Origin of the sequence: Paraburkholderia franconis (assembly GCF_009362735.1) — a bacterium.
Classification (GTDB): domain Bacteria; phylum Pseudomonadota; class Gammaproteobacteria; order Burkholderiales; family Burkholderiaceae; genus Paraburkholderia; species Paraburkholderia franconis.
In genome coordinates, this window is the sequence record NZ_WHNP01000049.1 from 1 (window position 1) to 55,125 (window position 55,125).

Below are 55,125 nucleotides of genomic sequence, written 5' to 3' on the forward strand. Positions count from 1 at the left end.
CCATCAACTCATCGACGAGCCAGTACCAGTTGTACGTTGCTTCGATGACCACGCCCACGAGATCTTCGCGGTGCGGTGCCAGTGCTGCCCGGATCTGGATGGGATCGTTCGGCAAGCGCCGTTGGTAGAGCACCCGGTCAGCGTCATCGCTGACCACAACTACGCTGTTGTTCGAATGAAGGTCGATTCCACTAAACTTGTCCATGCCGGCCTCCTGTGCGTCAAGTGGGTGGACCAACCCTGACTTTACGCCCGCCGCCCTACGGCAACGGCGTGAGGCCGGCTACATGATTATCAGTACCCGAATATCTCGACATTCTTGATGAGGCTGTGCGAGCCCGCAATGGCTGACAGCGCATCCTCAAACGGTGTGCTCCGATTGAGGGTCGCTGACTCGCCATGGTAAGCTTCCTGTCACGGTCGATCCCGTCTCCTGCCTGGATCTGGTCCGCAGTGCCCCGTTTGGACGACACCTCGCGAACGAAGGACAATACACACCCAGTGGTCCTCCCGGAAGCCCGCTCTCCGCTCTCTGTTGGTATCGTTCCGCGCCCTGAACGCGCGCCCGCAGGTCATCCATTCGGATGTCCATATCGCACAATACGCGATTAAACTTCGAGTGCGTATAACGAAGTGCAGCGGAATGGTCAGTCAGGCTTCGCCTGCGGCACGCCGGCGAGATGCAGGACCTTTGCAGCGACCCTGCGGAAAAACGCGTCGTCGCGCTCCTGCTGTGCATCGTCGTCAGCAACCTGATGCTCGATCAGGATGCCGCGGCGCTTCATGATTTCGTGCGTGCGCGATTTGCGTGCGAGGTAGTCAGGATCATCGGCACCCATCGTCTCGATGACGAGGCGATGCAACCGGGGCGCGACACCGACGGCTCCCGCCGATCGGAACGTCAGTTCGAAGTCGGGTCGGCACCACAGGCTCGGCTTGTCGATCTGCCTCACCTCGCGGTCAAAGAGCGGTTTCGAAAGCGTCACCCCGACGCCGTGCTTTTTAACCCATTCCATGAGACGGAATAGCAATTTCAGGGTGATGCGCTCATACTGACTGTCCAGGGGTACCGGTCGCGCAAACGAATGCGCATGCTGCGCGAACGCTTCGCGGAAGCGCGCGTTGCCGTCGCGATCGCGATCGACCACGGTGAGTACCCAGTACGGCGGCTGCGTCAGACGCTGATCGCGGCCGCCGGCGCGGATACCCTTTTCGGGGCGCACCACACACTCACCCATGCTGGTTTTCTTGATTGCACCGCCTGCGCGAATCTCGTCGGCAACGAACAGCAGGAGCGCACTGCGGGCCTTCATTTCCGGCCATGCCAGGGCGTCGATCTCCCTCATCTTCTCGTTGAGAGGGATCCACGGCTTGAGATACAGTATCTGTGAGAGCGTCAGCTCCGGGCTCAGCGCCTGACCGGCTGCGTATGCCTCGAACCGCTCCCACGATCTGGACTTTTCTTGCAACGCGTCGACGTGCAGCCGTGCAAAGTCCGCATCCTCAAGAAGCGTGTGCAGGATGCGTCCAAGGCGGGGCAGGCGACGGCCCCTCTGGCCAAAGGCGCCGTTTGATCCGTTCGAGCCGCCCGGACGCGCCGCGCCTTCATGCAGATTATCCAGGTAGTCAAGCGCATCGCTCACCGGTCTGAGCGGATGGTGCTGGCCTGGCCGCGCGGGATCATCGTCCAGTCCGACGTTTTCCGATTCCGGCGTCTGACGGAACAACGCCAGCGCGCAGCGGTGTTCGCCGTACTGATGCATGCGTACGAAATGACGCGGCCCCTCCTCGCGCACCCGGGCGGTCAGTCGCGGCCGGCTAGCCCCTGCGCCGACGCAGTCGCACTCGAGCCAGAGACGCACGTGTCGCCCGTCGTGCATCTCCTCGAGAACGGCTTCCACGAGCCTCACGTCCTCAGGCCGCACTTCCTGTCCCTCGCCGCAGAAGCGGCGGACGGCTACGGCTTCTTCAGCGCTCAGGTACCGCCTGACCGTATCGGGGTGATCGCGCTCGACAAGATGCATGATGCGTTCAGCGCGAAGGCCGCGCGAGCATGGCGAGACTGCGCACGCTCGCCAGCGACGCCTCATAGCCCCGCAACGAGCCATGCATCTGGCGGGTGATGGGTGGCGTCGCTACAGTTGTCGATGTGCCCGCGTCCGTTGCGACTGTAGATGGTGGCCGGGGCGCGAGCGACAGGCGCTCGAAGCCAATGATGCGTGATGAATGGCTGCTCATACGCACAAGGCCTTCTTCGACGAGGGTGCAAAGCATGTCGTTGATCTGCGCCGACGACGTATCGAATCGACGGGCCAGTTCACCCGCCTGGTACTCGCGCCCCAACTCCATGGTCTGAATCAGTTTTGCAGAAGTGAGTTTCATCGTATTCCCCCTGAAACAGCGCTGGCAGTGTACTGCCGTCGCCACGGTCCCGTCACCCGATGCGTGGCTTGCACAGCGCCCAACGTGGCCCCCGCCGTCAGCTGCGGGCATGACGCTTCATTGCGGTTCGACGGCCCGGTGCCTGCTCAGTTGGATGCGCCGAACTGCTCATGCCGGCTACACGATCATATCCACCGCGGTTTTGCCGACGACGGTCGATTCGCCCGGCTACTGTTGTACACACATCCGGCTATATGAAAATGACGCCGGCGGATAAAAAGCCGTGCTGCCCGGAGGCAGGCCATTCGCCGGCCCCTGAAAGACATGATTCACGGGCCGTTCTCGACGGCGCCGTACTTCGCGTTTATCGAGCTCTTCTGGTCGCTTCCAGCCGAACGGCACTGGTTAAGGAAATCACCGCGCGCGCTCGACGTGCCGCTCAGATCGAAATGGCCGTGGTGATAACGCACGATGGAAAAGTAGTTCGCCTCGTACCGGCTGCAGTCTCGACCACCATCGCCGCCCTGCATCAGTCCGGCAAGGCAGAGCACTGCCCCGCACGCGCTCTGGTTGTCATTGTCAGCCCGCGCCGGTGTGACGCCTGTGAGCGCGGTGCATACCGCCACCGCGACCACACAAGAGATTTTGGATGGCATGGAACGACTCCTATGCGCGGATCAGATGCAGTGCCGTGATCGCGCCGACCGAGAGCGCGGCCGAGCCAAGCGCTGCACAGACGACCCATATCGCCAGCTCGAGGCGACCGATACCGCCGCAGTAATTCTCTTCGCGCAGCACGTCACGCAGTTGGCCCCGCACGCGCCCGCTTGCCTGGTCGTACTCGCGCAGCGCGAGCTCGCCGAGCAGCTGATCACGCGCCTCGGCGAAACGGCCTGCCTCGGCGAGCACGCCGGTGGTTGAGACGTTAAAGTCCTTGAGGAACCGCTCGTAACGCGACGTAAAGCGCAGCAGCGTCAGTTCGCCGTCATCCTTGAACTGTTTGCCGCTCGCCTGGAGCAGTTGTGTCAGCTCTTTCACGTCGCGACGCAGGCGGGACAGCTCGCCCAGCACTTCGCCGATCAGTTCCTCGCGGATCGAGTCATCTGACGCGCCCATCAGCGCACCAACACCTTGAACACATCATCCAGTTCTGTTGTAACCCGGCTCGCCAGGCGTTTCAGTGCGACCATCTGTCGAATGTGCGCTTTTTCAGCTTCCGATGCCCCATTCTCCATTGCCTCTGCGTTGAGCGCGACATAGTCGCGCGGATCATCGCGGATTTCGATGATCGATCTGTCAAAACCCTTGATCCTTTCGAAGATCGGGTTCTCGTAGATAACGGCGTCACGATGCATCGAAAAAACGTCGCTGCGGGAGTGGAACTCGAACAGCCTTGCGAAGCCCCGGTTGAGGTCCTGTTTGCGGTCAACCATATTCATGACCAGGCGGATCTTTGACGCGCGCACGCCCAGATCAGAAAGCGCACGCAGCGTTGCGATCGTGTCGACCTGCTGCTTGGTGGTCGATACAGCCGGCACGATGAAGAGATCGAAGTCTTCATGGGATCCGTCATAGCTTCGCATCAGACCTACAAAATCTTCGACATTCGATGCGCCCACATCGACGACGGCGCTTTGCAGCGTCATCAGCTCGTCCTGCAGCTCATCGAACTGCGACCCGCGCAACGCGCCTTCCTTTTCGCGGTCATCCGAATTGATGGATTCGATCGGGATCACTTCAGCGCCGGGCAGACGCGGCGCAAGCAGATGGTGTGCAACGGTGCTTTTGCCAACGTTGCCCGAGAAATTGATAACGGCAATCTTCATGGTGCAATGTTCCTTACCGGTTAATAGGGAGTGAGCGCATCACCGCGGCCGCGCGCCAGACGGGTTCAGCTACGGTTCGAGTTCAAGCGGCGGTGCTTCGGGACCCGCTTCCTGTGATGGGTGCCCGGAGGTCTCATGAGCTGGCTGCTGTGCAGACTGGGAGAGCCCGCGCTGTTCGCGCTCGATCTGTTCACGCACGGCCTCGATCGTCGCCTCGCTGACCTGCGGCATCGGCACGTCCAGCGGCCGGTTCGCTGCTCGCGCCTCGGCCACGGCGCTCTCGAACTCCCCCATGACCTTCTCCTGCTGCTGCTCGGGCAACGCCCTGATCTCATCGCGCAGGACCTCTCGCGCGGCCTGTTCCTTGATGCGCTCCCGCGCCGCGTCGAGCGCCGCTCGCTGTTCCTTTGAGTACTGCCAGTTGCCGTTCAGGAAGCGTTCGCGCGCTTCGTTGATCCGCCGCCGCTCGTCGCCTTCGCGGCGTGCGCTAGCAAGCGCCTCACGCTGCTCGCGAGTAGGCAGGCCCGGCATGTCCGGCGAGGAAACCAGCCATTCGTTACGGCGGCTCGTGACAGTCTTTGGCGCGATCTCGTTGCCCTGCACGTCGAACTGCCGCTGCTGGGACGTGACCGTCCTGCTGCCGCCTTTTTCGAGCTCGACCTGCTGGCCGACCTGCACACCGGCCTCGCTAATCGCGCGTTCGAGGTCCAGGCCCCACACCGTGCGTTCGCCATTGACGGTGCGCACGGTCGCGTAATAGCTCGGGTTCTGTTTGGCGTCGTGGTTGAATGGTGCCGGCCCGTGCGCGACGAGCACGCCCGCGGTCACACCGGCTGCCGGCTGCTCGAGCGAGGAGGACGGCGGCGCCGCCCGCGGGCTGGGGCTCGCGCGGCCGGAGCGCTGTGTTCGCTGCGCCGCCGGCGCACCAGCGATCGGGCCTGCGCCTGAGCGGGCCGCCGGACGCCGCACGGGCTTTTCAGGGCCGGCAACGTCGGGCCTGGCGCCTGCCGCGGTCTCGACGATGTTGGTGCGGGGCTGGTGCGCATCGCCAGCCTGCTCGCCGGCGCTGATGCGCATGGCCTCGCGCGCAGCCGTCAACATCGCGCGATCCAGTTCCTTCGGCCTGAAACCACGCGTCGGCGCGCCAGCGAGTTCTGCCGCAATCCATGCCTGCCGGCGGAATTCCTCCGTGCCCTTGAGCTGCAGCTCGCTCCAGTTCTTCGCCTTCGCGACTTCCACCATGTGCGCGATCACGCTGCGGTCCTCACTGGCCGTCGCGAGCGTGCGGCCGGTGTCCTCGAAGTGCACCGTCTCACTCTTTCGATCCAGAAACTTCCCGTCATGCGCAACATACTGGTTGCTGACTGACTTCGGCACGTCGTAGCCGGTTTTCTCGAAGATCGGTTTCGGGTGGCTGCTGTTCTGCGTCGGCCCGTCTTTCCTGCCGATCAGCCGCCCCGTGCCTTTAGCCGTTTTCACCCCTTCGCTGCTCTGCGCATCGCTCGATGCACTGGGTCTGAGCAGCCGCCCAGCCCGCTCGCGATCAGCGGCGCGGATCTTCTTCAGGCGCTCTTCGGTCGTGCTGTCGACGGGCGTTTCCGGATGGCGCGGTACAGCCGCTGCTTCCGGTTCGTTCGCAGGCGGCGTGGTGCGCGCGCGGATGGCCGAAGCATCGTCAGCGTTGGCCGCGCCGCGCTCGTGGTGATCAATCTGGTCGGCCGGAAATTCGATCTCGTTCATGCGACAACTCCTTGTTCAGGCTGCTGATCAGGTTGCGGGGCGGCTTGCGAATCGGAGTGCGAACCGGTCTGCAACGCGGCTTGTGAACTGGCTGTATCCGCCCGTGCGGAAGCAGCCGCATCGGGCAGTACCTCGCTCAGGTACGGCATCAGCCGGAACAGCGCGGCACGGATACTGCCGCGGTTAGTCAAGTGCCCGGCGGAGAGCACGCCAATTTCATGTTCGCGGACATCGCGCACCCCGGCTGTCTCTGCCGTGCCCGCTGCAGGCTCAATCTGGGCGCGACGCGCGGCATTCTGCGAGTGCCACCACTGCTCGACATCGATCTGCGGCACGGGCGCACTGAGTTCGCGCGCAACAAACGCGGCGTGCTTCATCTGCTCCTCGTTCGGGAACTTCGGTCCGAACCCGAACCACGCACGGCGACGGTTGGTCTTTTCGAGAGTGGCCATCACCCCCTGCAGGTAGGGACTCAGCTGGACCAGGCGGTCGACGAGCTCGGCATCCTCGTAGAAGTACGCCTTGTCGCACAGGATCGGTTCGCAACCATCGATCGTGATGATCTGCTTGCGGCTGGACAGGGCCCGCAGTTCCTGCGGCAGCATCAGCGGCCGACCGTGCTCGGTCTCGTTCGTACTCGTGGACGCGCTGCGGCCGCGGCTGCGGCTGCGAGAGCGTGACAGATGCGTGAACGTGCCCAGCATCTTCGAATACTCTTCCGAGTCCTTCAGCGTGCGCGGCGCAAAGAGGCTGCGCATCTTGCAGTTGATCGCCAGCGTTTCCGCACCGTGCCTGCCGTACAGCTTCGGATCCTCGAGCTGCGACATGCCGTGGAAAATCAGCATGAGCCGCAGGTTGAAGCCGGCGATGAACGCGTTGGCCGTATCGATGATGTCGATCTTTCCCGGTGCCGCAAACTCATCCATCATCAGCGCGCACTGGTACTTGAGCTCCGGATTCTCGGCAGGCTGCTCACGCGTGTTCAGGTCGATCAGCTGTGAGAAGAAGAGATTGACGAGCAGCGCGCCCGCCTTCAGGTCTCCCGGCTTGATACCAACGTAGATCGATGTGCGTTTCTTTCGTACGTCGCCCAGATGGAAATCCGAACGGCTCGTCGCCGCATCGACGACGGGATTGCTGAACACGTTCAGCGGCGCCGTCATCGTGGATACAATATTGGCGAACGCTTCCTTCGACTGCGACAGAAAGCGGTTGAGCGCATCCAGACACTCGAAGCTCAGGGCAGGCAGCGTGTCGGTGGCGTTCGCGCGCGTACTGACGATCGACGAGACATGCTCGCGAATCGCGCGGCCCTTGCCGGAGGCCTGCCGCAACACTTCGCCGAACGTGCACGGCAGCGATGGCGTTTCGAGGAGGTACAGCACGATCCCGATGAACAGGTTTCGGGCATTGTCATTCCAGTACCTCAGGCGCGCGTCGACATTCGACGGATAGAGATGCTCGCCGATCGTCATGACGTCACCCACGCGCGTATAAGCCGGTCGGCCAGCGATGTACTCGAGCGGGTTGTACGCATGCGAGCGGCCGTTTTCGGAAAACGGTGACCACAGGTAGACCTCGTGGCCGCACTTCCTGCGGTAGCCGGACGTGTACATGAAGTTCTCTTCCTTGATGTCCTCGACGACGACCGAATCGGGATAGGTGAGAAGATTCGGGATCACCATCGAGACGCCTTTCCCCGAGCGCGTGCCAGCGGCGAGCATGAGGAAGTCCTGGCCGCGATACTTCAGATACTCGCCCCTGTATTTGCCGACGATGAATGGTGGATACGTGTGGGACATGGTGTTTACCTCGTGGATAACGTGAGGAGAACAACCGGGCTTGCAGCCACACCGCATGCACGAAGATCCACATTCCAATGGGCCTCGCGCCGCGCCGGGCCCGCAGCTGCAGACAGGCGACGCAGCACCGGCAAAACGGTCATACCAGGCCGCGTTGGCATAGCGAGAGTCGAATCTGGCTGCATGATCACTTTTCCAGCAGGCCGGCCTTCACGATGTCCCGGCGCGTGGCGAAGCGCGCATTGCCGAACTGCGCGATACGTCCGCGCGAGTTCACCAGCGCGATCGTGATCGTGATCGCGGGCATGCAGCCAATGACGGCTGACAGCAGCGTGCAGACAGAGAGAGCCCGCCTCACCGCAGGGACCTCGCCCCACGCCTGCCAGTAGTCGTAGAGCGTAAAAATACCAACCGCGTCCTGTGGCAGCTTCTGCATCTTTGCGAAAAGCAGTCCGCCGAGATATTGACCGAGCGTCACTGCGGCCGCGACGATCACCAGCACGACCAGACACGGAATGAGAATGCGGAGATATTTCGGCATGGTTCGCCCCTGAGTGCCCGGTCGCTTCATGGTTGCGCTGATACCCCCAAGCATTGAACTCGGCAGCGCGCTTCATCGGCAGACCGTCACGCTGATCGGCGGCCGCGATCAGCAGGTGCAGGCCAGCGGCCGTCCCGTCGTCGCAGTATTGGAGCACGGCCTGTGCGGCATGCAGTGCCGGCACGCGCGCGAAATTGAGTCGTACGTCGCAACGCAGGCGATCGATGAGCCCGCGGTCTTCCTCCCGGTGATTCAGCACCTGCGGCGGATGCCCAGCACACGCGGCCGCTTCCCTGTTGATAGAAGTCGTATCGGGCATCATGCCGTCGGCATGCGGAAGCATGCGCAGCACAATCCCGAGCACGGTCCTGCGCGGTAACGCGAGGTTGACCGCCTTCCCGCGTACCGACTTGCCGCCCCGCTTGACCTCGCAGACCGCGAAGCTTACGTGGCCCGGAAGATCCGGCCCGTAGCCCGAGCCACCCTCCGCTCCGATCACACTGTCACCAACGTGGAATAGCGGATGTGTTGTCACGCCTCTTTCTCCGTTGCGCGAGCCGTTCGACTGAAACGCAAAAGACGCAGCGCAGCGCGCTCGGCCTCGTCGAGCTCGCCCTCTTCTATGCGTGCACTGCCCTGTGCGATTGCCGCACCATAGAGCCGTGCAAGCGCACGGCCCTCACTGCTCGCCGCGAACGCCTCTTCCGACGCCGAAGCGCGTCGCCAATGGCCTATCGCGGCTTCGATATCACTCATGCCAATATTCATCCGGCCTCCCGCATCGTTTCATGAAGCCGGCCGTCGAGCAGCCGGTCGCCGCCCTCGTGCCGACCTTGACCGGCACACATGGGTCAACGGGTGGGCTGTCGACCCGGGCTCGCCATCCAGGCAGCGGATTCGACGTCTTTTCCGCCCATTCGACTGGCGACCGGCTCATCGCGCATCCGCCTTCATCCAGTAACTGCGGACGCCACGCGCCCATGCCCATCCGTACACAAGGCTCAGTGCAAGCACCCCATACTCGTGTGCGTGCCACGCCATGACGAGCCAGAAAGGCTGTGCGGCAAGCCCGAAGACGCAGGCCCAGCGACGCCGCTGCTCGCGCGGGTCCTGCGACAGGAACACCGCCGCGACGCCGAACAGGCCAATCACAATTTGTCCGATCACGCCATACGCTCCTGCGTCGCGCCGGAAACCGTTGCTGCCGTCAGCTCGGCGTGCCGCGACTTCGCCGCGTCCGCTGTCGCAAACCGGCCCTGTGTTTCGTTTCCATGCCAGAGCATGTAGGTCCACACGCCGTCGATGCGGTAATGCGCGATCGACCAGCCGCCGGGATGCACGAGCGCATGGTCGCCATCCCGTTGCCAGCCGCCGTGCGGCGCCGTCGGGCCGGTGCGTGATACAGCGCGCTCTTTCATGCGATGCCTCCCAGCAGCTGCCATTTGCCCACCGGGTCGTACCAGATCTCCGACAGGCGCTTGTCGCGCATGAAGAGCACGAGATCAACGGTCACGCGGACCTGATCCATGATGAATTGCCAGTCGAGCGTCTGACCCACCACGCTCTGCTTGATCAGCGTCGCGATACGGGAGTGGGCCGATCTGGCGTCGTTGCAGTGAACGGTCGTGATACCGCCGGGCGTACCCGTGTTGAGCAGCGTCATGTAGTCCCATGTCTCATCGCCACGCAGCTCGGCAAGGAACACGCGATCGAACTTCATGCGCAGCGTCGAGCGCACCAGTTGCTTTGCCGGCAACGTATCGCTGAAAAACATGTGCACGCGGTTCGGATGGTTCGGCAGCGACAGCTCCGGCGTATCCTCGATCGTGCCAATCCGCTCATCAGACGGTACGAGATCGGACAGGGCCTTGTTGAGCGTCGTCTTGCCGGAGCCGGTGCCACCGGCGAGCACAATATTGAGGCGGTTCGCGACGGCGAGCTCAAGCAGGCGCGTGACGTTGCGCTGGCGCTGCGCCTCAAGCATGTCCTGCTCGAACGGCTGCAGGTCGAGCGATGCCGACCCCTCCCGGCGCGGCGACATGTCCTGGTAGCCTGCAAACCCGCCGTTGCGTTCGTATTCGTCAACGGAAAACCGCTGGTTCGATGGAATCCGGATGGTGATCGAAATCGTGTCCTGCTCGCACGCAGGCTGCATCAGCACGTGAGCGCGCTGACCGTCGGGAAGGACCACCGGGTGAATCGGTTCCTTCGTCGAGAACTTGCCACCCTTCATCACCGTGAGGGCGTTGGCGAGCTTGAAGCAGGCGTCGAGTGTGCAGGCGGGCGCCTCGTGCCGCTTCCATCCGGCTGATCCCTGTGTCCATATCTCGCCGGGCCGGTTAATGGCCACCTCGGTGAGACTGCCGTCAAAGAAACTGGCGACACCCATCTGCCGGAGGAAGCTGCGCGCGATGGTGCCCTTTTCGATGACATCGATAACCACTGCACTCATATGTACTCCTTCATGATATGGCTGATGCAAGCTGGTAAAAAAAAGCTTTCCGGATCGCCGTCCGTGCGATCCCGCCTCTGTGGCGTGCAGTTCGACTTGAACCGGGACCCGGTACAGTCGCCCGTCGCAGGCACGCTGCTCGCCAGATCGCGCGACGTTCGCGCAGGCGACATCGAGACAACCGTCGCTACTGGCGCGATGGACGTCGCCAGATGGTCGACTTCCATCGCGTTGTCGACTGTGGTCAGTACCTCCCGCCGCTGTGCCTGCTGTGAAAGCGCAGGGAATAAACCCGCCCCGGCACGGCGCGGTGTCGAAAGGGTGGTTGTTGCGAGACAGTTAGTTGCATCCATAAACACGTGCTCGTCGCCAATCCGGCGCAGCGGTAGAAGGTCAGACAGCTGGTACGGCCGGCGCGCATCGACCTTTCGTCGCGCAGCTTCTCTTCGAACGCATCACGCTCGCCACCTTGAAGCGGGAAAGAGTCGGGAAACGGGATCTGCAGTTCCATCGTGATATTCCTCACGTTGGTCAGTGTCGGGCCGCCGGCGCAATCTCGCTGCCGTCGCTGTCAACGTTCTCGTACACGCTGCTCAGGTCAACATCGCGCGCAACGAAGATGTTGATCAGGGATCCCTGGTTTGAATAAGCGCTGGGCGGGATGTTGATCGTTTGACGCAGCGTCTCTGCGGCGACGTCCTGCGTCGCGTTCGAACTGTTCGAGAAGGTAATGGTCTGGCCCGCTCCGATCGCCTTGTTCGCGAGCGCCTGACCAAAGTCGCCGATGAGGCTCACCATCAGCGCCCCCTTGAAGCGGAGCCAGAAATGCTCGTCGATGTAGGCGGGAATGCCGGCCGCCCCGAGGGAATCGGTCGCCGGCGAGTTCATGGGAATACGGACATCGCCGTCGTCGATCTCGTCCCAGATCGCGCCAATGACGCCCTGCCCGTGCATTACGGCGTCGCGCTGCTCGCCTTTGGCCAGCGCGCCCTTGCGAATGAGCAGCGTCGTGCCATCGTCCGACCAGACGTCATCGGCGATCGGACAGCCCACCAGCCCCGGCCGGTCAGTGCGGATTGCGGTGGCCTGCCCGCACCGGATCATGGTGTTCCGGCTGATCAGGTAATGACGGTTCGGCCGGAACGAGGCACGCATCGGCTGCAGCTTCGAGGGCTGCAGGGACTGGTCGAAGACCGATCCTTTGTTGTCGCCGGCATCATGGTTATCAGTCAGCCCTGCACCAGATGAACCGGCGGCTCCAGATGGCCCGCCCCGCAGCGCCGCGAGCCCCATGGACTTCGCCATGCCGGCCAGACTATTGCCACCGCCGGTGCCGTTGCCCGTCGTGTCTGCGCTGCCGCCGCCCGCGTCACTGGATGCGAGCGCAGAGTCTTCAGGACCACCGGTGGCCCGGCTGTCTCGGGACATGACCAGCACGCTGCCCGAGAGACGCCGCTCCGCGGGTGACAGTGGCCGCGGCCGGTTGTTCGCAATCGCGGTGCCCCCTTCGCCGACAGGGTGCGACGCTGCGCCGGCCGGCGGGGCGAGCTGCTGCCTTGCCGCGGCGGCAGCCGCAGCTTCCGATGCGGCGCGCGCCTGATCGGCTTCGGCCCGCTTGATGCGCGCCTTCTGTGTTTCGAGGTCGGCCCCAGCCTCGCTCGCGCCGCTGTCCTTCGGCTTGTTGAGCGCCGCCTGTTTCGCGTCCTGATGCTGCTGGAAGAGTCGCTGCAGGTAGATCGTGACGCCTGATGCACCCAGCGCAATCACGACCAGCGCGACCAGCACGAGCCTGAGCTTGCCCGCGCGCGTGCGGCGGCGTCCGGGCAGGTCCAGCGACGGCTGCGGCGCCGTGTCCGCGCGCCCGGCGTTGCCGATTTCGTTGCGTTCGCTCATGCGTGTGCGCGCTCCCGTCAGTCGTCCACCCGATCGCGGCTGCCGTGCGCGCGTTCGATGCGCGCCGTACCGGGCAACGACGAGGCGGTGCGGTTGTAGTGGCCGTCCGGCGAGTAGCCGTCGTTGCGGATGCCCAGCACCGCCTGGCCGTAGCGGATGATGAACGTCTTCGAAACCTCGTGGACGACAACGGTGTCGCCTTCCATATGGAAATTCACCGTCGCCTCACTGCCGTCCGGCAGCTTCGTGAAAATCGTCGGCAGATCGCGCGCGGTCGCGTACCTGAAGTAGGTGAAACGTCCGTCGTCCCACAAGGCGGTAGGCGCAAGCGCGCGATCGCCGCGCATCATGTACTGCATGTTCGCCGCCGGCGCGGATGACCCGGGCGCACCCGGGGACACCGCTGCGCCCGTCGCTCCGGTTCTCGCCGGACCAGCCGGAGTGTCCTGCTGGCCCGCCAGTACGGCGCTGACGGCCTCCCGGCGCCGCAGCTGTTCGGCCGCGGTCTTCGCCTTCGTGTCCGGATAGTCGAAGCGCAGGATCCACGTCGCGGGCTGCGCCCGCGATACATCGACAAGCGACAGCGAATAGGTGCGCCGGTTGGTCACGAGCACGAGGTTGGTTTCGGGTTGCAGCGCACCGGGCTTGAGCAGCGCTCCGCTGTCGTTGACCGACACGTGCCAGGCGCGTGCATCGCCAATGCCGCCGCCGTCTTTCAGGATGTGTTCTCCGGGCTCGAACTGGATCATCACCACACGGCCTGGCATCGTCGCCACGCGGTAGGCCTGGTCAGGGCTGTACGTCGCGCACTGGATATGCGGGTCGGCGCCGCAGCTCCGCGGGATTTCAAGCGCGTGCACGCGGCCACCGGCGAGCGCACAGGCGGCCATGATCGCGACCACGCCTAGCGGCGAGCGAAGACCCGTACGACTCATGACCCGCTCCCGGGCATCTTCGATGCGGCCGGTGCGGGAACGGGCGATGCATCCGCTGGCGCGCGGGTGTAATCGCGTGTGACCTCGTAACTGGTGCACCGGAACCCGTCCGGATCGATGTCCTGCTGATCCTGTTTCTCCGGCACATCGACGCGCGTGAAGGCCACCGTCGCAATCCACCAGGTCGGGTCCGGGTGCTTCGCCGCCACATTCAACGGGATCACCTGCCGTGAGAAGAACACCTGCGCGGTCGAACCGACAAAGGTGATCGAGCCGACCCGGGCGATGATGCGCGCCTGGTCTTTGAGCAGCTTGAGCGGGCCGGCCGGCCCACGGATGAGCGCGTCATAAGCGTCCTTTTCATGATCGTCGCTCATGAACATCACCGCGCTGTGCATGTCCGAAATCGTCTCCCAGTCGTAGCTCTCGCGCATCTCGACATAGCGGCGCAGGTCCGCGCGGTCGGTTTTTTCAGTGAAGCTCACGTGGCCGTTCGCGGTCGTTGGCAGCACATCCACCTTGCCGGTCGTGTCGTTCACCCGCAGCACAGCCGGTGGATTGGGTCTTTTAAGTAGTCCTAACGCTGCCATGCCAAAAACAGCCGCGAGGGCGATGCCACCCGAGAGCACTGATCGCCGGTCGGCGACGCGCGCCTTTTCTTCGGCCATCTCCATCTTCGACTTCTCGAACTCCCGGGCCTGGTCGAGATACCAGCTGACCGCGTCACGCTGTGACCGGTCGACGGCACGCGCTGCTGCCTCCAGGTGCGCGGCCGATATGGGCGGCGTCGGGGCGCGCTTGCGCGAGCCCACGCCAGCCGCGAGCCACTGTCTGATTACCGATACCATCCTGGTCCTCACTTCGGGTCCGTGCGACCCGCCTGCTGGGTCAGCGGCTGGTTGACAGGCATCCACTGGCCTGTCGGCTCCGCTGGTTTCGGCGGAGAACTGCACGCCTGCAGGACAAATGCGAGCAGGCCTGCGCGGAATATGGTCTTCATGCCTGAAATCCTCTCACCAGTCATTCGTGCAACCGGCGGTAGATGAACATACCGATGACGTTGAGCAACGCCCCCACGAAACCGGCAAACGTAACCCAGCAGACGGCGACCAACCACCAGCGGATCAGCTTCGCAAAGATATCTGGCATACATCCGCCTATGCTGCCGAAAGGGAGCCACCCGTCTTGTACTTGCCGGCGCCACCCGTTTTCGCGGCCGCGGCCAGCGCACGTCCCAGACCACCCAGCTTGCCCGTCATGGTCGAAATGCCCACACCACTCGCCAGCGCGGAGGCCAAGCCCGGAAGATTGAGGGCGACGACGAAGAACACCACGCCCATCACGTCGATTTCCACCACCTGCTGCATCGACGGGAAGGCCGTCCCGCTCGGTGCAATTGATTTCGCGAAATTGACTTCGATCGCGCCGGCGCCCGCGAACAGGGCTACGAGCAGCGCGTAGTTAAAGCACTGTCCCGCCCAGTTCCAGAAGTACTGTCGCACCGGCGGAAACAGCGCCATTGAAATGAAGAGTGGCCCGAGTGCGAGTAGCAGTCCGAGTGCGAATTTCGCGAGGATGATGTAGGCCACGGCCAACCCCATGAAGGGCGTGGCAAAGATAAGCATCACTGAAATCACCCACACCGCTCCGATAATTTCGAAGTTGTGCGCGTGATCGTAGATCTGCCCACAGGCGTTGATGTACGCGCTCAACAAATTATCCAGTCCCGAGACGGGATTGCTTTGTCCTGTAATCGCACCGGAGAGTGCCTCGCCAAAACCATTGACAGCCGGCACGATGTACTCGGTATAGAACTGGATGTTCATGCCGCAGGTCAGGATGAACGCCCAGGCCGCCATACGCATCAGGAAGTCGTTGATCGGTTCATCGTTCTGTCCCTGCCAGTACGACCACACGACCAGTAGCACGTAGATGCTGAAGCACGTCATCATCAACGGCGCAATCAGACTGATGATACGTTCCGAACCTGAACTGATCGTCGCGACGACGTTGGCGTCGAAGTCGGACGTCATCCTTGAGAAGATCGTCGTCGTGATAAGCGTATAAGACATCTTTGGCTCCTGAAGTCGTTCCATTCACTGCATTGCTTTCTTCACCACCTGATCGGCTTCTCTGTCCCGCTCACGCTGTTCAGGCGTTTGCTCCTGCTCGAGCTTTTCGGGCGTCGTACCAAGCAGATGCGCCCTGAATTCCAGATCCTGCCTGTGCGCAATCTCTTCCTGCACGTTGTGCTGATGACGGTCCCACGCGAGATAGCCCAGATAACCGGCAATGACAACCAGCAGACTGACGATCGCGGAAAGAAGAGCTTTATTCGCCACTTGAACCTCCGAGGAACTGGTTTTTGAATTCGCGGTCGCGCTGGTCTTGCGCGAGCTTGAGCTCCGCCTGCTGCAGCTGGGCGGTGAGCTGCAGGCGCGTCTGCTCATTGGTGACCATCGCCTCTTCAGCAGCCATCCTGTTTTGCAGATCCGCCTTCTCGGCCGGATCCTGCGTGAGGTTCGACTGCTGCATCAGCGACTGGATGTTATTGAGCCGCGCCATCGTCGCGCTGTACGCCTGCTCGTTCATCGCCTTGTTGGCTGCGAGCACGTCGTAATAGCGCTGTTGCCCCGGTGTCGAGGCGTCCGTCATGCCTTCCTGCTGCTCGATCGAGCGCATCGACGAACTGATGCCCGACAGGCTGCCACGCTTCGCCTGGTCATAGATGTCCTGCCACTGTTCCGGCAGGTAGTTGCGCAGCGATGCGTAGTTCATGATCGTGCCCAGGCTGCTGTTACCGGTGAGTGCGCGGTACTGTGCCTCCTGGTTCTCGATCTGCTGCATCAGCTGCTGAACCTGCATCATCTGCTGGGCAAGCTCGGCCGGCGAGATGGTTGGCACACCTTGGGCGTGTGCGATGATCGCTGCACACAGGCAGAGCGCGGTGACGGCCACACGACCCGCCCGCAGCAGGCGCGCCGGGCGTTCGACATCGTTGACGTTCACGATTCCCCCCATCAGACAGTGACAGCTTCGTTACCCGCGTCGACAGCGCGTGCCGACGCATAGATGCGGGCGAGCTCGGCGCGCTTGCACTCGAGACCACGCCGCAGCTCGTCTGCCCACAGCCGCTCATCGGCGCCGTGCTTCGCCGCGAGGCGCGTGCGCAGTTTGCGTTCGAAGACACGTTCCAGGTAGACCGGTAGCCATACGTCCGGATCTTCCCCCAGCGCCGCGCGCACCGTGTCGCAGATCAATACGTTCTCGCGATCACCCGAGAACACGGCGATCGCGTCTTCCATGCCGCTGAGGTCAAAACCCGCGAACGCCGACTGGTTGCCCTGCTTGATGAGGAACCGGCGCGACGAGGGCGTGAGCTTCCTGAACTCCGTGAATTCCTTGCGCGTCATGCCGTCGCGGACGTACGCCTCCTCTTCCGCCGCCGGATCCGCCAGATACAGGTTGGTCGCAACCAGACTGCGCAGCGCCGGGTACAGGTCGGCGGCCTTCTGGCCCTGCTCGGGCTGCTGGGTGATGAGCGTGATGAACTCCCCTTCCTTGCGGCCGCTCGCGAGCGTTTCCTCGATCTGCTCGCGGATCGTGCGGAAGCGGATCGGCATCCAGTACTCTTCCATCACGGTCTGCATGAGCCGGCCCTCACCTCGCATCAGCTTCTTGAGGTGGAAAAGCCAGGCAAACGCCGGCTCGGACGGTTCGTAGTTTTCGACGAGGAACGCCTCGACGTCAAAGCCGATCCAGCGCTGCTCCGTCATGTTCAGCGCCAGGTTCGGTGGGTTGTCAAACACCCACCAGAAGCGGCCGTTGTCGGATTTGCACCAGAGCGACAGACGCTGGCGCAGACTGTCATCGCCCTCATCTGGAATGCTGTCCAGCAGCAGACTGAAGCGCCGCAGGCGCACGTCCTCGATACCCATCACCGCGTCGACGGCGTTGCGGCACTGGATCTTCTCGGCGGCGGTCAGATCGATCTTGACGGATTTGCCCTGATGATCAACGCCGCTTCTGCGTCCACAAAGCTCGACCAGCCCGTACAGGAACTCGCGATTCTCAGCCGTGTCGGCCAGCTCGAACGGCGCCCAGCCAGTCGGTTTGCCTTTCTCCAGATGGACGTAGGCGCCGCGCATCGCGCGGATGAACACTTCCCAGCCTCGCCCCTTGTCCAGCACGAACAGCAGCTGCCCGAACCGGGACAGCATGCCAGCGATGGCGGTCGCGACAGTCGACTTGCCGGCACCGGTCGTGCCTTGCAGCTTCACGTGCGCGGCCAGCTTCTCCGCCACGTTGACGTCGCCCTGCCGGCTCGCATGCGGGCTGAAGTAATAGATGCCCGATGCGGAACGGAATGGGATGACAGCTGAGCCGTCGCCGATAGGGTTGCCCTCAGCCTTGCCGGCGGAATAGTCGTGGCAGGTGAACATCGACGCAAAGTTGCGCGACGACTGGACCTTGGGCCGTGGCTTGACCTTCGCGCCCGGGACCTGCGAAAAATACGTGAAGGGCGCCGAACCGGTCGCGAGCGCCCAGTCGACACCGCACTCGTTCAGCGATCGGGATGCGAACAGGATCCCGTTTTCCAGCGCCTCCTGTGTACTTGCGCCATAGATCACGGCCGCACCATGGTACACGCCGAACGACAGCTCGCCCGTGTTGACGTAACCCTGCGCATCGCGCAGTTCCCTGACCTGATGCTTCGCCTTGTCGCCGGCGGACTCCAGCTTGTTGATTGCCGAGTCGATCGTGCGGTTTGATTCGAAACCCGACATGCAGTTGAAGGAATGCACAACCGTGAATTCAATCGGCAGTGAGAGCAGCGGATCGAGCTGGCCGAAGCCCGGCTTGTCCGGGAAGCTGCGCAGGTCGCGGCAGCTGAAGAACCGCCGGTGGTCCGGCACGCCCGGCCCGTCGATCGCGTGTGTGTCGTAGCCGAAGCGAAGATAACTGGACGGAATGACGTCAACACCTGGCTCTGCTGCGACCGGCAGATCACCCGTCACCCCGTTCACGAGATAACTGACGAAGCCATACAGCTGCGAAAACAGCATCTTTGTGCCGTTCATATGCGTGCGCTCGTACACCGCGAGCAGTTCGGCCTCGTAGTCCGCAAACTGTTGCAGCGCCTGCTGCGCCAGCGACGCGATTTCCTTCAGCCCATCCTCGAAGTCCTCGTACTTCAGGATGATCGAAAAGTAATAGCGGTTTTCAAAAAACCGGCCACCCCTGAACTGCCCGCCATGCTGCGTCGAAAACCAGTTCATGAAGGGGCTGTCGAAACGGTACTCGTGATCGGCGTTCACGCGCCGTCGCATGAAAACGCCGTGGTAACCAAGGCGCCCGCCATGGTCGCGGCCCAGTTTGCTCAAGATCTCCGTGTCGCGGTCGAACTTGCGGTCAAGCACCTTGTTTTCGAATACCTCGAACGGCACACCGCGCAGCGCAAGCGTCACCATGAAACGGTTTCCGTCGATGTGCTGCACATGCCTTGTGACCGGATGCCTGAACCCCGGCATCCAGTCTTCGACGGCGCCGATCGCGCCGAGGATCTCGCTCGAGACGGTTGATCTGCTACCCATCACGGCTCCTGACCGGGCTCACGCAGCCGGCGCTCGCCCTTGCCCAATGGTTGAAGAAAATCGCGAAAGACACGACGCTGCCGGCCGTATCGCAGTGGCGCAAGCGTCGACGTGTTGCCGAAATGCGGCGCCGCTCTCCCGGCATTCACCCGCGCGCGGATGCGCAACTGCCAGAAGTAGAACCGGCAGCGGAACTGCAGCCACATGATCCACAGTCCTTGATCGTCGGTTTCGCAGATGTGCTTGAACGACAGCAGCACCGGAAAGCCGAGAAACACGAAGAGGAGGCCGCCCGGGCCGACGAAGAAGGCCACGAGCACACCCGTGAACATCGAAGCGACGACCACCACGAGCATCGCCATGTAGGGCACGCCCCAGATGGCCGCGGTGCGTCCAAGTCCATTGAAACCGGCGTAGCGGGCTTTCTCGTCCGACATGGCACGCGCTCAGGTAAACAGGTTCCACAGGTACGGCGCGAGCACGCCGACCACCGCACCGACCACCGCGACCTTGCCGCCGAGCGTGACGAACTCGCTCCAGTGCGAACGATCGGCCCAGCATTCGGCACCTTTCCAAAGCAGCACACATGAAGCACAGACACCGAGGAACGAGTACAGCCAGATCTTGAACGTATTCGCACCCTCAGTCGCCGAATCAAGACCGCCTCCGGCCAAGGCAAGTTCGGGCGCAAGCAGTGCTGCGCCGAGCAGCGTTGACTTTGCAGCGCAGATAATGCATGCTGCATCATCTTTTAGTCGTGCTAACTTGATGGCACAGAATTTGATTTTTCGAAACATGGCTTCTCTCTTTCAAACGAACGCCGCGGCGCGGCCAGTCAGATCATTTGCACGCGTCGCTATCACAGTCGAAGTCGCCAAAGGCATCCCACGGCGGATGCGGCGCGTCATGGCGCTGCGGTCTAACGTCCCGTTGAGAGGGGCTGGACTTAACCTTTCCGGCGATAACCTGCGTTGTAGGGCCAGCTGGCCGGTCCATGATCACGGGTATCGCCGAAACAAGGTTGGCCTTACCTACCGTCGTCTGCGCATTGGCGACGACACGCTGCACATAGCTGGATCCGCCGGACTCAACCCGCTCGCCACGAACGAAGTTACCGCTGTAGTAGCAACTGATCGCCCCCCGCAGCGCACGTTCGCCCCGTCCGTACGAAGCGCTTGCACGCTGGTAGCAGTCGTGCAGAATGGCGCCAGCGACCCGCAGGTTGGCACATGGGTCAAAAGCGGTTTCGTACGTCACCTCGTACCGGGAAAGATTGAACCGGTTGACCTGCCCAATTCCCAAACTGAAATCTATGCCACGGGCAGCCAGCGCACGAACCGTTGCAAGCGCCTCTTCAAGAGTCTTCGGCTGTCTCTGCAGATGACCTCCAACGACGCCAACTGCCAGTGGATTAAAAGCCGACTCAGTACGGACAATCGCCTGCAAGGTAGCTGCCTGCACGGTCGGCGCACATTCGTGCGCGAGAGTGGCAAAATCAATCACGCTTCCTCCTCCGCTCCGGGCGCGAGCGCAGCGTGAAGCTCAAGAAGGCGCAGCCCCAGATTTGCATTTGGCCGCTCCGTTACACCGCGCAGCGGATCACTGATGGTCGACTACCCGCATCCGCAAAGCCTCACGAGCTTGAGTTGAGTAACGCCACCACGCGCTCGGTTCGTCAATCGATCAACGACGATCTGACAGTTCATGAAGGAACGATAGCGGAAAACCGATATTTGCGTCAAGCGGAAAACCGATATTCAGCTACTCTATCTTTGTCGCATGGAAAATTCTAAACAGGGGCGCACCCCTTTCGGAGAGCGCTTGCTCCGTGCGCGCAAGAACAGAGGGCTCACCCAAAAACAGGTAGAGATGCACGTCGGAATTGCGCAGAGCAATCTCGCTGAGCTTGAGCTCAAGGGCACCGGGTCCAGCTTCACCGTTTCGCTCGCGTTGCTGTATGGCGTCAACCCAGTATGGCTGGCTCTTGGGAAAGGACCGGTTACGGGCGGTAGGCCCTCCCCAGACTGGCTGGAAGGATTGTCGGAGAGTGAGCTCCGCTCAGTCGAAGAGTTCGTGCAGAACATCGTCGCAGCCCGGCGCCGAGGTCAGGCGCGCAGACCACAGATGGATGCTGTTGACTCGCAAGAGCCAGACCGTAAACGCGAGGCACGCAAGGGCACTGCGAGCAAGGGGAAGTGAAATAGGCAGCGCGGCTCCGTCATTGGCCCCGATGCGGTCCGACGGTCAGGCGCGCATCGATTTCTTCATATAGTCCGTACGCATCTTTTACGGCGCTTGCGGCAAGACGTTTCGCGTGAGCGAGCGATCCCGCGTCACCAGAACCCTCTTCAACCGAGGCCAATAAAGCCCGCGCTCCATCGACCATCGCCGCCCAGTCCATGACCCTCTTCAAAACGTCGAGGCAGTATGCCTCCCCCAACGCGGTGCGCCGATCGCCCGTCCTCACAACGGCGTCGCTATCAACGACTTCCGGAATTTCGATTCCCGAGCAGACGATACATTCGGCACTGCCACTATTTCCAGCGCCGATAAATCTGTTGCGAAAGAGAAATCGCCGCGAGCCGTTCACAGTCTGAACGTTCCTCTCAACGTCGTAGGGCTGGCCACGCTCAAAAAACCGGGTAATGTTCCGCCGGGACGACTCACCTTCGTCCGGCGTCATGAAAAGTCTTTGGGCGTTTTTTCCGATTACATCAGCCTCTTTGCGGCCGGCATATTCCTCGGCCATCTTGTTGAAGCGGTGAATCGTGCCTTCCTTGTCCAGCACAACAACGACGGCGTTCACCTCCGAAATAATTCCCTCCGCAAAGGCCAACGCGTCCATCGAATTCCTTGCTACCGTTTCCGCATCGCAAAGCGCCGCTGCTACGCCCGCCCAATGCGCCTCACTGATCTTCTTGCCGACTAGCTGCAATTCAACATTTCGCCCAAACAGCCGCACGTTGAGAAGCAACACTGTTGTCGCGCCAGTCACGTAACGGATGGAGGCAGCCTGCTCGCCGTTCAAGGGGATGGAAAGTTGTGGCTCTTGCTCGCCGCCTGCCCGAGACAGTACCAGCTCGTCGCTAGACGAGGAGAATTGCCAGACTGGACTGGAAGTCCCGAAGTGCCTATCGAATTCGTCAAAGACTTTCTTGCTCTTCATCCGTTTACACCCGCAACTAGGTCATGCGATTCGTTGAGTTTCGAATCGAGGCTTGTTCAAACGTCACGAATATTCACGACTTTCCTAGGAACCTCTGGTTGTACCAACCGAACTACATCGTGCGCGAAGTCGATGTTGCGATGAGAGGCCGCAACGCCGTGCCAGGTATGCTCGCAAACTTTTTTCCCGTACAGATACAGGGTAAGGGACCTGCCGAATATATTGACCTTGCATACAACACATCCGACGCCATCGTGCAACTTGCGTATTTGCGAAATGCTGTTTGAGTCGACTGGCACAGCAGCGCATCGATAGCCGTGCGCATCAGCGAGTTGGACGGAATCGCTGTCGCTCGTCACCGTCCAAGCAGGCGTAAGGAGTCCAAATCGAACAGTGAGAAAATCATCAGTATGCAGTTCATTGATCTCTAACATCAGACTGCCCAAGTTCGCAAGAGGAGCAACTAGTGTGGACAATGTTAAGCGACGAAGGGGAGCATCGTTACAAATTGTTGCATAAGCACATGCAATATGCATCGAATTCTTAACGCATTTGTTGAAAATGAAATCATGGCACGGCGACGGTTCGCCATTAACCACTCATAATTAGTTAGATATACTATTCACCTATGCTCGCGATCGCCGATCGCTGTAAGTTGGCGCTCGATCAAAGCAAGTGTGTCTTCCACTCGAAAATCGAGCCTCGGCGTCCGCTGAAGTAAAACTCAATGCGTTCTGGGAGTAAAAGTAGATGCAGCCGTGGTCGAGCGATCGCCGGATTGGCCAGCCGGATTGCTGAAGGTGTCTGTGACGATCTCCGAACGACCTAAAGGTCGAGAATCGACGGGGGCACGGTATCGGAAGCGGGTTCTTTGCCCCGGCGAAGCGCAGTTCTGCTTCGTCGGTCATGAGCCCGGCCACGTCGACGAGTTCGTACAGGCGCTGCAGCAGGGCCTCGCGCCACTCGGCTCGCTGGTCCGGGCTGGTTGCCTCTCCAGCTGTTCAACCAGCAATTCCGCCGTCTGCAGGTAGTTTTCTACCGCGATCATGGCATTGCTGCGCGCGGCGACCAGCAGGCGTAGGTAGTGGTCAGCCAGCTCCGACTCGCCACCGATCCGGTGCAGCGTTTCCCAAATGCGCTATAGCTGGGCTAAGGAATCATCGTGACCTCGTGAGGCGCGCCAAGGTGCGCAAAGACATCGCGCTGGTGATCGTGGGCGTCGTCAGTTCACTAGCCATGATGCAACTCGCAGTGCTGTCCTCGCGCGAGCGCGCGAACGAGGAAGGCAGGCGCAGGCTGCGAGCCGCGGCCGGCCATTCAGCCGGCTGCAGCGCACCACACCGCGTCACGCGTATTCCCAAGAGCTGATCCGTACCCGTGCTCAGCACAGGCGACGACAATTCCTTACGGTCGACGTATCCGGTAGACCCGAGGTTAGCGGTTGAAAACCCAGTAATCGCTCCCGTTCCGCGTCTTGTGTGAGAGGCCGAACCGTTTGCTGGGCCGCGTGTCGGCTTGGATGATGTAGTAGAGATCCGAGAGGATCGCGCCGGTCGCCGACATACGAGTGGCCCGTCAAATCCATATCGAGATTGGTTACGTCGATCGTCCCGATCCCCTTCAGCAGCACCACATTCTCGCCGGAGTCCCGGCCCGCGAGCCGCCACGCACCAGCACGCGTAAAGACTCCCGTAGACGCGCACCTATCGGAAAGCGGCCCCTGTCAAAGAATCCGTATCACATTCAACGAGCGCCGTCAGGCGGTACAGGAGTGATACGACACGAGCCGGCCAGTCACGCGGAAATCAGCGAAAACTGAACAGGGAAACCGGCGGCCGCCGCAGCGCGGCCACCGTTTCACAGAGCGCGCCGCACTGATTGACGGATGCGGCCACTTTCGTTGTGCAGCTCAACGGGCACCATTTTGGAGCCGCTATTTTCCTCTGTATCATCCAATCGCGATCAGACCGGGCGCGATCTGATTGACGAAAACATCGGTGTCGATTTCCGGCGCAGCAAGCACCACCTCACGCAGCCGGTAGGCCTCGTCCGGGTGGTTGCGGGCAAAGCTCACCAGGGCGCGCGTCAAGCCGCGCTTGCCCATGCTGTACGCGATGACATACAGATAGGCACTCGGCGAGGCCGAGAGGACCCCCATGACGAACTGCTCGATGTCGCCCTCGGCGCGTTCGATCGACTGCTCGTCCTCGAAATAGCAAATTGGCCTATCCCGCGACGGCCATGAAGAATACCGGTGCGCCCGCGAAGTCAAGGTCGTACGCCATCTGCGCGGTGCGCATCGCCGCGTCCTCAAAGCTGACGTTGTAGCCGTGAATGAACAGCAGCACGCTCAGCGTCCACGCGTTTAATGCCTTCGTGCGCATTCCCGCGCGGAACTGCTCGTATGGGCCAAGCGCAACTTGAAGGATCGACACGTCGCGGTCGGGGTCACCGTGAAACTCCATCCGCAGCACGGACGGCGACTCAATGGCGGCGGTTCCATGATTGCGCGGGATGCTGACATCCACGCTGAGTTACGGTTGGCGCATAGTCACTCGTGAATTGCGGCGGACCATCTGTCGGAGCGGATACGACCCGGTCCGTGCCGAAGAATACGCGCACGACGTCGTAGCGGCCGTTCGCTCCTGTCCGCTTTGGCGCCACTTTCGGCCGGACCGGCTGCGCGTGCGTGCCCGTAAGTGTAAAGCCGCGGAGAAGATCGTTGTTTGGTCTAGGTCCGGACGTAATGTCGTTGGTGACGGATGCGGGGGCGCCAGAAGCGGGCGGCCCGGAAACAGGGGGCACTCTGCGTGCCCGAGCCCTTCACCGCGCCTGCGCCCGACAGTTCGTTCGTGATGTCCCAGAGGCCGCTTTCGCGTCCCCGGTTGGGGACGTAGTTCTTTCCCTTTCGCGGCACGAACGTGGTGCCCGAGAGAGAGTTGCTTAGCACGCCATTCACCAGAAAGTCCGGATTGAGCGTGCCCCGGTTTGTGTTCATGCTTTGTGCGCAGCCGTCTGTCAGGAGCAGTGCGAGACATAGTGCCGCAATTCCCCGGACCATCGCTGTCTCCCTGCGCCACGCCTGCCTCTCGGACCGGCGTGAGGTTGCCGCAGCGGCGCTCGCTGCTATCAACATAGGAAAAATCGCCTGCGCTGCAAGTACAAACAGTGGTGCCGACCACACAACAATCGCCGCATCTGATAACCGCAGTTATCACGAATGCCGTTTTTCGTTGTCAGTTCAGGAACTGGATGATAGGATGCGTCCAAGTGATTGATTGACAAGAATAATTTCCGGTCCGCGAGGCCGCGCACCACCAATATGGCCGCCCGAACGCACCTGATTCCCAGCTATGACTACGCCCGGCTGACCGCGCGCACCGAACATGAACTGCACGAATTCATCGCGCGCGAGGCCACGCGCGCCGGCAGGCGCCGCCTGCACCACGACTTCGCGCTGGGCGCGCTGGGCGCGCTGGCCCTGTGGTTCAGCCTGGCAAGGGGGCTGGTGGGACCGGAGGACACCGCGGGCCGCGCACGGTTCGCCGCCGACCACGACAGACTGGCAGGTCTGATCCGGGACGGCTTCACCCACTGAGGCGACGACCGATGCGACTCACCCGGCAGCACTTCACGCTGTACCGCGGCTACCTCGATGGTGTGTCCGTCGAGCAGCTGCACCGCAGTTATGGCGACGCGGCGACCGACGTACGCGCGACACGGCGGCTCATCGCGACACTGCGCGATGCGCTGGCCGCCGCTGCGCGACGCGCGCGCGACACCGAGGCGGCTCACCTGCTGCGCCTGAAACCCGGCAGCATTCCGGCAGCCGACCTGCATGGCCGCGATGACGTTCCGACGCTGGAGGCGTACCGCGAGCAGGTGGACCCGGACTGCGTCTATGGCGAAGCGGAACTGCTCGAGCTGTACCGTGCCGACTTCCCGCCTGCGGCGTCGCCGCGCGTCGACCGGAAAATCGTCCGCAATGCACGGCTGCGTGCGCGTCAGACTGCGGCGCTCGCCCGCATGGAATCAACCCTCGCCGAGGCGCCCATCCCTGACCACCCGCTCGACGGCTGGTTCGAGCCCGCAGTCGCCGCCCGCCTCGCCGCGGCGGGGCAGACCACGCTCGCCGATCTGCTCACGCTGATCCGCCAGCGGCGGCAGCGCTGGTACACCGCCGTGCCCCGGCTCGGGCCCAAGGGCGCGCAGCGCATTACGGCCTGGCTTGCGCTGCATGCCGGGTCAGTGGGCGAGCTTCCGCCGCTCGCGCTCACGCCGCGCCGGCAGTTCCCGGCGGGCCATCCCGCACTCGCGCGACCACCCCGGTTGGGGACATCAGTCGACGTCGTGCCGCTGGAATCGCTGCGGGTCCCATCGGAACTGGATGGCTCGCACGGTCTCAATCGGGCGCCGCTGCCTGCACATCAGGCGACAATCACGACCGATCTGGACGCCATTCAGGCCTGGATAGCGATCGCCGGCGCCCGCAGTGCGCACACCGCGCGGGCCTATCGGCGCGAGGCAGAACGCCTGCTGCTGTGGACCCTGATGGTCAAGGGCAAGCCGGTGTCGTCGCTGCATGCGGAGGATGTCGGCGAGTACGTCAACGGCTTTCTGGCAGATCCGCAGCCGGCAAAGCGGTGGATCGGCAACGGCAAGGCAGAACGGTTCGATCCCGCGTGGCGGCCCTTTGCCAAGCCGCTGCCGGAAAACAGCCGTGAAATCGCCCGCAAGCTGCTGTCGGCCATGTTCAACTGGCTGGTCGGGCAGCAATACCTGCGGGTCAACCCGTTCCACGACCTTCCGAAGGTCGGCAGCGCGAGGCCGGCGCTCGACGCAACGGGACGCACACTGACGCACGCGCAGTGGCGCCTTGTGCTGCAGACGGTCAGCCGGCCAGCCCCCTCGCCGGCGGAGCAGCGCGACCATTTCGCGCTGCTGCTCGCCTATGCGACGGGACTGCGCCGCGCGGAACTGGTCGCCGCGACCACGGGCGCCCTGTCCCGCAAGGTCCTCGACGCCGCGCTGGATGACGCCTGGGCGCTGCAGGTGGAAGGCAAGGGCCGGCGCGCACGTCAGGTGCCGATACCGCACCGGCTGATGGACGCGCTCTCGCGCACGCTGCAGCGCCGCCCGACCCCGCTCACGCTCGAGACCGCACCCGGCGCGACGCCCCTCATCGCCCACCTGAAAACGGGCCTGCCGCTGACGCCAGACGCGCTGGCGCGTCTGTACAAGCGGATTTTCGAACGCGCAGCGCAGCAGCTGGAGGGCGCCAATCCGGGGGCCGCGACCGAACTACGACGCGCCAGCACCCGCTGGTTGCGCCACACGCACGCCAACCACGCGCTCGATGCGGGCAGCAATCTGCGCGACGTTCAGTCGGGGCTGGGACACGCGAGTCTGGCGACCACCACTTGCTATACGAAGGGCGACGCGGCGCGGCAGTACCGGGCGGTCGAGCGGTTTTTTAATGCGGCGCTAGACGGGTCCGCGGTCCATCGCCGACCTGATCAGACATAAGCCGCTGTCAGAGACCGCCCGTCTGAAGGACCTCCCGGGTGCCGGGGACAAACGGGCACGAGTGCGATTGCGTTGTCCCTGCCTTGCGCGACCGAAACGCAAGATAGGGCGAAATTCGTGAAAGGACTGGAAAGTCCGTGAGACGCAAGACTCAGGCTCCGATCCGGCATTGCACCATGCACTGGCCGCTCGCGGACAAGCCCACTCAAAAGTGCTTCTCATCAGTGTAAGCTCGAACTGGGCAGACCATCCAGCGGCTCACAAATCTGCAGATCATATCGGCTACTTCCTTCGCGTCGGCGCGGCACGAGCGCTGACCGTGACGAACGCCCTGAATGCGTGAGTGTTCTAATTAGAACACTGGGGTCCGCTGCCAATCATCAAGCCTGATACCTGAAAAGAACGCTTGCGAGTGTTCTAAATAGAACAGGTGCGCGGCCACGCCTCGAACCGTGGTTGTGCGACGCTGCGCACGACCATCCCACCTGGCAGAGTCGTACAACGCTCGATGGCCGATATCCACGTGATCAGGCACGCGGGGCGTTGCCGAGACTTGGAGTACAACAGGTCCGTTCGCTCCTACGCTGGCTGACTGCTGACCCAGCGTTACGGCTTCGCCGACGACGCGCGATCGGGTGGGACGTCACCCGCGGTGATGATGAGTACGGTGTTGCAACCCTCGCAACCCCCAAATCAACGCTGCAGAACTAATATGCGCTGCTGAAGTCCTACAGGCACACGGCGAGCAAGGACATTCTGCGCGTGTTCTAATTAGAACGCCGAAGGTGGGCGGCAACCCAGCGACTTGGGTTGTTCGAATTAGAACACTTCCCGTCGGGTTTGGCCGCTTCAATCGCGGCAGTTCGCATGGGCCACATCTCCCTTGCGCAGCGCCGTAGCACCGCTTGGGATTCGTCGAGGGACAGGGCGCTGCGCTGAGAAACGTGGCATCTCCTGGCGGATGAGGAGTGCAGATTGCCGCTGCCGCGCCGCGTCTTTCGCCTATCGGACGGGAAATGCCTTGTGAGACGTAGCGGGCTCGGATCGCGGCGCCGCTTTAACCTGTGTCCCGACCGGCATTCCGTCGACCTGCCATCTGACGTATCGCCGTGCCATCGAGCCGAGTTCCGGGCAAGCAGTCACCGGCTCAGGCTCAGTGTTACATCAACGAGGGACTTATGACGTGCTCACTTCAGCGCACCCCTCATGCGATACATTCTTGTCCTTATACTAGCGGGCGCAGCGCATGAACTAGTCACGAGCGAGGATGTGAGACAGGTGCGAGCCCGCGTCGTTGTTCCGCCCGGCACGCCTGCTTACCATGACCCCACCCCCACCGCACATGTATCGGACAACGCGGCTCACTCCGGCCGGATCGAAAACATCTTCCCGATGTGCTCTCGAAGCTCGCTCTCCTGCTCCTCCGTCATGACCCCGGCCTTGAACTTGAACGTCAACCCCTTGACATCCTTCGTGATACTGCCGGCCTGGACCTTGCCAGCAAAGATTTTCAAGATGCTTCGTCCGCCCGCGTCGCTCGGCGCGAGACCGCGCGACACCTGCGCCGTGATGGAGGCCCCCACCTTCGTCTGCACCAGGTCACCACCGAGCACGAGCGGCCATAACTCCTTCAGTGCCTTCAATCCCGCCTCTCCCGTCTTCTTCAGGACATTCGCGATATCCTGAGCCGAATTCGCACCCAGCACGGACGGATTCAGGTCCAGGTCCCGCTTGACAAAGTCAGGCAAGTCATCGAATGCCAGGAATTTGTAGAGTTCGTTGCGGGTTACGCCCATCACTTCCGCTAGGCGGGTACGATTCGGAAATTCGCTCTCCGCGCGACGGACCGCAATTGCAATCTCATAGTCTGAGAGATCGTCGCGGGTGACGTTTTCCATGAGTGCGAAGGCCGCCATGTCCTCGTCGGAGCACTCTATAACGACACCGCGGATGCTTTCCCGGTTGAGAAGCTTGTGCGCACGCCAGCGCCGCTCACCAGCAACCAGCTGGAATGTCTCCCCAACCCGGCGGACAGTGACGGCTTGTAGCAAGCCAGCCTCGGCAATCGAGCGGGCCAGTTCCGAGAGCTTCGCCTCGTTGAATTGTCGACGCGGCTGCCAGGGATTCGGTACGATGGTGCTTACCGCGATCTCCGTATCGACGCCCTTCGACTCCAGCTCCTGGATACGCAGTTGGGCCGCAGCAAGCGCGCTCGTGATGCCAGGCATTGTTTGCGGTCCCCGACCGCCTTTGTCCTTCTTGCCCCCATCCTTAAAGTCAGCAGGCGTTGGCAGGTTGGCCGTCTTTGCCATCAGCTGTTCGCGGATGTTATTGCTCATGCCGACTCCTTCCAGGATTTCACAAACATGTCGTCCAGCCATCGCGCGTACTGCATCATAGGCTGCCTGACACGCTGTAACGACTTGGCCGTCGAATGCGTGCTGACGACATCGAGCGCCGTCGAAAATGACAGGGCTCCCCCGCTCATCACCGAACTCGATGGAATCTCAAATGGGTCAAGCCACCGCCCATAAGCACTTTGCGCCCACTGTCTGACCACTGGTGCAGACGACGTCTTCCCGTAGTCCACTTTCGACAGCAGAATGGAAATGAATTCATAGACTTTGTCTTCCTCGTACGGAAGAAAGTCTTCTGCGACGTCCGAAAACAGGCGCCAGAACGCCAGGGAGCTAATGAAGTCCAGATTCTCCGGGATCATGGGCATCACAAGTGCATCGGCCGCGAGCAGTGCGTTCAGGTTCATGTAGGACAATGATGGAGACGTATCGATCAGTATGTAGTCGTACTGCGACCGGAGCGGTTCAAGTCCCTGCCGCAGTACTGCCCAGAACCGGTATCCCTGAACTGTCTTCTGCCGGGCGGGCAGCAGAAACTCCGCGCCATACAGGAACGTATGACCCGGGATGATGTCGAGACCGTCCCAGTAAGTCGACTGCACTTTCCCACTTAGACCGCCCTCAATGTTGTGGTCATAGATGTACGGCAAGACAGTATCTTCACCGGAAATCTCCTTCTCCGCGTACAGTCCGCAAAGTTCCGATGCAGATGCTTGCGGATCAAGGTCGATGAGAAGTACATTTCGTCCGAGCAGCGTCAGAGCCTGCGCGAGGCAGACTGTTGTTGTAGTCTTCGCAGACCCACCTTTCAATTGTGCCGTAGTGAGCACCTTGCCCTTGAAGTTGCCGTCCTCGTTTCCAAGCCGCGTCTGGTAAACGTCGGAAGCCATCTTTACCCAAGCGCGTACTTCGGGCAGGGTAAACGTCCGACTGCGACCATTGCCGTTAAGCGTCCCGGTCGGCAGACTTGCATCGTCCCTAGTCACCAGATATTGGATTTGTTGACGCGTCAGACTGCACATTTCGGCTAGTTCGCTGATCGTGTAAATCGGCGCGACCTTGCGCGGCCGTGGTGCGAGAATCTGCTCTCGCAAGTTATCGGAGAAGGGTTCGAGATTGTCAGCGAACTCCGCTACTTCTCGAAGCGATACCTTTCGGTCTTCCATCGGTAAGGTGCCTACGTTAGCCATTCTGCGCTTTCCCCTTGAATTGACGTCGAAGCGCAGAATACACGAATCCGCGTAAACAGGGTTGTAATCAGTCAGTTTTTTTATCTCATCCCTCAAGAACCGCCACCAAACCCCTGATTTTTCGTGACCTTTTTTGCTCGACGGCGGATCGCTTAACCACGCGCACGACGTGCCTCAGCGCGTCCGGTTTGCCGTTTCCGGTAGCTACCCGCCTCCGAAGCTGGAATCAGAGCACAAAAAGCACCCCGAGGGCGGTTTTTGTGCTGCGCGGCTATATGACAAAATTGTCCGTGTTTTCAAAGGCTTAGCTAACCGCATCTCGGCCAGGTTCTGCCTCCCCTTTCCTTCGTTTGTTTGGTTCTTGTAAACATAAAACCCGCAAACCAACAAACTAGGAAAAATAAATCCTTTAAAATCAATGCAATCTTGACATTCTGGGACGGTTTTTGGGATCTGTGGGACGGTTTTTGTGACCGCACAGGCGGAAAATAGGCAGGGTAGGACGTTCTTTGTGAAAACCGGGTCGCAAATTGTGATGAGTAGAGCGGGGCGGGGCTGTTTTTGTGCTCGGTTTATCAGGTCTGGTCGGGGGCGGTTTTTGTGTTGACAGGCGATACCCGGCTGATAGAGTGCCAGGGGTTGGCGCCGAACCTGACGAATGGAAAATCGAACCCCTCCCGCTACCCCGCATCAGCTCGCCTTGGACATCTACGAAGACATGTCCGCGGTTGGCACACCCATTCACGAGGCGAGCAGGGACATTGGTTTTCTGCGCAACAACATTTTCACGCGGGTTGGTGGTCTGGGCATCGCCGCTCGCCGCGTGCTGGACGCGGCCTATTTCATCGTTGCCACGAAGTCGCCAGATGAACTTGTCGATGACAAGGTGTACACGTTCACGGCCGACGTCAACTACTTCAAATGGTTGATGCGATACGACAGCCGGAATCACAGCCATCTCATCGCACAGATGAGAACTGCGGCGAAGGCACGCGTGGAAATCATGACAGCGCCATCAATCGAGGAGCTGACCGAGAAAGACTCGTGGGGGACGATCAGTCTGCTGGGTGATTGCTACATCGAGCGCAACGTCGTCTGCATCCTGTTGGCCGGCAGGGTAATCAAGTATCTCATCAGCCCGTATAAGGCGCACTGGCTCAGCCTGCGTGCTTCGACCGCCTTCTCCCTGTCGCTGGCCCGTGCTATCTACGATCGGCTCATTCCATGTGAAGGTCATGGGGTGACGGAGTGGTTCGCATATGAAGAGGTCTTGGAATGGCCAGGGAAGGTCGGCGAGTCACGTAAGGAAGTCAAGGAATTCAAGAAGCGGTTTCTTGAGCCGGCAATGATTCAGCTCAATGAAGTCTCCGACTTTGAAGTGAACTGGGAACCGAACGCGGAGCGCATGCCGCCAGAGAAACTCAAGATCCGATTTCGTTTCAGGAAGAAGCGAGGTGCAGACGCAGCACGGGCCGGCATCCAGGACGACATGTACCTCCTACTCCACAACGAGTTTGCGTTTGACACGCCAGATTTTGAGATGCTCGCCAAGAACCGCCACGTCTGGACCGATGAGCGCCTTGAGCAGGCCATCGAGTACACCCGGCACAAGTTGAACCTAGGTAAGGTGACGAAAAGCCCGAAGGGTTATCTTTTCAGGGCGCTCGACGGCAATTTCCGCCTAGGCGATGCCGACCGGAGAATGGCGTCCATCCAGGTGAGGCAGCTGGAGGCTACCCAGAAGGAAATCCGCGGCCGTACCGCTGCAGAAGCAATGGTGCAGGCGAGCATTCAGGTCGAGGCCGAAAAGGCAACTTTCAAACTGAATTCTGAAATCAGGGCGGGCCGTGAATTCTTTGAGTCTGCTGACAGCGGCCTCCGGAGGGACCTCTTCCATTCCTTCGTCAGCCAACGCCTCCAGCAGAGACTTATCGAAAGGCAGGGCGTATCACGGGATTTGCTTAGCCCCGACAATATTCTTTCAGTGAACCGGGTCGTCGCAGACGCATTCGGCTCGCACGTGCACGCGAAGATGAAAAGACTCCTGCCTTCGGGCCGGTCCTGACTTCGAGCGTCAATGTCTCCATACTGCCGTCACCGTGGCGCCGATTTCGGCTCGCATGAGTGCGCGCTCCGCCCCGGGATCGCCGCCCAAGGAGCGCTTGTCAACGCCCGCACTTTTGCAGCAGATCGTAATGACGATGTTATTGCGATCTGCTATACCGGCGTTTTCCGTCAGTGACCTGTTGTGACTACCGGCGATCCGGCGCCGCCGAAGCGCGAAACGCTGAACATCCAGATCCGGCACGAGGACCTCGGCCTGATTGACCGGGCCGCCAGAACGCGCGGCAAGAACCGCACCGATTTCATTCTCGACGCCGCGCGGGCGGCGGCCGAAGAGGCGCTGCTCGACCAGGTGGGATGACGGCCAGCCCCGACGCCGATGCGGCGTTACCGGCGCGGCTCGACATGCCACCGCGGCCGATTGAGCGGCTGCGCCGGACCATGCAGACGCCGGCGCCCTGGGATGCTCCCGCATGACGGTGCGCGCGCCCGAGCCGCTTGGCGCGCAGCACGAGCTGGAGGCCTTCCCTTCGGGAGTCGAGAGTCTGGACCACTGGCTGAAGCACCGCGTGCTGAAAAATCCGGAAAGCGGGGCCTCCCGGACCTTTGTCGCCTGCGACGGCCAGCGGGTGCTGGCGTACTACGCGCTCGCGTCGGGCGCCGTGGCCCTGGATGACGCGCCGGGGCATTTTCGCCGCAATATCCCGGACCTCATTCCTGTGGTGGTGCTGGGTCGCCTCGCGGAAGACCGCTCACTGCAGGGCGGGAGCCCGGTCGGGCCCTGATACGTGATGCTGGTCAGCGCGTCGTGCAGGCGGTCAGCACGATCGGCATTCGCGGCCTGATCGTGCATGCACTGTCAACGGACGCACGGACCTTTTATATGAGCGGGTCGGGTTCGAGCCATCGCCGCTCGATCCGATGATGTTGATGGTTACGCTGTCCAACCTGCAGGCCGCGCTTTGACCATCGCGAACCGCTCGCAGCTGCGCCGCAGCACCCTCAACGCACCTGAACGCGGATTCCGCTGCACTGCGTGCGTTCGTGCGGCGCGTGCCGATAGTCGATCGCACGCCTGTATTACGACGCCGACACTGCGTCGCGTGCGGCGAGACCCGAGATGACGGAGCGCCATTGCTTGCGCACGATTCCTTACCTCCCAGTCTGACTCCCGATAGGTATTGCTAGTCCAGTTCCGCCCAGCCAAGGATCACTTTCAGCTGGTCGTAGGCATTCGCGATGCGCTTGTGTAGCGTTTCGAGCTCATCGCCATGGGACGCGGATACGGCGATCGCATGCGCAATCTGTCGCATGCGCACCAGCGCATCGCGACATTCTGCTATGTGTGTGACTGTCGCTTCGAGCTCGCCTGCCCAGGTAGCGTGAATCACATCTTCTGCCCCGTCGAAGACTTTCAACTGCGAACTGAAGCGTGCCGAGGCGGCCGCCTGAGCGGAGTCGTCTGCCGTGTCCGAACCGCTTTCGGGCGGATTGCGCCAGATGCGGCCCAATCCGGCCACATCACAGAGAATGGCCCAACTGGCATACGGAATGGGGGCGTCGCCTCCCGTGTATCGCCGGATCGTGCGCGATCCGGCGGAACCCAGCCCCAGCAGCTGAGCAGCCGCGGCGCCGCTCAGCTTTCCCAGGCGCAGTACTTCGCGCACCTCGTTGGCCTCTGGGCGGACCCAGAAGTCATGGGCTGGGCGCAGACACGCCGGCCGGATAGTGGTCCGTTCGTTCATCTATCAAATTTCCCGTTGTCGGTTGATGCGATTGCACTCCAGCCCCCACGGCTTCGCCGTGGGGGATTCACGCGCCCACCGGGCGCTTGACGACCCCGACCGGCGGTCCACCGGTGCCGGAACCGGATCGTCCCGCCGCGATCCGCGGCGCGCCGGCGCGCACCCCATGCCTGCCGGCGCGGGCCCTAGGCGCCTCGATCCGGGCGCGCGGCGCGCGCGATATGCCCGTGATTATCCCGATTCCGGCCTGCAGGAGGGAGGGTCCGCGCGGGCACCCGGTGCTGCCCGCCTACGACGCATCATGCGCGATCGGGCGGCCCGCGAAGACCGCCCCGGATTTCAGGCCTTGCCGTCACGGCGATAGCTTGCGCTGCACAGCGCCAAGCGAATCGCGGCCGTCTGTTTGGGCTTGCACCTGGCGACATCGAACCCAGGCACGGGCTCGTCGACGATCCGTCCGTACATGTCAACGTCAGACGCGGTTTAGCATAGAGCGCGCCGTCTACGCCGGGTGATTGCCTAGCACACAGTAGTGGATCACCTGGTCAATCCCGGTAATGGTCAAGACGCTAGTCATGTCAGCCTCACCGGCCCGCGCAATTGTTGCGCGGGCGAGGTGGTCAGTCAGGGATCCGCACCTCATACAGCCCGTTGTGAATAATCGTCACGTCGGAGCAGGACATACGTGCAATCTCGCAGGTGAAGTCAAACGGTCCGCAAAAGGGCATGATTTCAGGAATGGAGTGGTCGCCGACCGAGGTATCCAGCACATCGCCGCTGACCCGTTCTGGACACGTTTCTTGACGGTCGTCATTGCAGGTGGCCCCGGTCTTCGATGGGCATCGCAACCGGCGCGGAGGGCGGCAGCCGCTCGAAGGTGGCGAGCGCTGAACGTGCAATCGCGCGAAGCTCCTCAAGGTGCATGTCAATGGCGTTGGTGTCGAGGTCGAGCATGTCGGCGATGCGCTTCAGTGCGTCGGCGGAATGCGCGGCAGCGTCAGCCGACAACGCCATGCGGTATAGTTCGCCGCGCACGATGCTTCGGTCTCCATATTGCCAGACAGCCAGTAGCGGCAGCAGCGCGGCGAGCCACGTGGGACGGGTGTTGAGCGTATCCATTTGATATCCCCATGTCAGGGAAGAGGCCGGCCCGCAGGCCAGGCATCCCGGTTAGCCGCGCATGCGGCGCAGTTCGTCAGCAAGTACCCACAGGGCGCGGTTAAGTTTGACGTTCTGATCGATGCCGGTGACGGCGCGTGTGGTCGTGGGCCGCCCATTCGCGTTGCGGCCATGCAGACCGCCGCGAATCATGTTTTCCTGGACGCGCGAGAAAGTACTCCAGAGATCCGGTGCGCGATCCTCTACGCGACGTGGCGCGAGTAGTTGACGTTCGGTGACCGGCGCGGGCTTGCCCTCGTCGTACCGTAGCGCGAGCGCCGCACGGGCGAAGGCCGTCTGCTCGCCCTCATCAAGTACCGAAGCCATCATGCCCTCGCGCTGTTCTGCAGCGGCCTCGAAGCTGTCGAGCATCCTGAACGCGCCTTCGATGACCTCGCCGACCACGTCGCCCTTGTGCGGCACGCGGATATCGGCGATGGTGTCGCCGCACACCATGCCGTTCTGACAGACGAACCTGAAGCAGCCCCCCACTAATTGACAGCTTGAGGTCCCGTTGTGCGCATTGAGCAGCACGATTTCGTTGGCTTCTTTGCCGTTGATCTGCTCGGCATGCCTTAGCCGGAGCATGTGCCTTGTGTAATCGCGCATTCCCTCGTTGCGCACGCGTGTCTGGCAAACCATGAAGGGCTGAAAGCCTTCCTTGCGCAAGGCGTCGAGCACATCAATGGTCGAGATGTAGCTGTAGCGCGCGGAGCGGCTTTCATGTGCGGCCTGCGCAAGGATGGACGGCGCGACCTGCGCAATCTCGTCATTCGATAGTGGGCGGTCCGAACGCAGGGCGAGGGCGTTACGGCTAAAGCGGCTGGCAAGCGTATTCATGCTGTTCCCCCAATGAAAGGAGCAGCCCCGACCCCGCGGGCCGGGGCCGGTGGATCAGTCGATTGCGCGGAGAATATTGGCGGCCTCCACGTGCTGCGTGGCGAACACGCGCAACTGGTGATAGCGGTCGGCGATGGCATCGTCGAGCGTTCTTTCCGCGAGGTGGCAGAGGGCGAACAGGGTCACGGTGATGCCGAAGGCGTCCGCGCCCATCATGTCGCTGTAGCCGTTCAGGTGCCGGCGCACATGCACGCGCGCCGAGTCAGCCGGGGCCATGTAGAAGCCGCCATTGGACAGCGTGAAGAAGTGCCACAGGCCGCCCTGGTAGCTGCGGCACAGGCGGGCCGCCCAGTCGTACAGCAGTGATTCACCGGCCAGGTAGTGGCAGCCGAGAAAGCGCGGCAGGACGTTCAGGCGCAGTTCATCGGGGACGACGGCAGACGCAATAGGGGTTTCAGCTTCAGTGGTCATCGGAGATCTCCGGGTAGACACCCGAGGCGGGCTGCCTGGGTTATCTGAGTACCATTGTAGGGCACTACGCCCTATATAACAAGGAAAATCGGTTGTCATGTAGGGGTATATGCCCTAGCGTGTCGGTGCGGCCGGGCATCCCGCTCGGGCCGCTAACCGGAGGAAACTCTGATGCAAACTGTCTCTGAACATAAGGTTGTGCGCACAACTATTAAATACGCGCCCTATTCGCGGTTGATCCTCTCTCCCCTGAACGCAAGAAAGCGCCGACCGGGATCGAGGTGCTCGCCGAAACGATTGCAGGGCCTGGGCTGATGCAGAACCTCCTTGTGCACGAGATCAAAGGGCGCGGGAAATTGCCGAAACTTAGCGTGTGCGCGGGGCAGCGGCGGCTCGCCGCGCTCGATCTGCTGTTTTCCCAGGGCCGTATTACGACGGACTACCAGGTGCCGATGCTGGTCGTGAGCGACGGCGAAGCTTTGCAGACGGCTCACCGCGCACCGGACGGCTGCGGTGCAGGCGGAACTGATGACGCGGTCCAACGTGGCGCTCGCAGTGCTGATGGTCCGAATGGTCCCAGTCGTGTTCGAGGAAGTCTATTTGCGGCAGTTCGCGGAGCATGCAATCCGGATCGACATACACACGTAACGCGATGCGCTGGTGTCGAACGCCGACGACATGGCGGAGAGCGTCGCCTGGAAGGTGAGCCTGCAGAAGCCGTCGGTCCTTCACCCCGGCGGCTCTTTGCTGTGGGAGTGGGAGAAAAGAGGTACGGGACCGCACGCCGGGTTGACCGGGCTCCTCTGCAATGCTTGTTGGCCTGTGTGCACAAGTATGCGTGTTGCGCGCGCCGCGCGCCCGTATCGAGGGCCACGACGACCCATGCAGGATGCATGGAGAGAGGCCCGACTCGGCGCAACGCGGCAGTGCGGTACGGCTCAGCGCCTGGGTGATCTGCCGTATTTGCGTGCTATTTCATCGAGTCTAGTGCTGGAAAGCAGCGGCTGGTCGTATTGCTGCGCTTCGAGCTTGATCAACTGCATGCGCGACAGGTGCGGGTTTTCGGCAGCGAGTTCATCGAGCGTCCTGATACCCGCGCGAGGCGAGCAAGTGGAAGACGTGGAGGCGTGCGACGCGGGTGCTACCTGCCTGACAGGGGCGGCGGGCGCAGGGGTGGGTGCGGGCGATGCAGGACGGCTGAACGGCGCATGTGTGCGGTTTGGTGCACATCGGCCGAGGCGCTTGCGGATGCGGTGCAGGGCGTTGTCGAAAACGGGGAGACTCATGGTGAGGCCGCGCTTTTGCAAACGTGCGTGGAGTTCGCGCCTGGAGACGCCGCGCGCCATGGCGGCATCGATCTGGTCGATCAGACCGGCAAGCTGCGCGGTTTCGGAGCGGGTGGTGCTGGTTGCGGGCGCATCGAGCAGGTCTTCGACAACGGCGGCGAGGTCGGTCAGCGGCATGGCGAGGTCTGCGAATAGTCAACGCTGACTGATGGTGCTACAAAAGCGCTAAATAGTCAAAAATGCGTGGTGAGTAAAGCTTTAGTTATGCGAATTGATGCTTGAAACGTGCAATATCGATGCTACAGTGTTTGCCATGCAGTGTCGGTGCGAGGCACGTCGGATATGTTTACGGATCGCTACGCGCTTCGTAAAATATCTCGTGCCAAAGGGGCAAGGCCCCTTTGCAACCCCGACGCGGGCCACGGCACCGCGTCAATCGCGCCAACGAGTCTGTCGGCAACATTCAGCACTGCCTGGTATGCAATACGAATAGGAGGCGCTTTCCTATGATTCCGACCAGCGAGTGGGTGATCCAGCGTGTGATGAAGCCGAGCGGCTTCGCGTGCAACATGCGGTGGCAGTATCTGCCGTGGGCGGGTTATACACATCCCATGACGGGCGATCAGGCGATGCGCGCGTTATGCGAATGCGGAGCGCACTGGCCGACGTATGAGTTCCGCGCGCATCCGATTGACGGCGACATGACTCGATTCGATCTGCCAGGGCAGTCGGCAGACTGGACGCATCCCGTGGGGCTCTGATCATGCCACGCAAAAAGAGCAACGATGGAGCAGGGCTCGGCAAACCGATTGCGTTTCGCTTGTCGGATGCGGATCGTGCGGTCTATCTTGAGAAGGTGAACCGGAGCGGGCTGACGCAGTCGGAATTTTTCCGGCAGGCGGTGCTCACTAACCGGACGCAGGTGATCGCACGACCGGTGGCCAGTGCGGACCGTAAGCGCCTGCTCTATATCTTCAACAAGACGAGCAACAATCTGAACCAGATCGCGCATCGCGCGAACTCGGAACACCTGAGCGGTGATCTGTCAGAAGCGACCTACGAGCAGCTGCTCACGCAACTGCAGATGATCTCGCGCTATCTGAAAAACACGCTCGAGAAAGTGGACTGACCGGATACGGATACAGGTACGGAAACAAGCGGACATGGACATCGATCGCATAGGTCAACCAATCGTCGTCACGCCGACGACGCCACTGTGCGTCGAGCGACATAGCGAGGCCATGCGACCGTCACCCATCGTGCATGAATACTGCTGCTTCGCATTTCGCGATCGTCGTTCTGATGTGCGCCACAGTGAGGGTGAGCGATGCTGATCCGGGTTCGCGGTTATCACGACGGCATCAAGGCCTATCTTGAAGACGGCCAGAAGCAGGACCGTGATTTCGAGCGCGACGAGATGGATGAGCGCGTGATCCTCGCAGGGGATCTGACGCTAACAAACGACATCATCCAGTCGATGGATACGACAGCCGAGCGCTATATCAACGTGACGCTTTCGTTCAAGGAGGACGAGGTTTCACGTGAGGTACTCGCGGACATCGTGCGGGAGTTTGAAGCCTTCGCCTTTGTTGCTTACCGGCCCGACGAATACAACTTCTATGCGGAAGCGCATGTTCCACGGCTCAAGAGCTACGCTGACCGGCGCAGTGGCGAGCTGGTTGAACGCAAGGTACATCTTCATGTCGTGATCCCTGAAGTGAACCTGCTGACCGGGCATCGGCTGGAGCCGTTCGGCAAGGTCGACCGGCATCACCGGTTCCTCGAAGCATTCCAGGAACATATCAACGCGAAATACGGACTGGCGAGTCCGAAAGATAACCGCCGTGTGCAGTTCACCGATGCGTCGGAAATGATCAGCCGGTACAAGGGCGACGTATTCGAGCCGATGAACCGCGAGCTGAAGGCCACGATCCTCGAGGCGCTGATGTCGCGTGACATCACCCGTTATGAAGATTTCCGGGCGATGCTCAACGAGTTCGGCGCAACACGCACCCGCAACGCGGGTCGCGACGGTGAGTACGAAAACGTCAAGCCGCCCGGTGCGGCGAAGGGCGTCAATCTCAGGGAATTCGTGTTTTCGCGCGAATTCATCGAACTCGGTTCTGACGGCAAGCGTGACGCGCTCGACCGGAACGTGCATGCCGAGTACATCGAACCGGGCGTACCGCGTGCGACGCAGCAGCACTATCTCGATGCGCTGTATGAGTGGACTGACACGCGCGCACGGGAGATCAAGTATCTCAATAGCGGTAGCAGCTTCTACAAGACGTATCAGGCCGCGTCGCCGACTGAGCAGCGGCGCATTCTCGAGCATCGCGAACAGCGGTTCTATGACGCAGCAGGAGGACTTGATGAGCGGACAGGACGAAGCAGTGGTGGACCAGGAGACTGGCGAGATTGGGAGCGGCGGTGGCAACACGGGCGGGACCCGCAGTGGCGCGGGCCGCTCGCGGAACACGAACGCAGGGACCCGTGGCGAAAGTGGAGAAGGGGAGCGGATCACGACCTTGACGCTCGCCTCGATCGACCCGGCCCGTCGTCCCGATCCGCACACGGTATGCGAGGTGTGCCCGGCCGCGGTGTGGATGGCGACGCCGCGCGACGTCAAATGCTTCTGCCGGCTGATGCACTACTGGAGTTGGGAAACCACCAAGCCGACCGAATTGACGAATTGCGATGGACTGGCGATCGCGAGCGAGCGGGAAGAGGCCGGTTAGCCCCAGGCAATCCGTCGCTGCTCGACGTAATCACCGCGCGCATGTACGGCGTGTGGGACACGGCGGACGATGCGGGTCGGGCGCAGCTGACGGCAACGGCCGCTGACAAATTCATGCGGGCCGGTGGACCGTTTGACGATCGCGGACAACCGGGTGAGCCGTTCGGGCTGAATCCTGCCTTCGGCGGTGGACAGGTGCCGAAGGATTTCGGTCCGAACGACTCCATCCGCCATCTCACGGATGTCCCATCACTGGATGCGGTCGGGTCGCTTCCCTTTGATCTAGCAGCGCGCGAGGTCAATGAGATCGCCGCCACCTTCAACTCGCGCGCGAGGCCATCGACCGGCCGGAAAGCCGATACCGTTCGCGACCAGTTTGCACGGGACCTCGTGGAGTCGCGCAGTACCCGAAGCGAGCGCACGAAGTTTGCGGAGATCCGGGCGACACTTGATGCGAGCCGGTTGCTCGCCGCACTGGCGCATTCGCATGGGCTGATCGTTGACAAGTACAGCATCGGCAAGGGCGCCGACGGAGGTGACCGTATCCGCGCCGGTGCACGCAATCTGAACGTGTCCGACTTCCTGACCAAAGAGATGAGTCTCTCCTGGGCGGAGGCCGCACAACTGTTACGCGGCACGTATCGTGCGCAGACCGGACGCAGCCCCGGGCATGCGCCGCGTCATACGCCTGAGCGTGACCTGTGGGTTGAATTCCAGCAGTGGCGTACCGCGTATCGCGACGGGCTGCGCCGCGCGTGGGATGAGCAGACCCAGCGCGAGAAGAACCAGCGTGGTGCGATCAAGGCAGTCTTCTACAAGGCTCGCAGCACCTTGACGGATCGCAGGGATCTGTCTGCACTCGAGCGGCGAGATCAACTGTCAGCCGCACGCGTGACGCGCCTTGAGTCCGAGGCTGCGCTACGCGATCGTATCGCAAAGGAACGTGACGCGCTCAAAGGTGCAGGGCGGCAACCAGTCACCGACCAGTACCGGGATTTTCTGCAGGAGCGCGCGCAGGCTGGTGACACACGGGCGCTACGTGAACTGCGACGCATGCAGCAGGTCCTCCAGCTGCTCCGGCGTGCGGACGACGAAAACATTCTGACCTTCAATGGACCCTTGCCCGGTCCAGGGCCAAGGCCTCACGCTGACCACAACGAACTGATCTACCACGGACCGTCAATCACGTACGAGGTGCGGCCGACCGGTGAGGTTGACTACCACAAGGATGGCGCGGCGTTCCTCGTCGACGAGGGGCGCACGTTGCGGTTATGGGATAGCGAACGCGAAGCAATCGAGATCGCGCTGCGTTTCGCGCAGCAGAAGTTCGGCGCCACGCTATCGCTGTCCGGTCCCGAGGCTTTCCAGGCGGCAGCGGCACGGGTGGCCGCTGACACCCGCATGCGTATCGTGTTTGAACAGCCGGAGCTGGAGCACATCCGCCAGATCCGACTTGCCGAGCTCGATGCCGAAGCAGATGAACGCCGGGCGGGGCAGCGCGAGCGCGACGCCTGGGAGCGTGACGAGCTACGCAAGACAGTACGTGAAACGCAACTACCTGTCGGTCGCGATCCGCCCACCCCAAATGGGGACACCCAGCTGCCTAATGATCCCGATGTGTCCGATCCCGGTTCCGCTAGCGGTCCCACTACCGGTCAGGAGAGCGGGCCCGCCAGCGGACCCGACGTCGAACAATGAACCATCCACCCAAGAGGAATCGAATGCCCCGGCTTGCAACCGTGAACCGCGAACGTGCTGTGACTGTCGTCGAAGAGATCATTTTCAGCGGTACGCCGTCGCAGGTCGTGAATCTGCCTGCGTATCTCAAAGGCGTCGTTGGCGCGATCATCGTATTCGCCGCCTTTCTGTACGCGGCAACCCGTTGGCCCGTGCCGTGGTATGCGCTCCTGATTGCGTTGGTGGTCATAGCGGCGAGTGTCGTGCTCGCGTACCTGCGAACGCCTGCACGGAAATCATCATCGACGCCGCGCGAATTACCTGCCGTCAGGGCATTTTCAGCCGGCGGGTCGAGAGCCTTGAGCTCTTCCGCATCCAGGATGTGACGTCGCTGCATCCGTGGTGGCAGCGACCGTTCGGGATCGGCATCGTGATCGCGCTGACCAGCGACTCGAACAACCCGCACTGGCGTTTGCCAGGGATGCGTGATGCGGAGCAGTTACGCGATAGCCTGAACCGTGCGGCGATCGCGCTGCGCGACGCGAAAGGCATTCGGGAATTCAACATGGGCCGGATCCAGGTGGACGACTTCTGCGCTATCGTTGCAGCAATCAGATGACCTGTCGCTGGAGCGGGAATGTTACCGACACTGGAAATCAATGAAGGTCCGGGAAAGAAGCCCCGTGTGCTCGTTCTCGAGGTCATGGATCGCAACAAAACGGATCGTCGCGTGATCGCCCGATTGCTCGTCGAGCGCGAGACGCGATATGAGCGCTACGCGGACGGGTAGCTGGATACGGCGCACATCGAGCTCTCATACCGCATGATCGGCGTACCCGTCGCGCCGGCGAGCGGGCAGGGTGAGCTCAGGGGCTGCTATTCTGCCGTGCATAATCGCGTTTCCGTGACAGCATCGTTAGAAGCACTGCTGGTTCCTGCTCGGGGATCCCGTCAAGGATGACGGCGTCTATGAGAAGGGCGACGGGACGACGGGCGGCACATCAGTTGAAACTATCCACCCATGCGCGCGCCCATCTGAGCCCGGCCAGCTCTGCCTCGTCTTCCGTGCCGAACTCGCCGAGTACACCCGAAGCTTCAACGACCTTGTTGTCCAGCGTGATCGTGCCGCTGGCAGCGTAGCGTTCGCGCTGTGAACTTTCCTTCTGCTGGAGGATGGCATGTCCCCAGAGCGTGTAGCCCTTGTGTTTTTCGCTTCGCATCAGCGTTCGACCTCAGCCCGTGCGCGACGTCCATCGACGCGAAGCACATTGCCCTCAGGTGTCATCTGGCGCGGAATTTCTTCATACCGCGGCTCATGAGCGCGGTGCTCGACGGCCGTGACGGATGCTTTCGGGCCTGGCGCCGCCGCGACGACCCGGTGACGCAACCCGTGGTGCGCAATGCGGACACCCGCGCGTCGATGCTTCGGCGTCTTGTAGATGGATTGTCGCGACTGCATTGCACTGTGCGCTTCGGGTGGATTCCATACTTCAACGTAGCGCGCGCCGGCAAACGCGGGCGATCCCATTGCCAGAAAGAACAGGCCGTACCTGATTGTCTTCGTCATCCGCCTGTTCTCCTGGAGAGGTGCGATGTGACATGCCGGTTTCGAATACTGAGCGACACAGTCTGACGCCGATATGCTCGCGTCACGCTCTCGATCGATGAATATTCGAGGCGCGGATACTACCTGCGCGAGCAGTACATTTTCGCATGTGAATGCAAGCCTGCATTTGCCGGCGCGATAGAATTATTTCGCTAGAATGACTGCAGTGACACTTGCATTGATACACGAAATGAGTTCAAAGCGACGCGGGACCAGTGCTTCCGGATCCCGGAAGCACCTCACGAAGGCAATGTTATTGCCGATGGCAGAGGCGTCTGTGCGCGAACAGTCACTGTCTTCTCATCTTGCTCTCGTCGCCTGCAGGGATGGTCACGGGAACCGGCATCTGTTTAACGAACTGATGAGGACCGTATATATGGCGTGGTTTCTTCAGCAGGAAGGTTACGGGAAGGAACCCGTCGGGAGCTTCAAGACAGCGGAATATGCTGTGGAGGCTGCGCTGGAACTAGCGCACGTGTCGGATGAATGGGTGCTCGCGGAGGATACTGTTTCTGTTTTCGAGCGCCTCCTCGCGCTACACGATTCGCAACTCGCGAGCGCACCGCTCCACAAGGTCATTCACGCGGAGAAACGTCTCAGGCAGTTTCTTGCAGGAACCGCGAGTTCGCCTGTTCCTGAGAACGACCCGGCAGATATGTCGTAGCACACCCTGTCAGTCCCGGTGGTGCTGAATACCCAGATGCACTGCGGAGCGTGGCGATCACGTTGCGTTGAAAAGATCGAGCTGGCGAGGATCGACGGTTGCCTGAGCTACTGTGGGTTGCGTTGCAATTGGCGTCGATGCGCTCGGCCTTGTTTCGATCCGGAAGAATTCAGGACTAACGCCGGCGTTTTTCGCGGCGAGCAGCCAGTCGGGCATGTCGCCGACCCCGTTCCACTCATGTCCCCGTGCATCGCGGTATAGAGGCGGGTGCGCCTCGTCGTGCTTAATCGAAGCGGCCAATGCTTCGATCGAGATACCAAATTCTTCCATGCGACGGCGGATCCAGATGATCAGGCGATCCCTGGCTTCACCGTCGGCGATTTTAATTCCTTTCATGAGATCAGTTGCGGAGTGTGATGGCCCAAAGTATATCCGCACCGACCGAGGTCGTTCCGCTGCCCCGCATCGTGCCGTGACTTCTCGACGCCTGAACGTACGCCACATATGGGTTCGACTTCTGCTCGATGTGGATGGTCAGTGTCCGCCAAGCGACATCGACTCTAAATAAGAAAACTTATCTTAATAATGTCATCGAGACACACATTTTCGGAAAAAACGTGAGCTCGCCGTATAGCGGCTGACGCGTCGGCAGCTCATCTCGCCACCGCGCCGCTTACGCTTTGAAACAGAGCGTTGGCTGCATAGGCGAATAACGGGGCGTAGCGGCGCATGGAATACCTGTAGGTTTGTGTCAGCTCTGACCTTTCCCCTCGGAAGTGACCTTAGCAAGGACTCGACCTGCACAACGATCCTCCTGCCGGAGGCCAAGGCTGTGCGGTATAGTGACCTCAAACGCGACATGCCGCATTGGCCAGCGTGGTTTGAGACGTTGCTACGCCCGATGAATAGCGGACGGGAGTTTGGAGTTGCCAACGCCCGTTTGCGCTCGTCAGCCTCGATCCAAGTGCATGACGCGAATCTCGGCACCGCTCACACACTACTGCGCCTCAAGCAGGACGAGCAGCGCGCGCTTCTTCGCCTCGGATAACTGGAGAGCCTTATTGATAATATCAACATCAATTTTCGATTGCGAAGCGGAGGCAGGCAGCCCTGCGGAGAAGTACCGCTCGCCTTCGCCCGTAATCAACCAGTGCAGGTTGACGGCATGCTTCTTGGCGAGCATTGTCAGCCGGGAGATGTCCGGCAACACCTTTCCGGCACGCACAGCATGCATCGTCGACGAGTTCTTATAGTTGAGGGCCCGCGAAGCGGCAGACATCGACAGGTCCAGTTCATCCATCACAGCGACGAGTCGCTTGGAGACAGCTTGTGACACAGTCGGGGATCGTTGCGTACGTGGCATATTGGTGATAATATCAAAATATGGGTAGAGCCGACAAGTTCAAAGACACGCTGGGTCAACACATGACCCCGGAGCCAGTGGCCAAGCTCATCGCTAGCGAGCTGCGTGGGCCCATCACTTCGGCCGTGGATCTGGCGGTGGGCGACGGCGCCCTGTTGCTGGCCATCGCGCGCCGATGGCGGCAGGCCAGCCTGCACGGCATTGACTGCGACGAGTTGCGGATCATCCGCGCCAAGGCCGCCGACGGCCGCCTGCGCCTTCGTCTCGGCGATGGACTATCGACGCGCTTCCCCGCACTCCGACAGGTGCCGCGCCGGCGGATAGCTGTCGTCGGCAACCCTCCGTTCCTGTCGACTAGGGCCACGAACGAGAATCGCGCGTGGCTCGATGCCGCCTTCGTAGGCGTGGAGTCGCGGCACGGCGTCCGGCGCTTGGAGATGGCATTCCTCGCCAGAGCCTTGGTCGAGGCGCGCAAGCGTCAAGGCCTGGTCGCCATGCTGATGCCGTCGCCGTTCGCGTCGGGCGTGCTCTACGGCCCGTACCGCCGCGCGCTGCTGGCCCAGTACGGCGTCGTCAAGGTCATCTCTATCGAAGGCACGCGGTTTCGCGACACCGAGGCATCAACGGTGCTGCTGATCATCGACACGGCCTTGAGCTCGACGACGAACGTCGAGATCAGCCGCTACAGCCCCATGGAAGGCAAGACCGTTCTTCACAGCGGGTCCGTCGCCGATGATGACCGGTTGGATGCGCGGTACTGGAGCGCCGCGGGGTTGCGCCTCACCGGCGCTCCGACGCTTGGCGAATGCGGCGTGGACGTGACGCGTGGCCGCTATTGCAAGGCGGATGCCAACCGCATGAAGCGTGCGGTACTGCACACGACGGACCTGTGCCGCGTGTCGGGCCCGAGCATCGAGCTGCATCCGCTGTCGGTCGATGACTTCGACGACGCGGATGTGCTGGCCGAGGCGGGTGACATCCTCTTGAGCCGAACGGGCACGCGCGTGCGCTGGGAGCCCGTGGAGGTCAAACGAGGGGTCGCCCCCATCACCGACCATGTGCTACGCATTCGCGCTCCAGAGTCGGTTCGACGGCAGGTGATCGAGTCATTCATGCACCCTGCGTTCCCCGCCTGGCTGGCCAGCGTGACCAAGGGTGTCTGCGTCTCGGTCGTCACCAAGCAGGAACTGCTGAAGATGCCTTTGTTCGCGGCTTCCACCGGCCTAGGCTAGAGCGCCAGCGCTGCGCCGGAGACCCGCCCGCGCCTCCATCGTTCTGCCCCAGAAGTAACTTTGCATGAGTTCACGATGTTCTATGATCGAATCTGCTCGGACAGCAGGCGATCATGGGACGTAAGGGAATCGAGGTCGTGGTGAGAACCCAATGGCTTCCGAATTTACTGCTTGAAGAACACGAGGACGTCGCCGACCATGTCTGCCGACGCGATCATCAAAGCAATCCGGGCTGTCGAGCTTTAGCGCTGCCCGCTGTGCTAGGCTAGTCCGTTGGGGGTGGGCAAGAACATCCCACGTTGCTCGGGGAGGAGCATGGAAAGAGACGAGCGGCTCTTCATTGACGGCACCAAGGCGCGTGTGCAAAAGCTGATCCGTTGTGGAGCCTGGGAGGGCATGGACCATGGACGCTTCGAAAGTTGGTTCAACCAGTTCGTGGCCCGGCAAAAGGAGCTGCTCGGTGCGTGCCTGCTGGACAACTTCATCTTTAGGGGCAAGGGACAAGTCGAAGCGTTGCTGAAGGCGGCTTTGTGCAGCCCGGCCATGCTGACCCCGGCAGCCAAATGGGACGGCGAGGTCGTCGAGGCCCTGAGCAGACGGCACGTCGACCCTGGGATCCGGTTTGCGCCGGTCATTCGGCTGGACCAACCGCCGACGAAGTCGGGCACTTACGTGCTGCGTCGCCTAGCCAAGTCGCTGCGAATCCAAGATAAGTGGATGCTGTGGCCGCAGTCCTTGGCAGAGATGCCCAACAGTGTCCACACTGTGGTGCTGGTGGATGACTTTTGCGGTAGCGGCAAGCAGTTCTCCGACTTTGTCACACTGACCGGCTTTGAAGAGGTCATGCGCGCACGGCCCGAATGCCGGATCGTGTACCTCACGATCGCTGCACACTCGTGTGGCATCAAGAAGGTCCAGGATGAGTTTTCCCGAGTCGAATTCATCGCCGGTGAGATCCTTACGCCGCAGCACGGCTTTTTTGGCGGTGAGCGCCTGGCACGGATCAAGCTGAACGGGATCGAGGAGCGACTCAAGGCGGACTACGACGCCATCGCCAAAGAGGTCAGCCTCGGAGGGAAGAATATCGGCCCGTACGGTTTCGAGGAGCAGGGGCTGACCTACGCCTTCGACCATGGAACCCCCAACAACACCCTACCGATCTACTGGTACGCCAGTGAAGATTGGACCCCGTTGGTGAATCGATGAACAAACTTGCTGCCGCGCAGGCATTCGCGAAGAACCGCTCCGAGGAGGGGGAACTCGATCTCTGGGGCGAGTTCGTAGTGCCGCTGTATTTTGACAAACTGTCGCTGGACGAAATCCGTAAGCCCATCGTTTTTGAAGGCGGCCGCGGGTGCGGAAAGACGACCCTGTTACGATATCTGTCCCACGCGACCCAGTTGAGTCCCAAGCGGAAAATCACCAAAGACACGCTTCCAAAGCAGCTTGGTCTATATCTGCGAGCTGATACGCGATACCTCCGCGCTTTCCAGGGGGATGCACTAGAAGAAGGGGATTGGCAGAAAGCTTTTGAACATGACTTGTGCCTGATCATTGTCGGCGAGCTGCTGTCCACGCTCAAAGCGCTGACCCTGCCAAATCGCATTGCCGAGTTCAACGAGGTCCAGCATGTCAAGCTGACGAGCTTTACCGACTTTATCGGCGATGCGCCGGTAGAGCCGTCAGCGCTGCTTGCTCATGTGAAGCGGATGCGCAATCAGTTGGCCATGTGGCTGAACAACCCCGAGGACGAAGCCAAGCCGAGGTTTCTCCCACTTAAGCAAGTCATCCTTGCATTCATCGATGACATTCGCGTGCAGGTGCCGCAATTAGGTAGCACCGTATTCTTTGTTTTTCTGGACGAATACGAAAATCTGCTGCCCTATCAGATGCGGATCATTAACACGTATCTGAAGCATTCGGGAGATCCGCTTGTATTTCACGTCGCCACCAAGAGAAACGGCATGGCGACACGGGAGACCTTGAGTGAAGAACGGATTCAACAGAGCCACGACTTCAATGTTTTTGACGTGGAAGCCCACTTGGAAGCGGACTTCCAGCTCTTCGCGGCCGAGTTGTTCTGTTTCAGGCTGCGTAAGAAGGGCTTCAAGGTTGGCCCCGATGCAATCTCGACGGAGTTGCTGTGCTCGCCGTCCGACCTAGCTCAGCGTCGAGAGGATGAGGACTACAGGCGCGCCACCGTGGACGCGGCGCGTCGTATCCTGCCAAGCAGAAGAGGCGTCGAAGCCGCTCGATCTGTTCTCAAGGAAGGCGGACTTCGGAACAAGCTCAAACAACAGTTAGATGAGGTCTTGGGCCGAGCGGAAGACTCTTTGAGGGCCGACTTGTTCCTGCGCGATGACGTGCCGATCGAATCCGTCTGCACGGGCGCCTTGCTGCATCAAGGTAAGGACCCAAAGATGGTGCTGATCGAACAGGAGAAGGCCGCGTTGGGCGAGGCGTCGAAGTTCAAAACTGCCGACTGGTCACATACCTATTTCCAAGGCTGTCTGTACTACCTGTATCTACCGCAGCAAAAGCCTTGCATCCTTTATGCAGGTTTTGATTCTTTCCTTAGTATTTCTAGGGAAAATGCTCGCCATTTTCTTGAACTTTGCCACTTGGCGATGCTAGATGTCGAGCTGACGGCGGAGGGAGATATCATGCCCATCGAGCCCGAGCTGCAGGCTGCAGCAGCGCGGGCGGCCAGCGCGGTTTTTATGAAGGAGACCCAAGGCTCAGGTCAATATGGCAACCGGCTATTCCACGTGGTCAACACGCTGGGCCAAATTTTCAGGCTATCACATGCGAGGCCGTCGCAAAGTGAAGCAGAGCGAACGCATTTCTCGGTTTCCAGCGGAGAACTGAGTGAGGAGGCCAGCACGATATTGTCCGAGTGCATTAAATGGTCGGTACTCTTCGAGGTAAAGGAGACCAAGGTTAAAGACACCAAGCTCTCCTATGCAGATTTCGTACTGAATCCCATTTTTGCACCTCACTTCGGAATCTCGTACAACAAAGGCAGAAAGCTCGACATCAAGGCTGACGACGCCACGCGGCTACTGGTTGGCAGTCGCGACGAGATGAATATGCTCGTCAAGGGCTATCAGAAGACCTGGAAGCTCGATGAGGGCGAGCAGCTTTCCCTTTTTGATCAAGGCAAAGCGTGAGAGTCAGAACCTACTCTTCGACGGACGAGCAGCACCAGTTTGGCGAGTTCCGCTGGGACCTCGCCTTCGTCGGCGCTGACCTCGACGAGCGTTCCAGGGTGGCCATCGCGTTGGTCAACTCGGCCGCCAAGGAGTCGCACCAGGCTGAGTTCACCGTCGAGCAGCCCCACCGACTGCGGGTGGGCGCCCACCTGCTGGGTCCAAAAGAATTGGCCAAGCTGGTTGGCAAGGCTCGTTCGCTGGTTTTGGAGACCACCACGCTGGGCATGGTCGAGGTGCTGCAGTTCTTGCGCGCTGCACGGGACGCCAACCTAGACAGCGTCGACTGTTTGTACGTCGAACCCAAGGACTACGAGAAAGACACCTTCCTGGAATCCTCCTGGTCGCGCGACTTTTCCCTCAGCGACAGTCACCGCGTGGCGGGCGTGCCACCTTTCTTGCCGATGCAGGCGCAGTTGGCCGATCGCAACGTGCGCCTGGTGGCCATGCTCGGCTACGAGTCCTCACGGCTGGCAGGCATCTTCGAGCAAGACCCCGAGATGGCGGCCTGGCGGAAGTTTGCGGTGGTGGGCGTTCCTGGGTACTCGCCCGGGTGGGAGCAGAATGCGCTGGCGAACAACGTGGACACGCTGGATGCACATCAGTTCCACCCGGTTCGCTACTGCTCGGCGTCTAGCGTCAGCGGTGCCTACGACCTGCTGACGCAGATCCATGCCGAAGGGCACGACGAGAACCCGCACACCACGGTCGCTCCGCTCGGCACCAAGCCGCACGGCATCGCGGCTGCCATGTTCCTAGTCGACCATTCCAGCTATCAGCAGGCCAGCTTGCTCTACGACCACCCCATCCGCGTCAAGGGCCGCTCATCGAAGGTGCGCCGCTGGCATCTCTACCGGATTGACCTGACCCACAAGCCCTAGTCTAGCAGGCTGCTGAAGTAGTGGGCTCAACTAGGTATCGCTGCCAAAATGACCAGGAAGGTGGCGCCATACACAGTATCGCGAGCGAAATCGTGGTCTCCTCTGCCGACCGATATGGAGATTTAATCGTCCTTCCGTGGCGTTCAGGCGGTCAACGAACCGCTGACGACCTGCGTTCGTGTGGGCCGACGACGCGATGCCCGTTGCGTTGGATACAATTCGCACCTCGCATTTTATGCAACGGAAGCGCTCCCAAATCTCAACAATCTGCATCCCCTTGAAAATGAACCGCGTTTGCTTATCCTGCTTCGCCGACGAAGACAAAAAGTGCGGTGACGTTCACGTCGATAGGGTCGTGGGGCGTTTGCTCGGCCAACTGCAGAAGATGCAGATTGGGCCGCTTGAGGCAATCTCCCGCAGTGTCGACGCCGTGTCGGCCGCTGGAGAGTCGTATCCAGAAAATGTCCGCCCGGCGCTTCTGGAGATGAGCCGGAATGGATGGTATCTCGACCCCGCCATGCCAATGAGCCTTCCTCGGCGGTTCACATTAGCGATGGAGGCTGGCGACGCGGCCCAAGCCGAGCAAAGTATGGTTGACCATTTTGAGCGGCGCACCGGCGGCATTCTTTCTGAATTGGTTGGGCGACATCCGGCGAGAGGCGTAGTACGCAATATAACTGTCAACACCCCGATGTAGCAGTGGCGCGGGAAGGATCGAGCGCGTTGTCACTTTTATATACCTTTGGATCGCAATAAAAGCGTCAATTCGCGTAGGGAGCGTTAAAAACCATGGGGTTTCAGAGGAGGGCGCCTAGGATTTGGGCAGTCATGGCCACCGGAGGTGGAAGCGCTGTCTCAGTGACCGATTTCGAGAAATGCGACACACCGTTCAGGGTCGCTTGCTGGCCTCACAACGGAAGCAAAACTGCCATTCGATCTAGTCGCTGGCAGACGTCAGCAAAGCTCATCATAGCCGCCGTTGGCGGATGGTCGCGCCAGCGGCTGCTTTGGCCGAAGCTGTCCAGTTCGCCTTGCAGAGGGGGCGGCAGGTTGAACGCCCGCATTTGACATAAAAACCGCTGGCGGGCAACATGACGTGACGGAGAACACCAGACAGATAACAGGCAAACGTCGAGCCGCTGGCGCCTGTTGAACGTGGACGGCTCCAACGTCCCCCGCAAAAGGTGTCGTTCCCGGCGTCCGTGGCTGCATCATCGGGTGTTGGTGCAAATTCGTGAGTCACGGTGACGGCGATTTCCCATCTCACTGGGGCCTCATGCAACCCGGCGTCAATCCAGACGAACTGGCGCTGACGACGGATCGGTCGATCGACGCCGCCAGTGACTTACAACAGGACCGCTTGCTGTAAAAGTTCCAGGGCTTTCAATTCGTCCAGTCGACCCGTGCGTGCCTTACCCGCCAGCGTCTTGATCAATGCTTCTGCTATCGGTGCAATGCCGTGGAGATTGTCCAGGCTGGTCACGATAGTGAAGGGGAGTGGAGCCGGACTTTGCTGCGGATGCGCGGAGACGGGCAACGATTCAGGCAGCGACCCGGAGGGTGCAGCTATGGCGGCCGGGACCGCTTCATCATTTTCGTCCAATGAACGGCTGGCAAGGTCGTCGGGGGAATCATTGACATCAGCTCGCGGGCTGACGACGATCGCCACCCTGTCTTCCGCGGCGTCCGCCGAAACAGGTGCGGGGCTTTCCGATGCATCGAGGGCGGTCGCACGCTCGCGCCTCGTGCGCACCTTCCCGTCGACGAGTTTCCCTTGTACGCCATCGTTCGTTGCTGGCGCAGGCGACTCATGTTGTTGAGCGGATGCGCGACCGCGCGGAGCAGGCGCAAGCATACGCGACACTGACTCTGGAATCTCGGCTTCCGTGCGTGGACTGTCTAACCAGCCAACTGGCAATCCCAGGCGCTTCGTGAACCGGTTTGTTTCGACACTGTCCATGCGCTTCTTGCCATGTAGCCGATCGGCGATGTTGAAGCCACTCATCTCCATGACCACGGCGAGTCTGACTTTCGATCCGTTGCGACTGGTGAGAAGGCGAAGGTTAGCGCGTCGGATGTTCTCCACATGTGCGCTGTCGCTTAATGCCAGCGGTTGCTGTTGCGGCGTTTCAGGAGACGTTTTGTCTTTCGAATGCGCAGCTTTGAGCGGCGCACGAGGTTTAGGCTGTTCAGGCATGTCGCTTCGACGATTCTTGACGGCTGTCGGCGAACCGCCGGCTACTTTCTTTGGCATTTGCGCTTCCTCGGACAAACTATCTTCAGGTACCGACTGGTTGACAGTCTCGGCAGGAGCCGGCTCAAGTGCTTCGGGCTCTGCGTCGATTCCTTCGTCGATCTGGACGAAGTCGAGCGGGGACTTCAGACGGGCGATGATCTCGTCCGCGAGCGCAGGATTGGGCTGGTCAAAAAAGCCATGCGGTAATCCAAGCGTGGTTTCCATGTGAAAGGCGGTCTCAGGAGTGAACCTCTCGCCTTTCATCAGTTCGGCCACGCGCGCCATGTTCGATTCGAGTGCGATGGCGATATTCTCTGCGCCTACCGCGTCGACCAGAAACTGAAACGATCGCGTTTTGAAGATGGAGGCAGTCTGGGCGGAGTCTCGGGGAGGCGTCTTCACATACGGAGGTCCCGGCCGTTGGGGCGGAGGTTTTTTCTCGTGGTGAGGTTGACGCTGGCCGTTGCGCCGGGATCCCGCATATCGCCCGCGGGCTTGACTCATATAGTAGGACTCCATGCGACGTTGATTCTGGCCGTGATTATAGATGAG

General features: G+C 61.3%; 61 protein-coding genes and 2 pseudogenes. 21 read left to right on the forward strand and 42 right to left on the reverse strand.

Features of this window, described 5'->3' with window-relative positions; translation table 11 throughout:
- The 9 genes and pseudogenes from GCT13_RS33805 to GCT13_RS33845 all read right to left on the reverse strand — a co-directional run.
- Nucleotides 1-205, reverse strand: a pseudogene (locus tag GCT13_RS33805) (IS110 family transposase); the annotation flags it as partial.
- Between the two features lie 442 nt (nt 206-647).
- A complete protein-coding gene (locus tag GCT13_RS33810) occupies nt 648-2,024 on the reverse strand; it encodes a hypothetical protein (protein ID WP_087740235.1) in 1,377 nt (458 codons plus the stop codon).
- 7 nt (nt 2,025-2,031) lie between these two features.
- Entirely contained in the window at nt 2,032-2,382 is a 351-nt protein-coding gene (locus tag GCT13_RS33815; protein WP_152765880.1) for a hypothetical protein, read from the reverse strand.
- A 329-nt stretch (nt 2,383-2,711) separates the two neighbouring features.
- Complete coding sequence (locus GCT13_RS33820) at nt 2,712-3,038, reverse strand: TrbM/KikA/MpfK family conjugal transfer protein (RefSeq protein ID WP_087740234.1); 327 nt, start codon at nt 3,036-3,038, stop codon at nt 2,712-2,714.
- Between the two features lie 10 nt (nt 3,039-3,048).
- Nucleotides 3,049-3,498, reverse strand: coding sequence for a hypothetical protein (locus GCT13_RS33825; RefSeq protein ID WP_087740233.1), 450 nt, complete (start codon nt 3,496-3,498; stop codon nt 3,049-3,051).
- A complete protein-coding gene (gene stbB / locus GCT13_RS33830; protein ID WP_087740232.1) occupies nt 3,498-4,208 on the reverse strand; it encodes a StbB family protein in 711 nt (236 codons plus the stop codon). Before stbB ends, GCT13_RS33825 begins: the two co-directional genes overlap by 1 nt.
- 69 nt (nt 4,209-4,277) lie before the next feature.
- The gene (locus GCT13_RS33835; protein ID WP_152765882.1) at nt 4,278-5,948 is read right to left on the reverse strand and encodes an LPD7 domain-containing protein; all 1,671 of its coding nucleotides are present in this window, start codon (nt 5,946-5,948) and stop codon (nt 4,278-4,280) included.
- Nucleotides 5,945-7,750 (reverse strand): type IV secretory system conjugative DNA transfer family protein, encoded by a 1,806-nt coding sequence (locus GCT13_RS33840; RefSeq protein WP_087740230.1) that lies wholly within the window; start codon nt 7,748-7,750, stop codon nt 5,945-5,947. Before GCT13_RS33840 ends, GCT13_RS33835 begins: the two co-directional genes overlap by 4 nt.
- Before the next feature lie 187 nt (nt 7,751-7,937).
- The gene (locus GCT13_RS33845) at nt 7,938-8,291 is read right to left on the reverse strand and encodes a hypothetical protein (RefSeq protein ID WP_087740229.1); all 354 of its coding nucleotides are present in this window, start codon (nt 8,289-8,291) and stop codon (nt 7,938-7,940) included.
- A gap of 28 nt (nt 8,292-8,319) precedes the next feature.
- Here GCT13_RS33845 and GCT13_RS33850 point away from each other — a divergent pair, with 28 nt between their 5' ends.
- On the forward strand, nt 8,320-8,670 hold the full coding sequence (locus GCT13_RS33850) for a hypothetical protein (RefSeq protein WP_087740228.1): 351 nt from the start codon (nt 8,320-8,322) through the stop codon (nt 8,668-8,670).
- A gap of 152 nt (nt 8,671-8,822) precedes the next feature.
- Here GCT13_RS33850 and GCT13_RS33855 read toward each other — a convergent pair whose 3' ends face one another.
- From GCT13_RS33855 to GCT13_RS33915, 14 genes are all read right to left on the reverse strand, one after another.
- Nucleotides 8,823-9,047, reverse strand: coding sequence for a DUF3717 domain-containing protein (locus tag GCT13_RS33855; RefSeq protein ID WP_235851233.1), 225 nt, complete (start codon nt 9,045-9,047; stop codon nt 8,823-8,825).
- Nucleotides 9,048-9,224: 177 nt separating this feature from the next.
- Nucleotides 9,225-9,458, reverse strand: a complete 234-nt coding sequence (locus GCT13_RS33860) for a hypothetical protein (protein ID WP_087740226.1) — start codon at nt 9,456-9,458, stop codon at nt 9,225-9,227.
- A complete protein-coding gene (locus GCT13_RS33865) occupies nt 9,455-9,709 on the reverse strand; it encodes a hypothetical protein (RefSeq protein ID WP_087740225.1) in 255 nt (84 codons plus the stop codon). The genes GCT13_RS33860 and GCT13_RS33865 overlap by 4 nt, the downstream gene beginning before the upstream one ends.
- Nucleotides 9,706-10,743 carry a P-type DNA transfer ATPase VirB11 gene (gene virB11 / locus GCT13_RS33870; protein ID WP_087740224.1) on the reverse strand — a complete coding sequence of 346 codons (1,038 nt, stop codon included), beginning with the start codon at nt 10,741-10,743 and terminating at the stop codon, nt 9,706-9,708. Before virB11 ends, GCT13_RS33865 begins: the two co-directional genes overlap by 4 nt.
- A 244-nt stretch (nt 10,744-10,987) precedes the next feature.
- Nucleotides 10,988-11,254, reverse strand: coding sequence for a hypothetical protein (locus GCT13_RS33875; RefSeq protein WP_143811224.1), 267 nt, complete (start codon nt 11,252-11,254; stop codon nt 10,988-10,990).
- A 20-nt stretch (nt 11,255-11,274) separates the two neighbouring features.
- Nucleotides 11,275-12,636: a TrbI/VirB10 family protein gene (locus GCT13_RS33880; RefSeq protein WP_152765884.1), complete on the reverse strand. Its 1,362-nt coding sequence runs from the start codon at nt 12,634-12,636 to the stop codon at nt 11,275-11,277.
- A gap of 17 nt (nt 12,637-12,653) precedes the next feature.
- Entirely contained in the window at nt 12,654-13,538 is an 885-nt protein-coding gene (locus GCT13_RS33885; RefSeq protein ID WP_235851227.1) for a TrbG/VirB9 family P-type conjugative transfer protein, read from the reverse strand.
- A 29-nt stretch (nt 13,539-13,567) separates the two neighbouring features.
- On the reverse strand, nt 13,568-14,419 hold the full coding sequence (locus GCT13_RS33890) for a type IV secretion system protein (protein WP_152765888.1): 852 nt from the start codon (nt 14,417-14,419) through the stop codon (nt 13,568-13,570).
- A gap of 8 nt (nt 14,420-14,427) precedes the next feature.
- Nucleotides 14,428-14,571, reverse strand: coding sequence for a hypothetical protein (locus tag GCT13_RS49725; protein WP_227747142.1), 144 nt, complete (start codon nt 14,569-14,571; stop codon nt 14,428-14,430).
- Nucleotides 14,572-14,591: 20 nt separating this feature from the next.
- Nucleotides 14,592-14,720: a hypothetical protein gene (locus GCT13_RS50640; RefSeq protein WP_265335317.1), complete on the reverse strand. Its 129-nt coding sequence runs from the start codon at nt 14,718-14,720 to the stop codon at nt 14,592-14,594.
- A gap of 8 nt (nt 14,721-14,728) precedes the next feature.
- Nucleotides 14,729-15,643 carry a type IV secretion system protein gene (locus GCT13_RS33900; RefSeq protein ID WP_087740171.1) on the reverse strand — a complete coding sequence of 305 codons (915 nt, stop codon included), beginning with the start codon at nt 15,641-15,643 and terminating at the stop codon, nt 14,729-14,731.
- Between the two features lie 24 nt (nt 15,644-15,667).
- A complete protein-coding gene (locus GCT13_RS33905) occupies nt 15,668-15,913 on the reverse strand; it encodes a hypothetical protein (protein WP_321574803.1) in 246 nt (81 codons plus the stop codon).
- On the reverse strand, nt 15,903-16,580 hold the full coding sequence (locus GCT13_RS33910; protein WP_087740170.1) for a type IV secretion system protein: 678 nt from the start codon (nt 16,578-16,580) through the stop codon (nt 15,903-15,905). The genes GCT13_RS33905 and GCT13_RS33910 overlap by 11 nt, the downstream gene beginning before the upstream one ends.
- Before the next feature lie 11 nt (nt 16,581-16,591).
- On the reverse strand, nt 16,592-18,589 hold the full coding sequence (locus GCT13_RS33915; RefSeq protein WP_321574806.1) for a VirB4 family type IV secretion system protein: 1,998 nt from the start codon (nt 18,587-18,589) through the stop codon (nt 16,592-16,594).
- Between GCT13_RS33915 and GCT13_RS50980 the strand changes: the two genes are divergently transcribed.
- Nucleotides 18,476-19,153: a hypothetical protein gene (locus GCT13_RS50980; RefSeq protein ID WP_321574807.1), complete on the forward strand. Its 678-nt coding sequence runs from the start codon at nt 18,476-18,478 to the stop codon at nt 19,151-19,153. The genes GCT13_RS33915 and GCT13_RS50980 overlap by 114 nt on opposite strands.
- A gap of 11 nt (nt 19,154-19,164) precedes the next feature.
- On the opposite strand, the gene GCT13_RS33920 is transcribed toward GCT13_RS50980, so the two are convergent.
- From GCT13_RS33920 to GCT13_RS33930, 3 genes are read right to left on the reverse strand one after another with little or no spacing between them, the layout of a single operon-like run.
- Nucleotides 19,165-19,602 carry a VirB3 family type IV secretion system protein gene (locus GCT13_RS33920; protein WP_087740161.1) on the reverse strand — a complete coding sequence of 146 codons (438 nt, stop codon included), beginning with the start codon at nt 19,600-19,602 and terminating at the stop codon, nt 19,165-19,167.
- Between the two features lie 9 nt (nt 19,603-19,611).
- Nucleotides 19,612-19,962: a hypothetical protein gene (locus GCT13_RS33925; protein ID WP_087740160.1), complete on the reverse strand. Its 351-nt coding sequence runs from the start codon at nt 19,960-19,962 to the stop codon at nt 19,612-19,614.
- Nucleotides 19,963-20,005: 43 nt separating this feature from the next.
- Nucleotides 20,006-20,668: a lytic transglycosylase domain-containing protein gene (locus GCT13_RS33930; protein ID WP_087740159.1), complete on the reverse strand. Its 663-nt coding sequence runs from the start codon at nt 20,666-20,668 to the stop codon at nt 20,006-20,008.
- Between the two features lie 32 nt (nt 20,669-20,700).
- On the opposite strand from GCT13_RS33930, the gene GCT13_RS33935 reads away from it, so the two are divergent.
- Nucleotides 20,701-20,958 carry a hypothetical protein gene (locus tag GCT13_RS33935; protein ID WP_143811220.1) on the forward strand — a complete coding sequence of 86 codons (258 nt, stop codon included), beginning with the start codon at nt 20,701-20,703 and terminating at the stop codon, nt 20,956-20,958.
- Nucleotides 20,959-21,034: 76 nt separating this feature from the next.
- Nucleotides 21,035-21,364: an XRE family transcriptional regulator gene (locus GCT13_RS33940; protein WP_235851228.1), complete on the forward strand. Its 330-nt coding sequence runs from the start codon at nt 21,035-21,037 to the stop codon at nt 21,362-21,364.
- Between the two features lie 19 nt (nt 21,365-21,383).
- On the opposite strand, the gene GCT13_RS33945 is transcribed toward GCT13_RS33940, so the two are convergent.
- Entirely contained in the window at nt 21,384-22,331 is a 948-nt protein-coding gene (locus tag GCT13_RS33945; RefSeq protein WP_152765894.1) for a PAS domain S-box protein, read from the reverse strand.
- 98 nt (nt 22,332-22,429) lie between these two features.
- Here GCT13_RS33945 and GCT13_RS48670 point away from each other — a divergent pair, with 98 nt between their 5' ends.
- Both GCT13_RS48670 and GCT13_RS33955 read left to right on the forward strand, forming a co-directional pair.
- On the forward strand, nt 22,430-22,618 hold the full coding sequence (locus GCT13_RS48670) for a hypothetical protein (protein ID WP_160111875.1): 189 nt from the start codon (nt 22,430-22,432) through the stop codon (nt 22,616-22,618).
- Nucleotides 22,619-23,516: 898 nt separating this feature from the next.
- Nucleotides 23,517-23,699 carry a hypothetical protein gene (locus GCT13_RS33955; RefSeq protein ID WP_143811219.1) on the forward strand — a complete coding sequence of 61 codons (183 nt, stop codon included), beginning with the start codon at nt 23,517-23,519 and terminating at the stop codon, nt 23,697-23,699.
- A gap of 580 nt (nt 23,700-24,279) precedes the next feature.
- On the opposite strand, the pseudogene GCT13_RS51370 reads toward GCT13_RS33955, so the two are convergent.
- Nucleotides 24,280-24,796: pseudogene (locus tag GCT13_RS51370) on the reverse strand (alpha/beta hydrolase).
- A 266-nt stretch (nt 24,797-25,062) separates the two neighbouring features.
- Nucleotides 25,063-25,329, reverse strand: a complete 267-nt coding sequence (locus GCT13_RS33970) for a hypothetical protein (protein WP_143811218.1) — start codon at nt 25,327-25,329, stop codon at nt 25,063-25,065.
- Between the two features lie 276 nt (nt 25,330-25,605).
- Here GCT13_RS33970 and GCT13_RS33975 point away from each other — a divergent pair, with 276 nt between their 5' ends.
- Nucleotides 25,606-25,929, forward strand: a complete 324-nt coding sequence (locus GCT13_RS33975; protein ID WP_143811217.1) for a hypothetical protein — start codon at nt 25,606-25,608, stop codon at nt 25,927-25,929.
- Between the two features lie 11 nt (nt 25,930-25,940).
- Nucleotides 25,941-27,857: a phage integrase family protein gene (locus tag GCT13_RS33980; RefSeq protein WP_087740150.1), complete on the forward strand. Its 1,917-nt coding sequence runs from the start codon at nt 25,941-25,943 to the stop codon at nt 27,855-27,857.
- Between the two features lie 1,361 nt (nt 27,858-29,218).
- Here the strand turns inward: GCT13_RS33980 and GCT13_RS33985 are convergent.
- Together GCT13_RS33985 and GCT13_RS33990 are read right to left on the reverse strand one after the other, a co-directional pair.
- Complete coding sequence (locus GCT13_RS33985; RefSeq protein ID WP_087740149.1) at nt 29,219-30,196, reverse strand: ParB/RepB/Spo0J family partition protein; 978 nt, start codon at nt 30,194-30,196, stop codon at nt 29,219-29,221.
- A complete protein-coding gene (locus tag GCT13_RS33990; RefSeq protein WP_087740148.1) occupies nt 30,193-31,404 on the reverse strand; it encodes a ParA family protein in 1,212 nt (403 codons plus the stop codon). The genes GCT13_RS33985 and GCT13_RS33990 overlap by 4 nt, the downstream gene beginning before the upstream one ends.
- A gap of 700 nt (nt 31,405-32,104) precedes the next feature.
- Between GCT13_RS33990 and GCT13_RS33995 the strand changes: the two genes are divergently transcribed.
- The 3 genes from GCT13_RS33995 (at nt 32,105) to GCT13_RS49730 (ending at nt 34,253) form a co-directional block, all read left to right on the forward strand.
- Nucleotides 32,105-33,469 carry a replication initiation protein gene (locus tag GCT13_RS33995; RefSeq protein WP_227747143.1) on the forward strand — a complete coding sequence of 455 codons (1,365 nt, stop codon included), beginning with the start codon at nt 32,105-32,107 and terminating at the stop codon, nt 33,467-33,469.
- A gap of 183 nt (nt 33,470-33,652) precedes the next feature.
- Nucleotides 33,653-33,829 (forward strand): type II toxin -antitoxin system TacA 1-like antitoxin, encoded by a 177-nt coding sequence (locus GCT13_RS50985; RefSeq protein WP_321574805.1) that lies wholly within the window; start codon nt 33,653-33,655, stop codon nt 33,827-33,829.
- Nucleotides 33,830-33,941: 112 nt separating this feature from the next.
- Complete coding sequence (locus tag GCT13_RS49730) at nt 33,942-34,253, forward strand: hypothetical protein (protein ID WP_227747144.1); 312 nt, start codon at nt 33,942-33,944, stop codon at nt 34,251-34,253.
- Nucleotides 34,254-34,652: 399 nt separating this feature from the next.
- On the opposite strand, the gene GCT13_RS51375 is transcribed toward GCT13_RS49730, so the two are convergent.
- The 6 genes from GCT13_RS51375 to GCT13_RS34035 form a co-directional block, all read right to left on the reverse strand.
- A complete protein-coding gene (locus tag GCT13_RS51375; protein ID WP_407670901.1) occupies nt 34,653-35,213 on the reverse strand; it encodes a hypothetical protein in 561 nt (186 codons plus the stop codon).
- A gap of 810 nt (nt 35,214-36,023) precedes the next feature.
- The gene (locus tag GCT13_RS34015; protein ID WP_087740146.1) at nt 36,024-36,332 is read right to left on the reverse strand and encodes a hypothetical protein; all 309 of its coding nucleotides are present in this window, start codon (nt 36,330-36,332) and stop codon (nt 36,024-36,026) included.
- A gap of 51 nt (nt 36,333-36,383) precedes the next feature.
- Nucleotides 36,384-37,211, reverse strand: coding sequence for a DUF932 domain-containing protein (locus tag GCT13_RS34020; RefSeq protein WP_152765896.1), 828 nt, complete (start codon nt 37,209-37,211; stop codon nt 36,384-36,386).
- Between the two features lie 54 nt (nt 37,212-37,265).
- A complete protein-coding gene (locus GCT13_RS34025; protein WP_152765898.1) occupies nt 37,266-37,682 on the reverse strand; it encodes an antirestriction protein in 417 nt (138 codons plus the stop codon).
- Nucleotides 37,683-37,906: 224 nt separating this feature from the next.
- Nucleotides 37,907-38,224, reverse strand: a complete 318-nt coding sequence (locus GCT13_RS51635; RefSeq protein WP_456093726.1) for a hypothetical protein — start codon at nt 38,222-38,224, stop codon at nt 37,907-37,909.
- Between the two features lie 396 nt (nt 38,225-38,620).
- Nucleotides 38,621-39,145 (reverse strand): hypothetical protein, encoded by a 525-nt coding sequence (locus GCT13_RS34035; protein ID WP_227747145.1) that lies wholly within the window; start codon nt 39,143-39,145, stop codon nt 38,621-38,623.
- Nucleotides 39,146-39,474: 329 nt separating this feature from the next.
- Between GCT13_RS34035 and GCT13_RS34040 the strand changes: the two genes are divergently transcribed.
- From GCT13_RS34040 to GCT13_RS34055, 4 genes are all read left to right on the forward strand, one after another.
- The gene (locus GCT13_RS34040) at nt 39,475-39,729 is read left to right on the forward strand and encodes a hypothetical protein (RefSeq protein WP_087740125.1); all 255 of its coding nucleotides are present in this window, start codon (nt 39,475-39,477) and stop codon (nt 39,727-39,729) included.
- A 2-nt stretch (nt 39,730-39,731) separates the two neighbouring features.
- Entirely contained in the window at nt 39,732-40,097 is a 366-nt protein-coding gene (locus tag GCT13_RS34045) for a plasmid mobilization protein (protein WP_087740126.1), read from the forward strand.
- Nucleotides 40,098-40,295: 198 nt separating this feature from the next.
- Nucleotides 40,296-43,403: an LPD7 domain-containing protein gene (locus GCT13_RS34050; protein WP_152765900.1), complete on the forward strand. Its 3,108-nt coding sequence runs from the start codon at nt 40,296-40,298 to the stop codon at nt 43,401-43,403.
- A 184-nt stretch (nt 43,404-43,587) separates the two neighbouring features.
- Nucleotides 43,588-44,001, forward strand: a complete 414-nt coding sequence (locus GCT13_RS34055) for a PH domain-containing protein (protein WP_227747146.1) — start codon at nt 43,588-43,590, stop codon at nt 43,999-44,001.
- 382 nt (nt 44,002-44,383) lie between these two features.
- Here GCT13_RS34055 and GCT13_RS34060 read toward each other — a convergent pair whose 3' ends face one another.
- Both GCT13_RS34060 and GCT13_RS34065 read right to left on the reverse strand, forming a co-directional pair.
- Nucleotides 44,384-44,602 (reverse strand): hypothetical protein, encoded by a 219-nt coding sequence (locus GCT13_RS34060; RefSeq protein WP_087740127.1) that lies wholly within the window; start codon nt 44,600-44,602, stop codon nt 44,384-44,386.
- Nucleotides 44,602-44,949, reverse strand: a complete 348-nt coding sequence (locus GCT13_RS34065; protein WP_227747147.1) for a hypothetical protein — start codon at nt 44,947-44,949, stop codon at nt 44,602-44,604. Before GCT13_RS34065 ends, GCT13_RS34060 begins: the two co-directional genes overlap by 1 nt.
- A 415-nt stretch (nt 44,950-45,364) precedes the next feature.
- On the opposite strand from GCT13_RS34065, the gene GCT13_RS34070 reads away from it, so the two are divergent.
- Nucleotides 45,365-45,652 (forward strand): hypothetical protein, encoded by a 288-nt coding sequence (locus tag GCT13_RS34070; protein ID WP_227747148.1) that lies wholly within the window; start codon nt 45,365-45,367, stop codon nt 45,650-45,652.
- 57 nt (nt 45,653-45,709) lie between these two features.
- Here GCT13_RS34070 and GCT13_RS34075 read toward each other — a convergent pair whose 3' ends face one another.
- Together GCT13_RS34075 and GCT13_RS34080 are read right to left on the reverse strand one after the other, a co-directional pair.
- Nucleotides 45,710-46,048: an H-NS family nucleoid-associated regulatory protein gene (locus GCT13_RS34075; protein WP_087740128.1), complete on the reverse strand. Its 339-nt coding sequence runs from the start codon at nt 46,046-46,048 to the stop codon at nt 45,710-45,712.
- Between the two features lie 601 nt (nt 46,049-46,649).
- Nucleotides 46,650-46,952 carry a hypothetical protein gene (locus GCT13_RS34080; protein WP_143811210.1) on the reverse strand — a complete coding sequence of 101 codons (303 nt, stop codon included), beginning with the start codon at nt 46,950-46,952 and terminating at the stop codon, nt 46,650-46,652.
- 83 nt (nt 46,953-47,035) lie between these two features.
- On the opposite strand from GCT13_RS34080, the gene GCT13_RS34085 reads away from it, so the two are divergent.
- The 5 genes from GCT13_RS34085 (at nt 47,036) to GCT13_RS34105 (ending at nt 53,034) form a co-directional block, all read left to right on the forward strand.
- On the forward strand, nt 47,036-48,247 hold the full coding sequence (locus GCT13_RS34085) for an N-6 DNA methylase (RefSeq protein ID WP_143811211.1): 1,212 nt from the start codon (nt 47,036-47,038) through the stop codon (nt 48,245-48,247).
- Nucleotides 48,248-48,562: 315 nt separating this feature from the next.
- On the forward strand, nt 48,563-49,453 hold the full coding sequence (locus GCT13_RS34090; RefSeq protein WP_143811212.1) for a phosphoribosyltransferase-like protein: 891 nt from the start codon (nt 48,563-48,565) through the stop codon (nt 49,451-49,453).
- On the forward strand, nt 49,450-51,417 hold the full coding sequence (locus GCT13_RS34095) for an ORC-CDC6 family AAA ATPase (protein WP_087740132.1): 1,968 nt from the start codon (nt 49,450-49,452) through the stop codon (nt 51,415-51,417). Before GCT13_RS34090 ends, GCT13_RS34095 begins: the two co-directional genes overlap by 4 nt.
- A complete protein-coding gene (locus GCT13_RS34100) occupies nt 51,414-52,337 on the forward strand; it encodes a hypothetical protein (protein WP_087740133.1) in 924 nt (307 codons plus the stop codon). The genes GCT13_RS34095 and GCT13_RS34100 overlap by 4 nt, the downstream gene beginning before the upstream one ends.
- A 178-nt stretch (nt 52,338-52,515) precedes the next feature.
- Nucleotides 52,516-53,034, forward strand: a complete 519-nt coding sequence (locus GCT13_RS34105; RefSeq protein WP_143811213.1) for a hypothetical protein — start codon at nt 52,516-52,518, stop codon at nt 53,032-53,034.
- 648 nt (nt 53,035-53,682) lie between these two features.
- Here the strand turns inward: GCT13_RS34105 and GCT13_RS34110 are convergent.
- Nucleotides 53,683-55,077 (reverse strand): hypothetical protein, encoded by a 1,395-nt coding sequence (locus tag GCT13_RS34110; RefSeq protein ID WP_152765902.1) that lies wholly within the window; start codon nt 55,075-55,077, stop codon nt 53,683-53,685.
- Nucleotides 55,078-55,125 lie beyond the last annotated feature (48 nt).

What these genes read in the sequence shown, in the direction of transcription:
- GCT13_RS33900 (WP_087740171.1), bottom strand. Translation starts at nt 15,643, where the DNA reads ATGTCTTATACGCTTATCACGACGACGATCTTCTCAAGGATGACGTCC.
- GCT13_RS33945 (WP_152765894.1), bottom strand. Translation starts at nt 22,331, where the DNA reads ATGAAGAGCAAGAAAGTCTTTGACGAATTCGATAGGCACTTCGGGACT.
- GCT13_RS34040 (WP_087740125.1), top strand. Translation starts at nt 39,475, where the DNA reads ATGATTCCGACCAGCGAGTGGGTGATCCAGCGTGTGATGAAGCCGAGC.
- virB11 (WP_087740224.1), bottom strand. Translation starts at nt 10,743, where the DNA reads ATGAGTGCAGTGGTTATCGATGTCATCGAAAAGGGCACCATCGCGCGC.
- GCT13_RS34085 (WP_143811211.1), top strand. Translation starts at nt 47,036, where the DNA reads ATGGGTAGAGCCGACAAGTTCAAAGACACGCTGGGTCAACACATGACC.
- GCT13_RS34025 (WP_152765898.1), bottom strand. Translation starts at nt 37,682, where the DNA reads ATGACCACTGAAGCTGAAACCCCTATTGCGTCTGCCGTCGTCCCCGAT.
- GCT13_RS33825 (WP_087740233.1), bottom strand. Translation starts at nt 3,498, where the DNA reads ATGGGCGCGTCAGATGACTCGATCCGCGAGGAACTGATCGGCGAAGTG.
- GCT13_RS33845 (WP_087740229.1), bottom strand. Translation starts at nt 8,291, where the DNA reads ATGCCGAAATATCTCCGCATTCTCATTCCGTGTCTGGTCGTGCTGGTG.
- GCT13_RS33890 (WP_152765888.1), bottom strand. Translation starts at nt 14,419, where the DNA reads ATGGTATCGGTAATCAGACAGTGGCTCGCGGCTGGCGTGGGCTCGCGC.
- GCT13_RS33985 (WP_087740149.1), bottom strand. Translation starts at nt 30,196, where the DNA reads ATGAGCAATAACATCCGCGAACAGCTGATGGCAAAGACGGCCAACCTG.
- GCT13_RS49730 (WP_227747144.1), top strand. Translation starts at nt 33,942, where the DNA reads ATGACGGTGCGCGCGCCCGAGCCGCTTGGCGCGCAGCACGAGCTGGAG.
- GCT13_RS50640 (WP_265335317.1), bottom strand. Translation starts at nt 14,720, where the DNA reads ATGCCAGATATCTTTGCGAAGCTGATCCGCTGGTGGTTGGTCGCCGTC.
- GCT13_RS51375 (WP_407670901.1), bottom strand. Translation starts at nt 35,213, where the DNA reads ATGAACGAACGGACCACTATCCGGCCGGCGTGTCTGCGCCCAGCCCAT.
- GCT13_RS33840 (WP_087740230.1), bottom strand. Translation starts at nt 7,750, where the DNA reads ATGTCCCACACGTATCCACCATTCATCGTCGGCAAATACAGGGGCGAG.
- GCT13_RS34060 (WP_087740127.1), bottom strand. Translation starts at nt 44,602, where the DNA reads ATGCGAAGCGAAAAACACAAGGGCTACACGCTCTGGGGACATGCCATC.
- GCT13_RS33880 (WP_152765884.1), bottom strand. Translation starts at nt 12,636, where the DNA reads ATGAGCGAACGCAACGAAATCGGCAACGCCGGGCGCGCGGACACGGCG.
- GCT13_RS33815 (WP_152765880.1), bottom strand. Translation starts at nt 2,382, where the DNA reads ATGAAACTCACTTCTGCAAAACTGATTCAGACCATGGAGTTGGGGCGC.
- GCT13_RS33925 (WP_087740160.1), bottom strand. Translation starts at nt 19,962, where the DNA reads ATGTTTCGAAAAATCAAATTCTGTGCCATCAAGTTAGCACGACTAAAA.
- GCT13_RS33865 (WP_087740225.1), bottom strand. Translation starts at nt 9,709, where the DNA reads ATGAAAGAGCGCGCTGTATCACGCACCGGCCCGACGGCGCCGCACGGC.
- GCT13_RS33850 (WP_087740228.1), top strand. Translation starts at nt 8,320, where the DNA reads ATGGTTGCGCTGATACCCCCAAGCATTGAACTCGGCAGCGCGCTTCAT.
- GCT13_RS33855 (WP_235851233.1), bottom strand. Translation starts at nt 9,047, where the DNA reads ATGAGTGATATCGAAGCCGCGATAGGCCATTGGCGACGCGCTTCGGCG.
- GCT13_RS33990 (WP_087740148.1), bottom strand. Translation starts at nt 31,404, where the DNA reads ATGGCTAACGTAGGCACCTTACCGATGGAAGACCGAAAGGTATCGCTT.
- GCT13_RS49725 (WP_227747142.1), bottom strand. Translation starts at nt 14,571, where the DNA reads ATGAAGACCATATTCCGCGCAGGCCTGCTCGCATTTGTCCTGCAGGCG.
- GCT13_RS34045 (WP_087740126.1), top strand. Translation starts at nt 39,732, where the DNA reads ATGCCACGCAAAAAGAGCAACGATGGAGCAGGGCTCGGCAAACCGATT.
- GCT13_RS33835 (WP_152765882.1), bottom strand. Translation starts at nt 5,948, where the DNA reads ATGAACGAGATCGAATTTCCGGCCGACCAGATTGATCACCACGAGCGC.
- GCT13_RS34070 (WP_227747148.1), top strand. Translation starts at nt 45,365, where the DNA reads ATGGCGTGGTTTCTTCAGCAGGAAGGTTACGGGAAGGAACCCGTCGGG.
- GCT13_RS33940 (WP_235851228.1), top strand. Translation starts at nt 21,035, where the DNA reads ATGCACGTCGGAATTGCGCAGAGCAATCTCGCTGAGCTTGAGCTCAAG.
- stbB (WP_087740232.1), bottom strand. Translation starts at nt 4,208, where the DNA reads ATGAAGATTGCCGTTATCAATTTCTCGGGCAACGTTGGCAAAAGCACC.
- GCT13_RS33980 (WP_087740150.1), top strand. Translation starts at nt 25,941, where the DNA reads ATGCGACTCACCCGGCAGCACTTCACGCTGTACCGCGGCTACCTCGAT.
- GCT13_RS34020 (WP_152765896.1), bottom strand. Translation starts at nt 37,211, where the DNA reads ATGAATACGCTTGCCAGCCGCTTTAGCCGTAACGCCCTCGCCCTGCGT.
- GCT13_RS34110 (WP_152765902.1), bottom strand. Translation starts at nt 55,077, where the DNA reads ATGAGTCAAGCCCGCGGGCGATATGCGGGATCCCGGCGCAACGGCCAG.
- GCT13_RS34035 (WP_227747145.1), bottom strand. Translation starts at nt 39,145, where the DNA reads ATGCCGCTGACCGACCTCGCCGCCGTTGTCGAAGACCTGCTCGATGCG.
- GCT13_RS34015 (WP_087740146.1), bottom strand. Translation starts at nt 36,332, where the DNA reads ATGGATACGCTCAACACCCGTCCCACGTGGCTCGCCGCGCTGCTGCCG.
- GCT13_RS34080 (WP_143811210.1), bottom strand. Translation starts at nt 46,952, where the DNA reads ATGGATGAACTGGACCTGTCGATGTCTGCCGCTTCGCGGGCCCTCAAC.
- GCT13_RS34075 (WP_087740128.1), bottom strand. Translation starts at nt 46,048, where the DNA reads ATGAAAGGAATTAAAATCGCCGACGGTGAAGCCAGGGATCGCCTGATC.
- GCT13_RS34065 (WP_227747147.1), bottom strand. Translation starts at nt 44,949, where the DNA reads ATGACGAAGACAATCAGGTACGGCCTGTTCTTTCTGGCAATGGGATCG.
- GCT13_RS33875 (WP_143811224.1), bottom strand. Translation starts at nt 11,254, where the DNA reads ATGGAACTGCAGATCCCGTTTCCCGACTCTTTCCCGCTTCAAGGTGGC.
- GCT13_RS33820 (WP_087740234.1), bottom strand. Translation starts at nt 3,038, where the DNA reads ATGCCATCCAAAATCTCTTGTGTGGTCGCGGTGGCGGTATGCACCGCG.
- GCT13_RS33920 (WP_087740161.1), bottom strand. Translation starts at nt 19,602, where the DNA reads ATGTCGGACGAGAAAGCCCGCTACGCCGGTTTCAATGGACTTGGACGC.
- GCT13_RS34095 (WP_087740132.1), top strand. Translation starts at nt 49,450, where the DNA reads ATGAACAAACTTGCTGCCGCGCAGGCATTCGCGAAGAACCGCTCCGAG.
- GCT13_RS33810 (WP_087740235.1), bottom strand. Translation starts at nt 2,024, where the DNA reads ATGCATCTTGTCGAGCGCGATCACCCCGATACGGTCAGGCGGTACCTG.
- GCT13_RS33970 (WP_143811218.1), bottom strand. Translation starts at nt 25,329, where the DNA reads ATGAACACAAACCGGGGCACGCTCAATCCGGACTTTCTGGTGAATGGC.
- GCT13_RS34090 (WP_143811212.1), top strand. Translation starts at nt 48,563, where the DNA reads ATGGAAAGAGACGAGCGGCTCTTCATTGACGGCACCAAGGCGCGTGTG.
- GCT13_RS34050 (WP_152765900.1), top strand. Translation starts at nt 40,296, where the DNA reads ATGCTGATCCGGGTTCGCGGTTATCACGACGGCATCAAGGCCTATCTT.